Source organism: Paenibacillus arenosi, assembly GCF_014841135.1.
Classification (GTDB): Bacteria; Bacillota; Bacilli; order Paenibacillales; family Paenibacillaceae; genus Paenibacillus_B; species Paenibacillus_B arenosi.
The window spans coordinates 57,672-115,342 of the sequence record NZ_JACYTN010000007.1; the positions used below are offsets into that span (position 1 = coordinate 57,672).

Genomic DNA, 57,671 nt, shown 5'->3' on the forward strand with positions numbered 1-57,671 from the left:
GTCCAAAATCAATTCCAAGAAAAATTCGTTTCATTCTTTGTCAAGCATGCACCTAATCCGACAGTTATAGATGTAAAGGCGACTGAGGAAACGGTATTTGACCAGAAGCTGAATGTGAATCGTATCCATGCAGAGTTTGGTGCGAATGAGACATTTGATTGGACACGAGGTCTAATTAAATCTGTAGTTGCTGATGAAGCAGGCACGAAAGCATGGCTGAAAGATGTCATTACGACATTTGGCGAAGTTATGAAGACGATGGACGATAGTGCTGAGGTACAATTGCTAGTTAAGAACAGCGAAACTTCTGCTAATCTGGCATACAGCTGGTTGAAGGACAATGGGGTAAAAGCTGTAGATGAATTCGAACAAGAGTTGAAGAGATTGTTGAAAGGTCTTCCTAGTTACGCTCCATTGATGAGCAAAGACACGAACATTAAGGTAGATTGGTTCGTTGATTCAGAATTAAATACGCACAAAATGTTGAGCGAGTTCAATCTTGCACTTCCGCAAGACAGTGTTTTCCCGTTCACAAGTGTGCAAGTGAAGCAATCAGTGGAATACCGTAATGTGAATAAGCCAATATCTGTTGATTCATTGGATACGTCCAAAGCATTAAAAGCAACAGATCCTACGCTTACGCCTGGGGATTGGCTGCGTCATTTTGATTCCAACTCCGACATGCACAAGTTCATGTTAGAAACAGGATTCACGAACAAATATGTGATGTTGTCGTTGTTTGAGGACGATGGTTATGAAGATTGGGGCTATGATCATCCTCGTCCGATCGTAGAGAAAGGCAAAACATTCGTGCCTCTTCGCTATGTAGCAGAATCGTTCGATGCAGATGTGAAATGGGATAAGAGCAAGAAACAAATTCGTATCGTTGACGATATTACACAAAAAGTGATTATTTTGAACGTTGATAGTAAATCTGCGAAAGTGGATGGCAAAGCTGTAGCGTTGAAAAACGCACCTAAGCTGGTTAAAGGTACGGTATATGTTCCTTTAGTTGAGGTTGCTGATTTCCTTAATGTTAAAGCTAAATTCCAGAGTCATGAATATGGGAAGTGGATTTCGCTCCAGCGTAACTAATTGACCATAGCAAGATTGTGATAGGTACGGCCATTAGCGATTCGGCTAGCCTTATCAAAACTTTCAATTATATGAGAGCTCAAGTTGACCAACCTGTAGAGGTGGAACAACTTGAGCTTTTTTTATTGTGATAGAAATATTATTTCGCCTTTTAAATACATTTATTTACATAAATATAAGTGAATTGTCTTGACTTGGAAAAAATGATGGATAAAATAATTCAATAACACTACAAAGCGTTACAGGTTTTATGCTTTATTGCGAAAAAGTGAGAGGGGATCGGATCGAATGAATAATAAGCGATTATCAGGCTGGGCAGTATGTGCAGCAATACTATTGTTGTTAACGACAGCATGCGGTGAAAAGGCTAAAGATGCAGCAAGCGGACAACAGCAGGGCGGAGCGAACAATGCTGACAAAGTGTCCATTGGAATTACGCAAATTGTTCAGCACACTTCTTTGGATGAGGCGAGAAAAGGATTTATACAAGCGTTGAAAGATAACGGCTATGAAGAAGGCGTCAATCTGGAGATCGATTATAAGGATGCACAGAACGATATAAACAATACGAGTACGATTGCACAGAAGTTCGCGAGTGACAACAAGGATCTTGTACTTGCGATCTCTACTCCGTCTGCACAGGCGGCAGCGCAGCAAATTAAAGATGTTCCTATTTTATTTACGGCTGTCACAGATCCTGTTGGTGGTCAACTTGTCAGCAGTATGGAGCAGCCAGGAGGCAATGTAACAGGTACGACCGATTTGCATCCAGAAGCGATATCTACCTTAATGGAATTTGTTAAGACCTCGATTCCTAATGCGAAAGCGGTCGGCATTATTGCCAATGAAGGAGAGCAAAACACGGTTACGAATATTACGCAGGCAAGAGAAGCTTTAGAAAAGCAAGGACTAGAAGTAGTCGTCGCTCCCATTACGAATAGCTCGGAAGTAAAGCAAGCGGCTGAGTCTTTAATTGGCAAAGTACAAGCGATATATGTTCCATCTGACAATACGGTTGTTAGCTCGTTAAGCACAGTCGTTGCAGTTGCTAATGAGCAGGATATTCCTTTGTTTGTAGCGGAGAAAGATTCCGTGAAGAACGGTGGGGTTGCCTCGTTTGGCTTTGAATACTATGATATCGGCTATGCAACGGGAGAAATGGCCGTAGACATTTTGAAAAACGGTAAGAAACCTGCTGATATGCCAGTTCAGGTGCCAAAAGAATTGGATCTAGCATTGAATATGAAATCGGCTGCTGAACAAGGATTTACGGTAACGGATGATATGAAGAAAAGCGTTAAGAAAGGGAATTTATTTGAATAATGAAGCGGCCCGCTTACTCGCTAGGCGGGCTTACACGTTGACATAACATCGTCGGGAGGTTGCACAGTATGCTAGGTTCAGGGTTTTGGACGGCCATGTACAAGTCATTTGAGTTAGGCCTGCTATATGCGATTATGGCACTTGGCGTTTATGTAACGTTTCGAGTATTGGACTTTCCTGATCTGACGGTTGATGGAAGCTTTACAACAGGAGCGGGCATTGCAGCTATCGGTATTAGCTCTGGACTTCATCCATTGGCAGCGACTTTGTTGGCTGTTGCAGGTGGTGCGCTTGCAGGTATGATGACGGGACTCATTCATACGAAGGGGAAGATTAATCCGTTGTTGTCAGGTATTTTAATGATGATCGCTCTTCACTCTATTAATTTGCGTATTATGGGTAAGCCTAATATCGGGTTATTGAATCAAGAGACATTGTTTACGTCACTCGAAAAAGGCTTTATGTTCATCGCAGTCGTTGGTGCGTTGGTACTAGTCATCAAATTTATTATTGATGGGTTCCTCAAAACGGATATCGGCTTAGCGTTAAGGGCTACAGGTGATAATGCTCGCATGATTCGCAGCTTTGGCGTTAAGACGGATTCCACAATTGTTGTCGGTGTAAGCTTATCCAATGCGCTTGTAGCGTTATCGGGTGCACTAGTTGCGCAGTACCAAGGATATGCGGATCTTCAATCTGGAGTGGGCATGATTGTCATTGGGCTTGCCTCTGTTATTATCGGTGAAGCGATATTTGGTAAGCGTACGATTGCGCGAGTAACGTTCGCTGTCCTATTAGGAGCTGTATTGTACCGATTAATTTTGGCTGTTGCTTTGCAAATGGAAGTGGATTCTACGGATTTGAAGCTGCTAACGGCGTTAATCGTTATTTTTGCGCTAACTTTGCCTAGAATTAGAGGCAATATGAAACAGAAAGCTGTGAGTCGTAAGCGCGCTGTGGAGATGATGAAGGTAGGAGGGGAAGGCTGATGCTTCATATTGAACAAGTGAGCAAAGTATTTAATCCGGGCTCTCCTGATGAGAAGCTTGCCTTGTCTCATATTAATCTCCAACTGCGTGCAGGTGAATTTGTTACAATTATCGGTAGTAATGGTGCTGGGAAATCGACTTTGATGAATTTGATTTCTGGGGTGTTGTTCCCTGACATTGGATCGATATCTATCGGGAATCAAGCTGTAACATCTATGCCTGAACATGCCCGTAGTCGCTTTATCGGGCGTGTATTTCAAGACCCGATGGCTGGAACAGCACCTTCGATGACAATTGAAGAGAACTTGGCGATCGCGAAGCGTCGAGGCAAGCGACGAGGTCTTAGCTTCGGTGTTAAGCGTGCGGATCGGAAATGGTTCAAGGAGCAGCTTGCTACATTAGGCATTGGCTTGGATGATAGGCTTCAAGCGAAAGCAGGATTGCTCTCTGGCGGAGAGCGCCAAGCGTTAAGCCTGTTAATGGCAACGTTTATGAAGCCTAAGCTGTTATTGTTGGATGAGCATACCGCTGCACTTGATCCTGCAAGAGCCGAACTAATTACCACTCTGACAGAGAGGATTGTTCAGGAGCATCAACTAACCACATTGATGGTAACTCATAATATGGAGCAGGCAATCCGTCTTGGCAATCGACTTATTATGATGGACAAAGGACGAATTATTTTGGATATCGGAGCCGAGCAAAAAAGGAAGCTAACGGTGGATAAGCTACTTTATGAATTTGAACGGATTCGTGGTGCTAAGTTGGCAGATGATAGAGTGGTGCTCGGTGGATAATGGCTTGAATGAATAGGTCCTGATGCTTATGTTGCACCCTAGTGGTTATGCAAAATAAGTATCAGGACCTGTTTGCGTAAACGCTCTCTTGTATTGAAGGTTAAATATGGTACAATACTTGCAATATGTGACATTTTGTCGCATTTTGTCCGCTGCATGTGAGCGGGGGTGAACTGTACCATTTTTAGCCGGATGAAGAGGGGAAGAATGAACATGAGAAGTAGAAGAAAAGGCAGTATTATGCTTAGGATGATTATCGTAGTAACTGTTACGATGATTGCGTTATGCTCTACCCTGATATTCAGGGAGCTAAATATTCAACGAAGTATGTATGTCGGTTCACTTGAACATCGGTTAAAAGTAATGGTAGATCTTGAGCTACAGGAATTAAATTCCTCAATTAGACAAGCCTCTTATACATTGTCAGATAGCAACGCTAATACTGACTTTAAAACAAATACGACATTTATTATGATCCGTGAAAAATTGAATTTTTTAACGAAAGATGATGTAGTTAGTACATACGTATTACTTCCCGATCCAGTAAAGACAGATAACGGAACCGGATTCAAAATTGTACAGGGCAGTAACTCATTTGAACAGCGAGGTCTTACCCCAGGGAAGACGTTCGAGGCTGATCCAGAAATCGTAGCTGTATTGGATAAGCTAAAGAAGAATGGAGTTGCAACATCCTCAGATCATGAAATTGGTGATAGTCATGTTATGACATCCCTTCATGTTATCAAAAATGAGCAAGGTCATACGATAGGGATTCTAGGCATGGAATTTAATTACGAAATTATTGAAGTGGAGCTTAATGCCATATTGCTAGAAACACTTGGTATAACAGCTGCTATAGGGATTGTAAGCTTACTTTTGCTAGCGAGTTATATTCGGGTAAGTCTCAAGCCGCTCCAGCATATGAGCGAACTCGCTGAGAAGGCAGCAGAAGGAGATTTGACGGTTCGCTTGCAAGTTAAGAAATTAGACGAAGTCGGTCGAGTATCTGAATCCTTTAACCGAATGATTGAACGTCTAAGTTTGCTTATCCATGATGTTCGGCAGATGTCATCGGATGTAGCACTTGCTTCTACGAAGCTTGAGCTTGCAGCGGATGATACGTCGATGTCCGCGGCAGAGGTTAATGCAGCTATGCAGCAGGTTGCTTCTGGGGTAGCTATGCAGCAAACTAGTGTATATGAAACCAAGCAAGCGATGACCGAAATAGCAGCGGGCGTGACACAGATGGCAGAAACCTCTTCTACGGTTGCAGATCAGATGGATGCTTCTTCCCAGCAAACAAAAGAAGGTCGTCAAGTCATTACGCGCACGGTTCAGCAGATGGAGCGAATTGGTGAAGCTTCACAGCAAACCTATAGTGCTTTAAGCGAGCTGACGGGGCATGTTACAGAGATAAGTGAAGCGATTGCTTTTATACAGGGCATTGTGAAGCAAACAGAACTGCTTGCGTTAAATGCATCTATTGAAGCAGCGCGTGCTGGAGAGCACGGAAAAGGGTTCCAAGTCGTTGCCGTAGAAGTGCGTAAGCTTGCCGAGCACTCTAAAAATTCATTAGAGCATATTATGACGCTAATTAGCGGCATTCATGCACGCAATGTGCAAACGACTACTGCCGCTGATCATCAACGTCGAGCGGTTACGGATGGACTTGCTGTCGTGAAAGTGGCGGATGAAGCCTTTGTACAAATTGCAGAGTCCATTCAACAAATAACGAGCCTTGTTCAAGAAACAAGCCAAGTTTCTGCGGAGATGTCTGCTGCTTCGGAAGAAGTGATGGCTACTTTGGATCAATTGAACGATATTGCATTGCAAAGTACAGATTATTCCAATACGGTGGCTGCTTCAACGGAACAGCAAACAACGATGGTGGAGCAAATGAAGAGTGAAGTTGCTCGACTTCATACCATTAGTAAGGATCTTGAGCATCAGTTATCACAATTCCGACTGTCTGAAGAACGGTAATAGAAATGAAAGGATGCCTGAGGCTTGTACACGCAGCTTCAGGCATTTTTTTGTGTTCGTAGTGTGGATATAACACACATATACAGTAAAGTGAAATCGCTAACAAGGTATTTGAAAGGTAATTGCTTAGTAATTGTCGGCAGTAGCCACAGCTTCCTCCACTGATATTCATAATGGTTCTGGACAGTCTATGAGATGGGGGTGAAGCTAATGCCGTATAATCGAGCAGAGCGAATTCATCAGTTGCAGAACAAATCTAGATTCACAGAGAAAAGTATTACGCTCAAGTCTAACAAGGCGGCCCGTCGAGCTCCAAGTCTAAACAACATTCCAAAGCAGGAAGTGTAGGAACTTTCCAGCTATAAGGAGGATGATGCGTCATGGCGAACAAACAACAAGGTCACGCAAACCAAACGAAAACGACCCGTACGTCAGACAGTAATAATGCCAAGGGCAAAAAATAGGAGCTGCGATGACAGAACATTTCTCATCTCAATTAGACCTAAACAGTGATTATGACTGTTCACAGGCGAATCATGATGTGTCGCGATTAAAGGAGCAGTTGGCTTCCTTGAAGTCACAATATTCCGATCCAGCCGCAGCTTCGCAACCTGTACAAGAACAGCTCAATCATGTAGAGAATCAATTGCATTTTATAAAAAATAAATGCAGATTGAACTAATTCTCGTTAATTGGTAATTATTTGACTTATAGTTTGTGTAGGAATGCAAAAGCAGCAGGCAGCCATAAAGGCCAACCTGCTGCTTTGTTTCATTTTGGTTTTATACCTTGTAACTTCCTAACCAATAAATAGTTTGTTATTACGCTGGTGATACCGGCGTAGTAATGACTTCCACAATTGGATTGCTTCCCTGTTCTGCGGATGCGTCGGCTGTTACGCTGCCTCCTTGCTGGAGCTGATACATACGGAAATAACGTCCGCCAAGTGCGATAAGCTCATCATGGGTACCTTGCTCAACGATTTCTCCACGGTTCAAGACGAGAATGAGATCAGCACTGCGAATAGTAGATAGGCGATGTGCAATGATAAATGTTGTTCTTCCTCGCTTCAACACTTCAAGTGCATCTTGGATAATAGCCTCAGTCTCCGTATCGATATTGGCGGTAGCTTCGTCGAGAATAAGAATGGCCGGCTCATAGGCAAGGGCGCGAGCAAATGAGATAAGCTGACGTTGCCCAGCAGACAGCGTGCTTCCTTTCTCAATAACAGGCTCATCAATGCCTTTTGGAAGCTGCTTCAACACTCGATCTGCACCTACCGCTTGCAAACAAGCTTCCACCTTTTCACGAGAAATGGATGGGTCGTTCAAGCTGACATTGGATGCAATGGTTCCTGTGAACAAATAAGGATCTTGTAGCACGATACCCATATGCTGCCGCAGCCACTGTTTGGGGACATCGGTAATAAGTTGATCGTCAATCCGGATTTGTCCTTTTTGCGGATCATAGAAGCGGAACAGCAAGTTCATAATCGAACTTTTGCCTGAACCTGTATGGCCAACTAGTGCAACCGTTTGGCCGGGCTTCGCCTCAAAGTTCAAATTTTTCAATACATATTCATCGTTTTTATAGGCAAATGATACTTGATCAAACACGACATGACCTTTGTAGCGAGGCATAGAGCCATCGCTATGCGGTTCAATTGGCTCATCCATAAGCTCAAATACACGTCCTGCCGATACAATGGATTGATCAAGGTTTGCCAGCTGATTCACCATACCGGTAAGCGGATGGAACATACGACCGAGCAAATCGGTAAACGCATAGAGCACACCAAGTGTAATTACGCCACTTTCATTAAGCGCTGCTCCACCGAAAAACCATAGTACCGCAATAAATGCGATGTTCCGCAGCACGTTAACTAGGTTATGTGACGTTAGGGCATTCAGATTGAGCATCTTGTTCTGATGCTTCATATAGTCGCTGTTCAAATTTTCGAATTCGTCCATTGTATGTTTCTCACGACGAAAAGCACGGATAACAGGCATCCCTTGAATCGATTCGTTAATAATTGCGTTAATTTCACTAAGGCGTGAACGGATAATGGTGTTGTAGCCTGTTGCGAACTTGCGATAGAGTACGATCCACAAAATAATCATCGGTACCAACAATAAGCTGATTAGCGCCAATTTTGCATCCAAGATGAACAAGGCAACATAAATACCTGTAATCATAATAATACCGGATGTGAAGTTCGACAGCACGGCAACGAAAAGGTCTTTGACTGCTTCTGTATCATTCGTAATGCGGGATACAACTTTCCCTGCTGGTAGGTTATCAAAGTAAGGGATCGGCAGCCGCTGTACGTGTACGTATACATCGCCGCGCAGTTTGCGAATGACTTTGTTAGCTGCTGTTTGAAGCCCGAGTATTTTACCGAAGCTCATAAAGATACTTAAAAATAGCAGCAAGCCGTAAATCGCCATCCAGTATAAAATACCGCGAATTTCGGGCTCGTAAAAGACGAGCATTTGCTGTAAAGATAGTGAGGAGGCAGCACCTTCCCACACACCATTTTTCGTCGTAATTTTCAACACGCCTTCGTTGAAGTTACGCTCTCCTTTTGGATTCGGTACTTCTTCATTTACGAGTACGAAGCTGTAGCCGACTTGTAAAATATGAAGAGCTTCTCCCTTTACTTCACCTGGCTCAAAGCGATCCGATCGTTTATACGTGCTGCCATTATAGGTGACGTTGTCGTTAGATACAGTTGTTGTCTTATAGTAAGGATGCTCAATACCAAGAATGTGACGATCGATAATCGTCTTGGCAATGAACGGTCCGCTTAATTCTGCAGCAACCGCAAGGGTGAGCATGATGAGAGACAATATAAATGTCCCTTTGTAGTGTAGCGCATATTGCCACAATCGTTTGCCAACTTGCTTCGGCTTAGCGGATTGTTCCGTATCGAGTTGCATAAAAGGTAGTACCTCCTGTCGCTTGCAAATTAGAAAGATTGCCTATCAATATCTACTATCACGTGTTTTATAAGGAAGACTCGATTTGCTGACGCTCAAATTGTTCTTTATACCAGCCATTTTGTTGAATCAACTCTTCGTGTGTTCCTTGTTCAACGATGCGGCCATCATCAAGCACAATGATTTGATCAGCGTGTTCCACTGCAGAAAGACGATGCGTCGTAATTAACGTTGTTTTACCCGCACGCAAGTTCCGGAGATTCGTAATAATATTTGCTTCTGTACGAGCATCAACAGCGGACAAAGCATCATCCAAAATGAGCACTTCAGCATCAGAGATAAAGGAGCGGGCAAGAGAAACGCGCTGCTTCTGGCCGCCTGATAAGGCGACGCCTTTTTCTCCAACAACTGTCTGTGTACCTTGAGATAAGGTAGGAAGATCATGTGTGAATGAAGCCATATCAATGCTTTGCATCACATCTTGCTCGGTAGCGTCTTGATGGCCGTAACGAATATTTTGTTCCACGGTTTTGGAAAATAAAATTTGTTCCTGCGGCACATAACCGATCCAGCTGCGAATCTGATCGAGCGGAATTTGATCCAATGGCACGCCGTTGACTAGCATATTTCCATTTCCGAGTGGATATTCACGCAACAGCTGTTTAACAAAGGTAGATTTACCGCTTCCTGTCCGGCCAACAATGCCTAGCGTCTGTCCTTTTAATAAGGTCAATGTGACTTCTTCCAGGTTGTTCACGGTTGAAGATGGATAGCGGAATTGATACTGCTTCCATTCAAACTTCTCAGGGACAGATACTTCCTGCGTAGAAGCTGCATCTGCAACATCTGGCTTGTAATACAACGTTTCATTAATTCGGTCAAGGGAAGCGTTACCGCGCTGCATAACATTGATTAAGTCGCCGATTGCGAACATCGGCCAGATGAGCATCCCTAGGTACATATTGAACACGAGCAGTTCGCCGATCGTTAGTTCGTTATGAATGATTAAATAAGCACCGTAGCCTAAGCCGATCATATAGCTCAGACCTATCGCAAATCGAATGGTCGGATCGAACAAAGCATCCACTTTGGCAACCGCGACATTTTTCTTATACACGTCTTGTGTAATATCACCAAAACGTGTCTCATCATTGCGTTCCTGTACATAAGCACGCAGTACACGAACGCCCCCAACCGACTCAAGCACTTGGTCATTCATAACACCGAATGCATCTTGTGCTGTCGTATAGCGCTCATGGATCATCTTTCCGAACACTTTCATCGCCACTGCGATAATCGGAAGAGGGAGCAAAGCTGCTAACGTAAGCTTCCAATGGATGAGCACACTCATGGCTACAAGTACCGTTAATAGAAACACGGTTGAATCGGTAATAAGAAGCATTCCGTAGCCCGTCGTTTGAGATACGGAGCGCATGTCATTGGTGGCTTTAGCCATCAAGTCTCCTGTACGGTTCTTCTCAAAGAAGGTAGGTGTCATTTTAAGTAGGTGACGCATAAAGCGACTGCGCAGTTTCCGTTCCACGATGAAGGAAGCACCAAATAATGAGTACATCCATCCGTAGGTTATAATATAAATAATGACCATCCATACCACATTAATTAAAATGTAGCCAGTGAGTGATTCCCATGTAATGGTACCGTATACAATCTCGTCAATCGCTTGCCCGAGCAGTCGAGGAGGAATCAGTTCAATGATGCCGACGACGACTAGTAGGGTAACGCCAAATATGTAGCGCCACTTATGTTCTTTGAAAAACCAGCTGAGCTTGGATAGTACCGAAAGCATAGATTCCCACATCCTTTTTTGTTAGAGGATTGAAGTAAAGTCCTCATTTGTTAAGGTTAAGCGCACATGTACAGAAATATAAAAAAGGTATACCGTCGCAGACGATATACCTAGTGCGTATTAGATATAGACGTACGGGTCTGTTAAGCCCCGGACCGATAAATGACTTGACACAACTGGATTAAAAAGGTAATGTCAAGGTTCAATCGTTCTTGTTTAACAACAAAGCGATTGAAAGATGATTACCTAATTAAATAGTAATGTATCATTTATATGCAGGGCTTCCTGTATGCAGTTAGTGTTATAGTTGGCGTCCAACGCCAGATGATTCAGTAACAACATGGATAGCACCTGCCTTTCGTTATGTAGTAGTCAGTCTCGAAATGAAATAAAGTTTGCTTTAGCTGACTCGTTGATTCTAGCACCACATGTAAACATTGTCAATCCGTTTTTCGGAACATTTTTCCATGAATGGGTTTGGGAAGTCTTATCCAGCATTGTTATCAGCCTTTTCTATCCTTTACTAATAAATAAGGATAGAATGCCAGCGGCAATAAGCGGACCGACTGGTACACCGCGAAATAGGGCGACTCCTATAATGGTACCAACGAGTAGGCCTGTAACAATGGTAGGTGATGTGGACATGAGTCCGACGCCTCTACCACCAAGGTAGCTGACGAAGATGCCGACCGCGATGGCAAGCAGAGACTTCCAGTTCATGAAGGACGCTGTTAGTGTCGCTAGATCGTATTTGCCACTTGCAATCGGAGCCATTACACCGATCGTCAAGATGATGATTCCTATCGTAAGCCCATACTTTTCAATCCATGGAAATAGGGTGTGCGCCTGTGTAACTCGCAATAGCAGCAGGATAACCATCGCAATGGTAACGGTGGAATTGCCGCTTAGCAGGCCTAGCCCAGCTAGGATGAGCAGGATAAGCGCGGGTGTATCGATTTGTGTCATGTTGTTGTCGTACAACTCCTTTCTAGCTAGCACTTACGATAGCACAATCGATCTTGATTGCAAAATGGTTGCTTGCGAAATATCACTGTGAGATGATCAAGGTTATAGTATGTCTAATCATATATAACTAATGGAATTACATTGGGGAGGGCTACGGATGAAAAAGCTGCTAATTACCGGATTTGATCCATTCAATGGGGAAGAGATTAATCCTTCATGGGAAGCTGTGCGTACACTGGACGGTCATCAGATTGGAGCCTATCAAGTTAAGGTGCTGCTGCTCCCAACGACATTCCAACGCTCTGGGGAATTGTTGAAAGAAGTCGCATTGAACGGAACACCTGACGTTATTTGGTCTGTCGGTCAAGCAGGCGGACGTCCAGACATTACACTAGAGCGTGTTGCTATTAACGGAATGGATGCCGTAATTCCTGATAATGATGGGGCACAGCCAGTGGATGAGCAAGTAGTCGTCAATGGTCCGGCAGCATACTGGACGACACTGCCGCTCAAGGTAATGAAAGAAGCGATTCAGAAGGCGGGCGTTCCGTGTTCTGTTTCTTATACAGCTGGGACGTATGTGTGTAACTCTACATTTTATAAGATTATGCACATGATCCAAACGGAGCCGTTATTGCATGGCTGCCGCGGTGGATTTGTACATATTCCATTTATACCAGAGCAAGCGGTACGTCATCCAGGCAAGCCTAGCATGTCGCTCGAATATATACGCCGCGCGTTGATAGCGGGCATAGAGGCTATAGATGAACAAGAGTTGAATACAGTTAGTGCAGGTATTTTACATGGTGAATCATAAGCATTTTCGCATTATTCAATGGTTGTATTAGGTCAGGTAAATATAGAAAGACAGGCAAGAGGAAGGGGCTGCAGTGTGAGCGATCATATAACAGCATTGGAATACGAGCACGAAGAACGTAAATTGACGCATATCGTTCAGGTGATGGACAAGCAAATGAACTCACTGCGCGCGACGATTGGTGATCAACAGCAAGAAATTGTAGAGATGAAGCGTCATTTTTGGGATGAAGTGTCGGTAGATAAGGAGCAGCTGTTTGAAACGTACGTAAGTATCATGCAGCAAGCTAAAGACTTGGCCAATTATGAGCGTGTCCAAGATCATGCTCGTCGCTTGTTAACGAAGTTGGACAAGCATATCGGCAGTCCGTACTTTGGCCGAATTGACTTCCGAGAAGAGTACGAGGTGGATAAACTACCTGTTACAATCGGATTGATGTCGGTGACGGATGAAAATGGTGAGCATCTCGTTTACGACTGGCGGACTCCAATTGCCAGCTTGTTCTATGATTATGCGCCAGGGCCTGTGCAGTATCGTACGCCGATGGGGGTCATAACAGGCGAGATGACGCTGAAGCGTCAATATTTGATTCGCAACAGCAAGTTAGAAGCTGTATTTGATACAGGGATTCAAATCGGAGATGACATGCTTCAAGATATGTTGAAGCGCAGTGCGGATACGAAAATGAAGACGATTGTAAGCACGATTCAGCGAGAGCAAAATGCGATCATCCGTGATGACGCACACGAGGTGCTAATCGTACAAGGGGCAGCTGGAAGTGGAAAGACGTCAGCTGCTATGCAGCGAATTGCCTATTTATTGTATAAATACCGTGAAAGTATGCATTCGGAACAGGTGGTTCTCTTTTCACCGAATGATCTGTTCAACGATTACGTATCCAACATTTTGCCGGAGCTAGGCGAATCCAATATGACACAGACGACGTTCCAACAATATATGGATTATCGTTTGCGGACAACGAGACAGATCGAAGATGTCTACGATCAAGCAGAGCGGTTAATGAACCCAGCAAGTGAAGCGGTTGGTCAACTGGAGCGGGCTTCAGCACGTTGGAAAGCTTCTGAATCGTTTATGGCCGTAGCAGATGCCTTTGTGACAAGCTTAATGGACGAAGGAATTGCCTTCGAATCTTTGGGTACGCCCAAAAGAACGATTATTACAGAAGAGATGCTGAGAGAGCATTTCTACGTGACGCTAGCCGATTGGTCGCTGCCAGCTCGTATGGATAAGACGAGAGAATGGATAAAGAGCTACTTGAAGGAATGGGCTGCGAAGGAAGTAAAACGGGTGTATCAACGGTTCTTGAAGCAACCGAATTATATCGGTTCAGAAGAAGAAATGATGCAAATGAGTAAGAAACATGTAAGCAAATGGGTGCGAGAAATGCGACGCAAGGCGCATACGTATAGCTTTATTAAGTGGGATGCGATCTACGAACAGTTTAATGCGCACTTGCCGCGCTGGTGCGAGATTGCATTGGCATCATCTTCAGCAGCATCTGCTTATAACGGAAGCGAGCAAACAAATGACAGTGAAGAAAAGGTATCTGTGTCAGGGTTAGCAGGATACGCTGCTACACAGGTTGATCCTGATGCAATGCCTAACGCCTCGATGGTTGCAACTATGGGTGAACACACGCTTGCTCGAATGAATGATGGAATGATCCCTTACGAGGATGCTTCTGTCTTCTTGTACATTATGGAGAGTATAGAGGGCTTCAACACGTTTAACCACATCCGACAAGTGGTTATAGATGAAGCGCAGGATTACTCTGCTTTCCAGTATGCACTTCTATCTCGTTTGTTCCCACGCAGCAAGTTCACGATATTGGGGGATTGGAATCAGGCGATTTATGAGTCGAACCGAGTTGGTCGTGTCGAAATGGTGCAGCGTATGTTCCCAGAGCGCAAATCTACTGTCATTCGGCTGAAGAAGAGCTATCGCTCGACTAAGCCAATTTCGGAATTTGCTCATGCCATCCTGCCTGATGGTGAGCCCGCAGAGCCGTTTAACCGGGAAGGCAAGCCGCCAGTTGTTCATGTCGTTACAGAGACAACCCGACCTCAGCTTGTCTTGGAACGATTGCAGCAGTTGCAGGATGCTGGTTGTCAATCAATCGCTATATTAGCGAAAAATGAAGCGTCCAGTGCACAAGTATACCAGATGCTTAGTCAAAAGATGGATGGATTGCGGCGTGTTACGAAGCATACGCAGCAGTTTTCTGTAGGCACTTGGGTTATTCCGTCCTATTTGGCAAAAGGCTTGGAATTCGATGGCGTAATTATTTGGGATGCGGATCAAGAGCATTATGGCCATGAACGGGATCGTAAGCTGCTGTATACCGTTTGCACAAGAGCTCTTCATGAGCTTCATTTATATGCGGTAGGGCAACCTTCACCGTTGCTGCCTGCTGCTGACGTTAATTAAAGGTAAAGGAAAGTACGCTAAATCTAGTTAAAAAGCGCCTTTTGCATGCATATGTATGGCAATGCAGAAAGGCGCTTTTTTTTTGCTTTATATATTGGAATGTTATTCCTCGATTGTGAAGGTTAAGCAGAAATGATATATTGGTCATAATAAATGGCTATCATTGCCTATCGTTATCGACCACCAATCTAGGTCTAAAGGCACGGTAGTCATAGGTATGAGCAACGGGTATTGATCACTAACAATTATTTCGAACAAGGAGAGCGAGATACGAGAGAGTCTACAAGGGCATTACTCACGTGTCTCCACTACGTAATGATGAATTATGATTCACGCTCCCCACTGTATATGCAGGTCCAGCAATACATTCAGCGTCGAATTGAGCAGGGAGAATTACAGACCCATGATCGAATTCCGACAGAGAAAGAGCTGATGGCACAGTTCGAGGTGAGCCGCATTACCGTTGTGAATGCGCTTGCATCGCTTGTGAAGGAAGGCTATATTTATCGCGTTCCTGGCCGGGGAAGCTTTGTAGCAGAAGCAACCCCCCATTTAGAATTGTCTCATTCTATGAATGAACCAATTGGGAAATCACATTCCATATACAAGCACTCTACTGTGACACAGAGCCGCCTTGTCGGCCTCGTCATGCCTTCTCTGAATGACTTATTTGCGATGCGCTTGCTTACGGCAATAAGAGAAACGTTACAAGCGCGAGGACTCACTTTAATGGTTGCATTTAGCGATGGGAATAAAGTGGAAGAAGAGCGACTCATTAGACAGTTTGTCCAGCTAGGTGCAGAAGGGCTGCTAATTTTCCCTGTAGATAAGGATACGTATAATGAGGAAATTTTATCTTTGAAGGTGAATGACTTCCCGTTTGTGCTGATCGACCGTTATTTGCCCGGCGTAGAGACTGATTATGTGTGCTCGGATAATCGCCTTGGCGCACAAATGGCGGTGGAGCATTTGTTTAAATTGGGACATCAGCGTATTGTCATTTGCACAGATGCCTATCGGGAATGTGTGAGTGTAAAAGATAGAATTGCCGGATATATGAATGCATATGAAGTTAACGGACATATGATCGACCCAGCCCTTATTTTTACCGATTTCCCAATGCCTTCTGAGCAGGAAGCGATTGAGTCTAATCTATTGGCTGAATGTATGCGTAATCGAGCAGCGACCGCTTATGTGGCGCTGAGCGGCAGAATCGGTATTCAACTGCTTCAGTTAGCGAAACGGCTGCAATTGCGGGTGCCAGAAGATATTTCAATTGTCACGTTTGACAATCCAGCAAGCTCAACGGAGCACGAAACGTTCTTTGATCATATCTATCAAAATGAGGATGAAATCGGTAGAAGGGCCGCCTCAATCTTGATAAGAAGGCTGGAGAGAAGCGATGCCTCAGCTGAGGAGAGCTACACTGAACCTGCGAATAAGTATGAAAAAGTAATATTAGCGCCGCAGCTCATCATCAAGCGTTCTTCCGGGCCATTGCAGACTTATGTAAAGTTTCCATCATAATGGCGGGAACAATTAACGTGAACCATACATTCTTTATACGCAAACGAAAAAGCTGTCTGTAACCCACCGAAAGGGTTGCGGACAGCTTTTTTGTATCGAACGTTATTCTGTCTACTAAAGTTGAATTTGCAGCAGAGTGAGTACAGATAGAAAATGGGTTACAGAACCCGCTAAGACGAATAAATGCCATACCATGTGGTGATAGGGGAACGCGCGCCATACATAAAAAATAGTTCCTAACGTGTACAAGACACCGCCAGCTATAAGTAGACCCAAGCCCTGTCCAGACATAACTTGAACAAGAGGCTCCCATGCGAAGACAATAATCCAACCCATGACAACGTAGAGTGCAGTAGAGGCAAATAAAAATTGCTTCGTATAAAACGCCTTGAACACGACGCCACCAATGGCAATCGTCCATACGACTGCGAATAACGTCCAGCCAAGCTTGGCTGGCAAAGCAATTAGCACGAATGGTGTGTACGTCCCGGCAATGAATAAATAGATGGAGGCATGATCGAATGTCTCGAATAAATCTTTTACTCTACCTTCAGGAAAACTGTGTACAAGTGTTGAGGAAGTATATAGCAGTAGCATCGATATGCCGTATATGGTGAAGCTGACAACATGCAGCGGTTCGCCATAAATAGCGGCAAATACGATAAGCAGCGTAAGCGCAGCAACACTTAGCAATGCTCCAATACCATGCGTAATCGCATTAGCGATCTCTTCTCCCTTTGAATAGGTATGGGTGACGGCCATGTAAATCACTCCTCTTTAGCCGATCATGATCAAAATAGAATGCGTATAAAGCTGTTACTTCAATTGTATCGGACTGTGATTGGTCCTGCAAATAGCAAACGTCATAGTGGAGAGTAGTCTAGCATTCACCCTTAAATGAATGATTCTGTAAATTATGGATTGAATTATATTTTAGTTCATATTGTTTCTTGCTTCATCGGCTGCTTTTCCTTGTTCAAATGCAAATAGATGCGATATAAGTAAAAGGATGGTATAAAAAATAGGACTAAAGACACATCAATGAGGTTTATCGGATCATAGGGGGCATAAAAATGAGACAGAAGATGGGAAATGGAGTCGTTCTACGAACAATTGGGAAAGCTCTTGGTTCATTACGAGTAAAAATGATGGTTCCGATCTTGGCAGTAACACTTATTCCTCTCCTGGTGACAACTACGTTGTTAATTACAAATTATTCAGCACTGCTGACAAAGACGACGCGTCAAGATCAGCAGAGAATTGCGCATACAAGTGCAAGCTTCTTGGATCAGTGGTTCGCTAGTAAGAAAGCAGCGCTTGTTAACATTGATAATAATCATCCTGAACTGCGGACGAATGATCTGTCGGAGTTAATTCCGACACTGAATGCAGCGGGCGGCAGCGATGAAGAGGTTGTTTATTATGGCTATGTGGATCGTAACGGGCAATTGTACAAACCGGATGGCAGCAAGAAAAGCATTGAGGAGCTAGCATTATTCAAGCAATTGCAGCAGTCCAAAGAGGCGTTCGTTTCTGATATTGAAAAAAAGCTAGATGAGCAGCAGCCGGTGGTCGCCATAGCTCATCCTATTTTATCAGAGGCAGGGGAGTTTACTGGCGGTTTAGTTGCTGTGCTAGAACTTCAAGATGTAAACGCTTTAATAAAAGAAGTGACTTACGGTGATGATAGCTACACTTTTATTCTATCGCCAAAGTTGAATTTTGTTGTACATAAAGATCCTGAGCGTTGGGCACAGCCGTTTGCTAGTTTTTCAACGCAAGGTAAAGTAGTTATGTTCCGAGATGAGGTCATGACGAAGCACGAAGGCTACATTAACTATCAAGAAACGAATGGGGAAAATAAGTCGGCAGCTTTTGCCGAAATTGCCGAAGCCAGTGGTTGGCGACTCGTTATAACCGCTTCGGAAGACTCTTTATTGAAAACCATTGAAGACTCTAAGGTATTAGCATGGAGTTTAATTGGCATTACTGCCTTACTTGTGGGATTAGTAGCTTATTTGGTCGCTAATATGATTATAAGACCGATCCGAAACATTTCAAACCTTATGAAACAGGTTGCACGTGGAGAGGTGTCCTCGCGATTGCATGTCAAAGGCAACCATGAGATGTCCTTGCTGCAGCGAAATATTAATGAAATGCTCGATTCTATTGTAGAAATGATGCTGAAAATGAAGGAAGCGACCCAGCAGCTTACACGCTCTTCCAAGCAGTTGAGCAGTGTTGCGGAAGTGACAACATCCGCCGCGCTTAAAGTATCTGAATCCGTTCATACGGTTGTACAAGGATCGGATGCGCAATATGATGGCGCCAATCAAACGCGCAATGCGATGGAAGAAATGGCTGGGGGCATTCAACGAATAGCGGAATCGGCATCAGTCGTGTCGGATACGACGCAGCAAGGGCTTTCTTTAGTTAATCGTGGCCACCAAGAAATTCAATCTACGATGATGCAAATGAATCGCCTTAAGCAGTCGATGGCTGTAACAGCCAGCACAGTAATTGCATTGGAAAAGAAGTCGAACGATATTGAAAAAATCGTCACGATCATACTGGAAATAGCAAGCCAGACGAATTTGTTGTCTCTTAATGCATCGATTGAAGCAGCTAGAGCAGGCGAGCATGGTCGAGGGTTTGCGATCGTTGCTCAAGAAGTGAAGAAGCTGGCGGAACAGACAGCAGAAGCGTCCAACACGATTCGTGGAATGGTTGCGGATATCGCATTAGCAACGCAAGAAGCTGCAGCTTCTATAGCTAGTGGTATGCAGGAGATGGATAAAGGTGTGAAGATTGCTGGCGATACGGGAACTACCTTTCAATCAATATTGAGCTCCATTGAACAGATTCATCATCAGACGCTTGAAGTATCAGCAACATCGGAAGAGATGTCTGCTAGTACGGAGCAAGTGACAGCCTCGATGCAAGAAATCGTGACGATAGCTCGCGATTCACTTGAGCGATTACATGTTATTTCTTTGTCAGCAGATGAGCAGAAGAAGTCGATAGGTAAGCTTTCTGTTTCGGCAGATCATTTAAATCAATTATCTAGTGAATTAGAAGTGCTGGTGGATAAATATCAAATAGAGTTAGAAGTAGAAAAATGATGACAAGTGAAGACGTTTGAGATATATTGGATAAATTAAACAAAAAATATGCATAAAAAATGGAATTGATGCAGCGTGAAGTTGGTGAAGAGATCGTGCAACTAGAATGGGGGATTATTCATGATCGTCAGAGAAAGCGACCGACACTTTATTATGACTACACAACATGAGCATGCTAAATTTTCTGGTGAAATTGCTGCAATTATGTGATGACATTTCTTTATATGTTTGCATGAATGTGCCTGGGGTGTCTAAGGAGAATGAGCATCCGTGGTACAAGGAAGGATTTGAAACAATTATTCAGGATCAGAAAATCAATGCGCATTGGGTTAGCGCTAACGAGATTAAGATCGATCCTTACTTGTTTGACAGTGAATTTACAGTCACGATGAAGTCCAAATACGTCGAAAAAGATGCCATAGGTCGTATCGGAATTCATGCTGCTTATAAAGAAACGGAATGTTCAGAGCTTAAAGTGATGCTTAAACGCTAAGGAGGAAGAGCAATGATTAACAATTTATATGAAACGCATATTCAAGTGACTAATTTGGAACAATCCATCACATTTTACAAAAAACTTGGGTTAGAACTAGCTCATTTTATCGAAGAAAGAAGAGTTGCTTTCTTTTATATGGGAACAGATAGACAAATGCTTGGGGTATGGGAAGTTCCGTCAGGAGCAGTAGTTAGGAAGAGTCATTTTGCATTTGGAGTCGATTTGGATGACTTATTACACGCAACAGAATGGTTGAAGGAAAAAGGAATCCAGCCTATTCAATCCTTTGGTAAGGAACCGATTGAACCTTTAGTACATCCGTGGATGCCAGCAGCTGCAGTCTATTTTGAAGATCCAGATGGGAATGAACTGGAATTTATAGCCTGGTTGCAAGAAGAGCCGAAAGACATTGGCTATGTACCTTATCTAAGTGAATGGATCGAACTGCATCGTCAATAGCGTTGCTAAGTTACGACGATAACGTTTCTAGTCTACTAATAAACAAGGGTTGCCCCGTGATGCTGAATGGCAGTGGGGTAACCCTTGTTTGCTATTTTGCTATTTGTCGATTTCCATTCATAGAAAATTAAAATTAGTTTCACATTGAAATGTAAGTTGAGGTACAGATGTTCGTAGGCGTATAATAGGTAAGTGATGTCCAAATTTAGCCATATGAAAGACAGGGAAGCCAAATAGCAGAATACAGGTTGAACCATAACGGAAGAGGAGATGAAGATAATATGACTCGCTTGCAAACGATCAATATTGCTTTTCCAAATTCGAATGAAAATGAAACAGAGTGGATAAATCTGTTCGGTGATCTGTTCCTTGATTTAGCTAATAAAGAAAACCATGCAGTTTGCTTCACCTTGATGCCAGAACAATATTTACCATCAACTGTAATTCGAGGGGATGACGTAACATTTCCGGTCATTACGTTTGATGATGTGAAGAACAAACGTCAGTTGGCGATAGATTTGGAAACGATTGCAGCAAAGGCGGCTGCAGCCTCTAATGAACAATGTAACCATGATAACTATCTCCCAATCGATAAGCTTCATACACGGTTAAAAGGAAGAATCGTCGGCGTCGATCATACAGGAGTCAATCTCCCAACTTCAATTGTCTCTCGTCCAGAATGGGAGCGGGTATTGAACATACTTGCAGTGCACTGCAATGTCTATCATTATCCAGAAGAAGATTGGCCGTTTATTATTCCAGCTGACGAAACGGAGTTCAAAGAAGATATTACTAGCTTCGATCGAAAAAGATCGCCCAAATTTGAGCTTGTTTATGATAAATATGCGGACAAACCTATGCTGCAATTTGCACTAGAAACCAATATTCCAAGAGAAGAAATGGAAGCGCTGTTCCCTGGACCTTCTGGTTTTGCCATTCCAGGTTTGGATGAAATATTCCGTTCCGTGGTCATTCAGTCTCCATGGAATGAGCTGCTGACCATCCGTATCGATCTATATTACCTTGCGCAAGAGGCCGAAGCAGAACTTAATGATTGGGCAACAGGAGAGTGGCTTATTCGAGAAGGCGGTCGAGTCAAGGCTGGCGTAGTGAAATGATAAGAGAAGCGGAAGCAAGAGACGCTGAAGCGATCGAGCGTTTATACAAAGAACTTCTGCCTTCCAATCCTAATATTAAGGTGCTTGGTGAACGTATAGAATCGATTAAACACAATCCTAGCAGTTATTTGTTTGTCTATGAGGACGAAGATAGGATTATTGGTACAGCTCATTTACATGTATGTGATGATGCTTTAAGTGGCCATCAGCCATTTGCTGTTGTTGAGCGTGTAATCGTATCGAAGGAGTACCAAGGTAAAGGATATGGCGCTATGCTTATGAACCATATCGAGCAGCTATGCAAAGAGCTTCATTGTGTAAAGATTATGCTGACAAGCCAATCACAGCGCCAACAAGCGCATGAATTCTATACTCGATTAGGGTATGATGGTAATGGAAGTAAAGCATTTAAGAAATATGTTTAATTTACTTACTATAAATGATGACAACGAGGTTAATGTATGACTAGAATTGGAATTATACGCCATGGAAGTACGGATTGGAACAAGGAAGGAAGAGCACAAGGAAGCTCGGACATCCCTTTAAATGATAGTGGTGTAGCGGAGGCACGTCAGCTGGCAGAGCGCTTAAGCAACGAACAATGGGATGTGATTTATACAAGTCCATTATCACGAGCTAAGACAACTGCTGAGACGATTGCAAGTGAAATGAACGATGTGAATATCGTGTTGGATGACAGGCTTCGCGAAGTAAATGGCGGTCTTATCGAAGGTACGACCGAAGAAGAACGTTTGGCGAAGTGGGGAGCGGATTGGCGCGAGCTGGATTTAGGCATAGAGCCTAAAGAACAAGTGTTTGCGAGGATTTTGTCATTGATCGAAGATGTGACGGCGAAGCATGCGGGACAAAATGTTCTACTAGTAGGCCACGGCTCGTTTATTAGACATTTGTTTGAAGTGCTGCTGCCTACCTATAAGGCGGAAACTCGTTTGAAAAATACTTCAGTGTCTAACATTGTCCTGTCTAACGATACTTGGCAGTGTGAGCTCTACAATTGTACGGTGCATGTAGACGGCAAATAATATAGAAATGAAGCGACCCGGTATTGGACGCATGCTGCATCTTTGCTGCATGTGATCTGGCACCGGGTCGCTGCATGTCAGGTCAGTTTCTTATTGTTCAGGACGGTTTAGTTGTACAAATCGTTCATAGTATCTTCTGGATAAAGGGGGATGGAAGGTAGATTCATGTAATAGAATCGAGTAGTTTCCTGGTATGAGCATATCAGGTACTATTTTTTGAATATGGAGCTTATTTACTAAATAACTGCGGTGCGATTGAAATAAGTTATTTGCTTGTGTGAAAATCTCTTTCAAGGTTGACGAGGTACAAATGCGAGTGGAGTCTGTTAGAACGATGTCGGAATATAAGTGACTAATTTTTTCTACAAATAAAATCGTATCTTCCCGGATAGAAAATGAATGGTCTTTGAGATTGCATAGGATATAATGGGGCTTTAGTTGGTTTGTATGAAATTTGGCGGGCAGCAGTTGTCGAATTCCTTGTTCAATTTGTTCTGTGGAAAGCTGCTTCAAAACGACAAACTTGTCTGTTGGCAAGTGTTGAGGAAGAGGATGAAATGTATCTTCTTCTTGTAAAAATAAAATGGGCGGATCAATTCCTCGTAGATGGATTTCATGGAAGGCCATAATCATGCTTTCTTCTTTTAGTTGTGTACTGGTAAGGACAAGATCAGGCTCTAAATCTACACATAGCTGAATGAGTTTGTTCTTCGAACGGGCGATATGGATGTTTGCGCTACCTAGTGACGAAACGTAGGCCATAACCTTTTCTCTTATGTGTTCATTGTTGATGGCAACTATAGTAGTAAACTGCGGCATGGTTCAATCCTCCCACTTTATCTATTTTTACGTTCGACAAGTTTCGTGCCAGTTACTACCGAATTATTCACCGCATACTACTAAGCTATTTCCTAAATGGATTCAATAGTATACAATAAATTCACTTCTAGCAAATGGTAATTTTTTTGCCGCTACATAATGTAAATCATGTCAATGATGTTACAGTATTATTCCTCTTGCACAATCGTTTTGTCACCTCCTTCATAATGTTACTGTTCTATTTTTGAATCCACTTCAGCATTCTACTTACTTCTATTTCAGCGTTAATCAGACTATTCAACAATTCAACCACTGTTTGAATTACATCCTCTATTTCATTGATTTTGATAGTTGAAGTGGAGCAAGCATAGCATACGTTTCATTCGTCCTCTCTTAACTAGGGATAAAACAAACACCTAATTCCGATTTAACACATGGGACAAGTTGTATTATATCAATAATAGGTTCAAGTTCAAATGATAAGGAGGAACTAATTCGTGTTTATGTTGGATGAAATTTTAGAAAACAAGCATAAGGAAGTAGCAGAGAAAATTCGGATCAAGCCATTGCAAGAAATACAAGCCAAGCTAGCAGGGGCCCGCAGCCCGAGACCATTCTATGAGGCTCTTAATCGGCCGGGAATATCGCTAATCGCGGAAGTGAAAGAGAAGTCTCCTTCTAAAGGGACGTTCCGTGAAAATTATAATCCATTACAATTGGCTCGCATTTATTCTGAGCATGGTGCACGTGCGATATCGGTCTTAGCTGACAAAGAGTTTTTCGGCGGCGGTGCAGAGATTGTGGAGTTAATCGCGAATGATACACAGGTTCATATTCCTGTCATGTATAAGGAATTTATTATTGATCCGTATCAAATTTACGAAGCACGATCGGTGGGGGCAGATGCGGTGCTGATGATAGTCCGAGCCATTGATCCTAGCCAATTGAAAGAAATGATAGGCCTGACTCATGAACTTGGCATGCAGGCGTTAGTAGAATGCTTTACAGAAGAAGAGACCCAGCGGGCTGTTGAAGCAGGCGCGGCTATTATCGGCATTAACAATCGGGATTTGCAATCCTTTGACGTTGATTTGAAGCGCTCTGAACGTATTCGTTCTGGATTGCCAGCTGCAACGCTGACAGTCAGTGAAAGTGGGTTGTCGACCCCGAACGATGCGAGAAAAGCGGAGCAATTGGGTTTCGATGCGATGTTAGTCGGAGAAGCACTGCTTAAAGCGCCGGATATCGTGAGTCAAGTTCGTCAATTTGCAAGTGTTGCAAATGAAGTGAAAACGAATCAATAAATGAGAATGTTGACCGTAAGAGCAAAGGAGGAGGTTAAAGAAGATGAATGGATTTTTCGGGCAATTCGGCGGCGCGTTCGTCGCGGAAACGTTAATTCGTAATTTAGAAGAATTGGAGCTTGAATACGAGAGAGTTAAGGAGGATGCTTCGTTTCGAAACGAAGTGGCTGCAATATTAAAGCATTTTGTGGGTAGACCAACACCGCTTACCCCACTGCATCGGATCCCCTCCAAATTGGGTGGGGCCAAGCTCTATCTCAAGCGGGAGGATTTGACGCATACAGGAGCCCATAAGATCAATAATGCACTGGCACAAGCTTTGTTAGCTAAGAAAATAGGCAAGCAGCGAATAGTTGCCGAAACAGGAGCAGGTCAGCACGGGGTGGCTGTTGCAACCGTTTGTAGTTTGCTTGGCATCGAGTGCGTCGTGTATATGGGTGCTGTAGATGCTGCACGTCAAGCGCCAAATGTACAGCGTATGAAATTGCTTGGTGCAGATTTGCGACTCGTTCACGCTGGGCAGCAAACGTTGAAAGATGCGATCGGTGAAGCCATTCGCGATTGGATTACGAATGTACATGATACACATTATTTATTAGGTTCGGCCGTTGGTCCTCACCCCTTTCCGAAAATCGTTGCTGATTTTCAATCCATTATTGGTCAGGAAGCAAGAGAACAAATATTTGAAGCCGAAGGCCGTCTACCTGACTATGTAGTTGCTTGTGTAGGAGGTGGCAGCAATGCAATCGGCATCTTTAACGGGTTTATCGACGATCCAGAAGTGAAGCTGATTGGTGTACAGGCTGCGGGTGAAGGAATTGAGAGCAATAAACATGCCGCCCCACTCGTGAAAGGTTCGCTTGGCATCGTTCAAGGAAGCTTTACTTATATGCTGCAAGATGCATACGGTCAAATACTTGAAACACACAGCATAGCTCCGGGGTTGGATTATCCAGGTGTTGGTCCACAGCATAGCTACTTGAAAGATAGCGGACGTGTGGAATATACGTCGATTAATGATCGTGAAGCACTTAAAGCATTTGAATATTTATGCCGTACAGAAGGAATATTGCCTGCACTGGAATCGTCTCATGCGGTTGCCTATGCTTTGAAGCTGGCGCCAACTCTTTCGGAAGAAAAGATTGTGCTCGTTAACTTGTCTGGACGTGGAGATAAGGATATGAATCAGGCAATTGAAGGGTTGGAGCGATTAGAACAACTGGAACTGGAAGGGGTGACGGTATGAGTCGTATCGAAAAGACGTTTGCCCAACTGCGCGAAAAGGAAGAAGGCGCCTTAATTATTTATATTCCGGTTGGCTATCCGAACTTAGACATTTCAGAGTCGTTAATTCGTGCAATTGCGGAATCTGGGGCAGATATTATCGAGTTGGGCGTTCCTTATGCAGACCCGTTAGCAGACGGTCCCACTATTCAGGAAGCTTGTTTGCAGGCGGTCAATCATGGTACCAACTTGGACATTTGTCTAGAGACGGTTAGCAAGCTGCGGGCGTCAGGCATAGACACTCCGATTGTATTTATGGGCTACTGCAACTCTTTCCTTGCTTATGGTCTAGAGAGGTTGGCAGTTCAAGCAGTAGAAGCAGGTGTTGACGGCTTCATTATCCCAGACTTGCCTTCTACGATGGCACAGCCTTGGGTACAGAAGTTTGAGCCGCATGGGCTTGACTTAATTTTTTTCCTTGCACCTACAACGAGTGAAGAGCGCGCTGCTGCTGTTGTGAAGCAGGGAAGTGGATTTTTGTACTGTATTTCGGTTACTGGTGTCACAGGAGTGAGGCAGTCACTACCTGATGAACTGCCTGGCTTTATTCATCAAATTAGACAGCAGTCAACGCTGCCACTAGCAGTTGGCTTCGGTATTTCCAATGCACAGCATGTGAAGGAAGTGAGCAGCTATGCAGATGGAGCGATTGTAGGAAGTGCGCTTATTCAGGTCATTAAACAAGCTTCACCGGAGACGGTAGAGCAGGATGTACGAGCCTTTGTATATCAATTGAAAAGTGCGACAAGACGAGTTGCCGTGGAGCGAGTGTAGGTGTATATGAAGCCTCGTATAGAGTTTATTCTATTCAACTGCGATACTCGATAACTTCATGAGAGGCTGGTTGTTATAGTTACGTTGCTAGGAGGTGTTAATTATCGTTAGGGTGAAAATTTGCGGGTTAACCACGACAGAAGCTGCGCTAGCCGCTGTCGATGCAGGTGCCGATACGATAGGCTTTGTATTTACGAGCAGCAAGCGAGAAGTGACACCGGAGCAAGCGAGACGGATCATACAATTGCTGCCGCCTTATGTGACAACGACAGGGGTCTTCGTTAATGAAGAACTTCATATCGTCAATGATATTGCAGCGTACTGTCACTTGGATCTCGTGCAACTGCATGGACAAGAATCTCCACAATACTGTGAGCAGGTGATACGACCTGTCGTCAAAACCATTTCCGTTCGAGATGAGGACGATTTAGTTCAAATAGATGCGTATACGCATGAGAATAACGTGCGAGCCATTTTGCTGGATACGCATGTTGATGGTGCAACTGGCGGGACAGGTCAGCCATTCCCGTGGAAATTCGCTGTTGGGGTAAGTGAACGGCGGACGATTATTTTAGCAGGCGGTTTGCATGTGGGTAATGTAGCGAGAGCTATAGAGCAAGTTCGACCGTTTGCTGTTGATGTGAGCAGTGGTGTGGAAACAGCAGGAGTGAAAGATCGTAATAAAATGCGAAAATTCGTGCAAGAGGTGCATTCTGCTAGTTTAGAAGCACATCTTGTGAGCGATTGATGAGGAGCTGTATCCATGAAAAAATCGTTGATTTTTGGATTTGGAAGAGCTGGCCGCGGCTTGCATTTGCATTGTTTGCGCAAGCTTCATACCGATCAACGGCATACAGGCCTTTTTGATACAAAAGTTGGCGTCGTTGATCCCTACGCGAGTCATATCCATGAGCCTTCCCTTGCTTTTTTTCGAAATGTAAAGGATGTAGCGGGCTTCGCGCCAGAAGACACGGTCGTTCATATATGTACATCGCCAGAACTGCATGCAGAGACACTGCGGCAAGCGGCAGAGTATGGATATAAAAATTTTATGGTCGAGAAGCCGCTAGCTTCCACTTTGGCCGAGTTGGAGCTAATACAGCAATTAGAAAGGCAGTATGGATTGGACGTCCTTGTTGTGGCGAACTGGCTGTCTAGTTCTTTGACGGCGCAGATTCGAGACATTGTTCGTTCCAATCGATACGGGTCGCTTACGCTTATTGTGGCAGAGCAGGACAAAGCCCGATTGACTCGTACTTTGTCCAACATGAGTCATGACAGTGCGTTAGATGTAGAAATTCCACATCTGGCTGCATTGGCTCTTAGTCTCGGTGGCGCGCAAGCGGATGTGGTGCAAGCTTCTGTTACAGATATGCATGTGGAGGGCGCGGTCATACCGAATCTCGGGACAGCTCACATTTCACTGCTGCATGCAGGAGGGTTAACTTCTCGCCTCAATTCCAACCTTGCCTCACCAATCCGCAAGCGAACGATTCGTCTCTATTTTGCCAACCATCAAGTCGTGGGGTATTTTCCTTGTGCACAGGATGACAGCTACTCTTGGCTGCAAATCTACGATAAAGATGGGGTACTTATCGAACAGCAAGTGATGTACGATGATCCGCTATCGGCGATGTTTGTGGAGTATTATCGATATTTTGATGGACTGTGCGCTAAGCCAGAAAGTGACTTGGCCTTTAACGCGCGAGTCGTTGCTACGTTATGTGAGGCCAAGATGAAATGTGGTCTTATGCTGTCTAAAGCAGAACAGGAATTATATGCTGGTGCAGGTGTGCACTATGAAACTGTAAAAACGGGGTGAACGATATGGCAATTTCATTTTTCTCTGGTGCGGCTTCATTTAGACGCCAATGGCCATTAATCGAAGAAGAGCTAGATAAGATTTTTGAATCAGGACAGTTTACGAACGGACCAACTGTGAAAAAGTTTGAACAGATGATGGAAGCTTATACAGGAGCGAAACATTGTATAGCGGTCGGCAATGCGACAGATGCGCTTATTATTATGCTGAAGGCGGCTGGGATCGGACCTGGTGATGAAGTGATCGTACCATGCTTTACGTTCTTTGCTTCTGCCTCAAGTGTTGGGCATGTAGGGGCTACGCCTGTATTTGTCGATATTGATCCCGTTACGTACAGCATCTCAGTCGAGGATATTGAGCGTAAAATTACCGAGCGTACAAAGGCGATTATGCCCGTGCATCTATTTACGCAGTTGGCTGATATGAAGGAGATTCAGCGTATTGCGGACAAGCATGGATTGTTAGTATTGGAAGATAGCGCCGAGGCGATTGGTATGTTTCATGATAGTGTGCATGCTGGTTTAATTGGTCAGGCGGGTGTTATCTCCTTTTTTCCGACTAAAACACTTGGAGCAATCGGTGATGCAGGTCTTATTGTTACGAATGATGATTTGCTTGCTCATCGGGTACGGAGATTGCGTATTCATGGTCAGGATGAAGGAGTTCCTTATGTTTATCATGAAGTTGGGTACAACAGTCGGATGGATGATATTCAGGCAGCTGTACTATTATCGCGGTTGCCTTTTTTATCACAGGAGATTGCCAAGCGTGCGCATTTAGCAGCGCTATATAATAACTATCTTGCGGCGAATCCATATGTTCAGACGCCATCCATTAGAGAGAGGCAAGATACAACGAATCCTGTCTACTATGTGTATGTAATCGAATGTGATCGCCGTAATGAACTTGTGCAATATTTGACGGATAACGGAATTGGTACAGAGGTGTATTACCCGTTAACGTTGCATACGCAGCCTTGCTTTGCATCCCTCGGCTATGAGGAAGGAAGCATGCCTCATGCGGAGCTGGCTTGTACGAGAACGGTTGGGTTGCCGCTCTATCCTGACTTAACGGAGGAAGGCGTTGCAGCGGTTAGTGAGGCTATTAACAAATTTTACGAAGGAGGGGTGTAAGGATGAGCGTTCCTTTTTTCAATTATGGTGCTAGATATGCCGAAGATCGTGACGTAATCAAAGATATCGTGTTTCAGGTAGGTCTCTCCGATAATTTTATTTTGAAGGAGGGAGTGGCTGACTTCGAGCAAGCGATTCGTGCGTATACAGGGGCGAAGCATGCAATAGCCGTGTCAAATGGAACGACAGCTTTGATTGTTATATTGCGAGCACTAGGAGTTGGTCCAGGTGTAGATGTGCTCACGCCTGCATTCTCCTTTATTTCAACAGCTAGTACGATTAGTTTGCTGCAAGCTCGTCCTGTATTTGTCGATGTTGATCCTGTGACAGGCATGATGGACCCTGCTGATCTGGAAGCAAAGATTACACCGAATAGTCGTGTCGTTATTCCGACTCATCTGTTCTCCGTTATGGCCAATATGCCTGCGATCAGAGATATTGCACATAAGCATCAACTGCATGTGCTGGAGGATAGTGCTGTCGCGTTAGGAGCTAGTATGAACGGTACGAAAGCTGGTTTGCTAGGTGACAGCGGATTGTATTCGTTCTTTCCAGCTAAGCCGCTTGGCGGGATAGGCGATGGGGGAATTATCGTAACCAATGATGATGAATTGGGACAACGCTGCCGTATGCTGCGTAACCATGGGCAGGATGGGATTACTCGATTCCTCCATCATCATCTCGGCTACAATCATCGCATGGATGAAGTAGTAGCACGTTATTTGCAGCATAAGCTCCTGCGGTTTGATCAGTTAATAGAGCGCCGTGCTCAAATTGCTGCTCGTTATAATGAAGCATTCGCAAGCTTAGCACCAGACATCCACATCGTAACCGACGATCATTATGACCGTGTGTACTACACGTATGTGCTGCAAAGCGAGCGTCGTGATGAATTGCGGCAGTTCTTGCATGCGCGGGGCATTGAGACCCAAATTTATTACCCGCATGCGCTGCCGCTGCAACCAGCCTTTGCGTATTTAGGGCATAAGGAAGGTGACTTCCCGCATGCCGAAGCGTTGACCAAGAAGTCGCTTGCTTTGCCGCTGTATGCTGAAATGCCTGATGAACATATTGATTTCGTCATAGAGGCGGTTCTTGCCCATGCCCGTCAGGTAGCCGTTCATGTCTAAAGCATATGGCGGTGAAAGGGATGAGCAGGGTATCGTTTTGCCAGGACTAAGTGTTGAAAAACGTATCGTGTTGTCGGGATTAAGCGATGAAGCGGGTACTTCGCTTCGTGAACAAATACAAGCCCATGAAGAACTGGGCTGGCGTGAGCTAGAAATTCGTACGGTCAATGGAAGTTCGCTTGCCGATATCGAAGAAGTAGACTTCCAAGCGATCCAGCGTGATATTGAGGCGGCTCATATGCAGGTGACCGTTGTCTCCTCACGTATCGCCAATTGGGAGCGTCCCATCACGGCACCCTTCGAATGGGATGCAGAGGAGTTGAACCGGCTGGCAGCTAGAGTGCCAGCACTTGGTACGAAATATATCCGGATTATGTCTTATCCGAATGATGGCTTGCCTGAATCGGTCTGGAGGGGAAACGTTATCGAACGTATCCGCCGCTTGACCGAAATAGCAGCGGATGCTGGTCTCATTCTGCTTCATGAGAATTGTGCAGGATGGGCAGGAGCTTCGGCAGATCACGCGTTGGATTTGGTGCAAACCATTGATTCCCCTCATCTGCGTCTTCTCTTTGATACAGGCAACGGTATTGCCTATCGCTATGATACCCATGAATATTTGAAAAAGGTGCTTCCTTATGTATCCCATGTTCACATTAAGGATGGCATCTGGGAAAATGAGCAGGCTGTTTATGCTTTGCCAGGAGAAGGGCAATCTCGTGTAAGGGAGTCGATTCGATTACTGCTTGAACATCATTATTCGGGAATCTTCGCTATTGAACCGCATTTGCATCTTATTCCACATTTGAAACAGCAGAGCACAGCAGACGGAGGGAGCTTGAAGCAATCGTATATTGCCTACGGCCGTTGCTTAGAAAGCCTGTTGGATGAACTCCAAGAAATAGAAACGCAATCAGGGGGTGTATTTGTATAGTGGACACCACTTGTACATCTCGAACAACTCCATTATTCACATCCGATTATGAAGCTCTTCTACTTGAACTACTTGCCTATGACACCGTTTCGCCTATGGAAACGGGGCAACCGTCCTTAATAGCTGAGGCGCAGCAGCGATATGCTTCGTTTGCTCTAACACGAATAGGTGCTCATATCGTTATACACGAGCCGCCCCATCCAGCTTTATTAGAAGGGGAGGAAGTTCCTTTATCTGTGAAGGAGCGGGCGTCACGCATGGGCGGTGTATTTTGGTCGTCTCAGCCGAATTTTGTGCTTCGCATCGGACCGCAGCGTCCGCCAGCGCAGACGCTGGTCTTCAACTTTCATATGGATACGGTCGATGGCTCATTCCCTGTTACGTATGATGGGGAAACGTTTGTTGGGCGTGGTGCGGTAGATATGAAAGGCCCTGGTGTGGCGCTTTTGGCTGGCATTGAGGCCGCTCTGCGGGACAAGCCAGATCTAACCGATTCGTACACAATCATCATCCAATGTGTATCGGGTGAAGAAGGCGGAGCGATGGGCGTATATGGAACGAAGGTGCTTGTTGACCAAGGATGGTACGGCCGCTTGAATGTATTTGCCGAGCCATCGAACGGTGTCTATTTTGACAAGTCGACGACTTCGATGACAGCAAGGATCGTTGTTGAGGGGAAAGACGCAACCGATGATGCACCTCATAGTGGGCATAATGCTACATTACTGCTTGGCTTTATCGCTCAGCAATTGTTCGCGAATCTATCGGTGCCGATTACAGAAGCAGGAGGAAAAATGTGTTTGGCAGGTCTTCATACTGGACAGATGCATAACAAAGTGTATGGAAGCGGACAACTGCTTATGAACTTTGCTTATTTGTCTACGGAAGCAGGTCAGCAGTTTCGACTATGGATCGAAGACGCATTTGCTGATGCAGTGCACCGATTCTCGGACACATTCAGTACGATTGCTGGCTCTGCCTTAACAGCAAAAGATAGAGAGCAAATATGTCGCTTGGAATGGGTGAAGCAGGGCTTGCCCGTGCTCAATAACCGAGATGAGTCGCTGGAGCGTTTCTTAGGGGCACTAGGCTTGGAGCGAAGTCCGGATGATCATTTGCATGAAACCTTTACCTGCGATGCAATGTGGGCACAGCGTGAAGAGAGCTATACCATCGTTTATGGCCCTGGAAGTCTGGAGAAAAATTTGGCCCATGCAGATGGTGAATGGATAACAAGACAACAGTTAGAGGAGTATGCGAACTCTATTCGTCACTTGCTCCTATCGTATGTAACGATCGTTCAAGACCAATCTGTAAAGGAGACGATTGCATGACAGGAACACAGCTTACGCAGCAGCAAGCAGAAGTGGTTTATGTTCAATCTGAGCCCTTGCATCAATTTGTAACTCAAGTGTTTCAAGCTTGCGGGGTATCGGAAAGCTACAGCCGGACGGCGGCAGATGTATTGTGCTATGCGGATGAGAAAGGCTTTGACACACATGGTATTACGAATTTGGATCGCATTTATGTAGCTCGGCTGCAGGATGGTCGTATTCATCCGCAGGCAGAATTTGCGATTGAAACAGAAACGCTGGGAACAGCTACGCTGGATGCGAAACAGGGTTTGGGGCTTGTGGCAGGAGCGCGGGCGATGGAGCTAGCGATCGAGAAAGCGCGCGCGACGGGCATTGGCTGTGTTGTCGTACGCAATTCCTCCCACTTTGGCAGTGCTGGTTATTATACAGCTCAGGCGCTTGATGCGGGTATGATTGGCATCGCGATGACGAATCTCGGTTCGCAGACGGTTGCTCGCCCTTTGAATGGAACGGTCAATATGTTAGGGACGAATCCAATTGCCGTAAGCGCGCCAGCTCAGCAATTGCCTCCATTTGTGCTTGATATGAGTACAACTGTTGTGGCAACAGGTAAGATTCGGGCTGCGAAGCTTCGCGGTGAATCGATTCCAGAAGGCTGGCTTATTGACGAAGTAGGCAATTCCGTAACAGACCCGCAAGCTTACGAAGATGGTACGGGGCATTTGCAGATGCTCGGTGGTTCGCTTGCGACAGGCGGGGCGAAAGGCTATGGTCTTGCCCTTGTCGTTGATATTTTATGCGGCATTTTATCGGGTTCACAGGTAGGGCCTAGCCCGCAGCTGTTGGAGAAGAATGGTGCCTCTTATGCTAAGGAAGATCAAAATATCGGTCACTTTTTCTTAGCCATTCAAGTAGAGGCGTTTCGACCGCTTCTCGAATTCGGCACGCATATGGATAGTATGTTGCAAACGCTGTTGGACTGCCCAACTCCATCCCCAGAGAAGAAAGTTGTATATCCAGGTTACTTGGAAGCGCAAAGAAGCAGTTCCCCAATAGGAATTCCATTGGATGCACATGTGTATGAGCAGCTATTGGACTTGGCAAATAAGCTTAATATTGCAGCCCCAGAGCGCGAAACAATCATACCTAACGTTTGAGGTAATAGAGGAGGATATAAGATGCAGCTTAACATAGGCATGATCGGAATGGGCGTTATTTCAAAATACTATGTAGATGCACTGTCGAATCGTTTGACGAACCCCGTCCTGACAGCTGTGTGCGATTTGAACCAGAGCAGACTTGAGCCGTTTCGTGAACAAGGGATTAGCAGTTATCTGGATTATAAGGAGCTGCTGAAGCGGGATGACATTCATGCAGTAGTTATTAATGTGCCGAACGATAAGCACTTTGAAATATGCAAGCAGGCGCTTCTAGCAGGTAAGCACGTCTGCTGTGAGAAGCCGATGACGCTCAAGTTGGATGAAGCAAGACAGCTCGTAGAACTTTCGCGTGCGGCGAAGTTGACGATGTTTACTGCTTTTCATAGGCGTTACAACGTGCATTTCGAGAAAGCGCTGGAGCGGTTGACGTCTTTGGAGGACGTGTCCTTTGTAACCGCCAGCTATTTGGAGAAAATTGAAGAACATGCGGGAGATGATCAGTGGTATTTGCAGCCAGAACGGTGCGGTGGCGGATGCGTGGCTGATAATGGTCCGAATGTTTATGACACCTTAGCATTTTTCCTTGGTCATATGAAAGTAAAATCCGTCGATATAACAAGGGATGAGCGTAATATTGATATGGAGGCGCGTGTGGAGTTGGTGACGGAAGAAGGCATTCCTGTCACGGTTGACTTAGATTGGGCTTATCCGAATGGAGAGCAAAAGGATGTGCGCATCGTTTTTAAAAATGGTGGCGAGATTTATATCGATATGTTAGAAGGCTTCCATGAGTTCAAATCTTCGTTATTCCATGAGTATGAGGCGATTATAGTGGACTTCGTTGCGAAAATAGAAGAGGGCAATTGCCATGGTGAAGACGGCTATGATGCGGTTCGTCTTGTCCATGAGACTTATGAGGCAGAGGCGCTGCGCGTATGACCCATACGCTTAGTGACCGTACAGCAGTAGTTATTAAGCGCACAGTTACCGGATCGTTTGTTAAGCTGCTGTTCCATAAGCAGGAGCAGCGAGGAATGCAATTGATTGAGCATGAGACACGCTGCATGCAAGAGCATGAAATTCATGAAATTGTGACCACCGATCATCATGAAGCGAGAAGTGGTGATCGCATTGATAGAGTAGGGTTTCTCGGATTTGCAGAGCTTCACTGTGGAGGTATAGTGGAGCGTGGCGACCAAGTATGGATTAATGGTGAGCGGATCGGAGAAGTGTTGGGCTTCGATGAGTGCCACTATCCGAACCACTACAATATTATAATTGCGGTCGAAAAGCCAGTTACAGCAACAGAACTTTCATTAACAGTAGAGTCGCAAATTTCTTTCGTAGGACGCACATTCAAGTAAACAGAAAACAAACATATGGAGCTATGGAGGTGGCTTATGACGCTGGAGAAGAAATTGCTTGCTAAGCAAGCGCGAGTCGGAATTATTGGGATGGGATATGTCGGTCTGCCATTGGCTGTCGCATTTGCACAAGAAGGTTATAAAGTAACAGGCGTCGATCTTAGCGCGGAAAAAGTAGGGATGCTCAATGAGGGGCGTTCTTATATATCTGATGTTGAGGATCGCGATATTTGCAATGTTCTGCTCAGCGGCCACTTCATGGCAACAACCGATTTCTCGGTCATACAGCAGTTTGATGCCTTGTGCATTTGCGTGCCTACTCCGTTAAGCAAGCAGCAGGAGCCCAATCTTACGTATATCGAATCCGTTGTTGCCCAATTGAGTGTGTATTTGCAAAAGGATACCTTGGTCGTATTAGAAAGTACAACGTATCCGGGGACGACAGATGAACGAATTGCCGATGTACTTGCAGAAGAAGGGATGTTTGCCGGAAAAGACTATTATTTGTGCTATTCGCCTGAACGTGTTGATCCGGGCAATCAGACGTATTCGATCCGTAATACCCCTAAAGTTGTCGGAGGGACTACGCCAACATGCTTGAAGCTGGGAGAGTTATTGTACAGCTCCATTTGCGAACGTGTTGTGCCTGTATCGACAACGAAAGCGGCAGAGATGTCCAAGCTGCTGGAAAATACGTTCCGCAGCGTGAATATTGCCTTTATTAACGAAGTTGCGCTCATGTGCGATACACTAGGCATCAATGTATGGGAAGTCATTCAAGCTGCCTCTACAAAGCCATTCGGCTTTATGCCGTTCTATCCGGGGCCAGGCATAGGTGGACACTGCATACCGCTTGATCCGATGTATTTGTCTTGGAAGGCCAAAGGGGAGAACTTCTTCAGCCGCTTTATCGAGCTGTCGCAGGATTTGAATCGCAATATGCCAAGGTACATTATCCAAAAGGTTGTTGAAGTGTTAAACGTGCAGCGTAAAAGCATTAACGGTTCTCGTATCCTTCTTCTCGGTATGGCTTATAAGCCTAACGTTAATGATTTGCGTGAATCGCCAAGTTTGGAGATCTATGAATTGTTGAAGGAAAAAGGCGCAGTGTTGACGGTTAATGATCCGGTGTGCGATTCGATGTCCGATAAGCATGGCAACAAGGTAGAAATCGAGCGAACGGTAAATGAAGCGGAGCTTAGCAAATATGACTGCATCGTCTTCTTGACGTCTCATGCTGTATACAACGTGCAAGCAATCGCAGATTCTGGTGCTGCTATTTTGGACACGCGTAACGCATTTGCAGGCTTGAAATCACCGAATGTACTGCGAATTGGCGATGAGTTGACACTTGAGCAAGATCGTTTGCTTGTAGCGCTGTAACTTCATTTGGATCATTGACTAATATGGATATTAATGGTACTATCCTCTCGCGACCATAGACGATTCGACAGCAAATAGCTTAATGGGTATCAGGAGGATTTATGGATGTATAGTGTTATACCGATGTCTGAACGTGTGCAGCAGCATTTAAATGATGTGAATGTGTATGGCTGCCTCTTGCAGCTTTCCCCTAAGCAAGGTGATGAATCATTGGAACGAACTCTGATCGAAGACTGGCATCACATCCACGAGCATTGGAAAGGGATGGCTAAGTCAACCGTCAGCGAACAACCTCGTATTGCTGCCTATCAGCAGCTGTATACTCAGATTGGATTAAACCCGAAGAAAACCCCACCATCTGTGCAAAATTTACTCCAACGCTTCTTCATTAAGGACGAGCTTGATAAAATTCCAACCATTCACCCGATTGTAGATGCGGTAAATGTTGCAGCGATTCAGCATCTTATCCCATTAGGTGTATTCGATGCCCACGCTGTAGAAGGTAAGCTTCGTCTTGCTTTTACAGAAGGGGGCGAACTGTTTCAAGGACTTGGTGAAAGTGAAGCAGCAGCTTTGCCTGCGGATGTATTGGTACTGGCCGACGATGCAAAAGTGTTGTCTCGCTTCTGTTATCGTGATGGAGAATCGCAAAAAGTAACTGCGAATACAGCTATTATTTGGTTGCTGGGCTGTCAGGTTTCAGGCATTGAGGAGCAGGATATAGCAGAATCGCTGAATACAGCTATTGAAATTCTTGGCCGTGCCTACCATATTGAGCGCTTAGATCAAGCTGCAAACTAATTCATTGTCCTTTCTAAGGAACTATCTATTAACTCGCAACATTGCGATGGCGTTCCACTTCCTAGTTTTTTTAACTAGGGGGAGCGCCTTATTTTCGTATAAAGAGGGAGGTTTACTTCATGTCTACAAATGCGAAAGCGTATTGGGCGATGAGCATTGCGATGATTACGGTAGGTAGCTCTTTTGTCATCGGCAAACAAGTGTCGGCTGTCTTTCCTGTATATCTAGCTTCTGCGATACGCTGTGGGATTGCGGCGGCTATTTTGCTCTTACTGTTATATATACGAGAGGGCATTCCGAAGATTATTCCGAAAGACCGCTTCTGGCTATTCGTTCAATCGTTGACGGGTGTATTTGGATTCGGTATTTGTTTGCTATACGGATTAAAATATACATCGGCTGGCGAGAGCGGCGTAATTATGAGCACAACCCCGATGATAATCGCGCTCATCTCCTTTTTATTTTTAAGAGAAAGATTGTCTCTTTATAAATGGTTTAGTGTCGCCCTTGCAGTGATCGGAATAGCTGTGCTGAAACTGAATCATGTGGAGGTGGAAACCAGCACAGTTGCAGGTGCAGCATCACTTGTTTGGCTTGGCAATCTGCTCGTATTTTTCGCTGTTATTGGCGAAGCCTTGTTTACGATATTCGGTAAAGTGCTTTCGGCGAGGCTATCTCCCTTGGCTATTGCTACTTTTGTAACGCTGCTTGGATTTTTGATGTTTCTTCCGTTTGGTATATATGAAGCATTTACGTTTGATTTTGCACAGCCGACTATTTTGGATTGGACGTACATTTTGTATTATGCAGTAGTTGTCACGGTGCTAGGATTTATACTGTGGTATTACGGTGTTTCTCTTGTACCGACAGGTACGTCAGCTGTATTTACAGGTTTGATTGCGGTGTCTTCACTCGTATTCTCGTATATTTTCCCGGGAGAGCCATTCCACTGGAGTCATTTAGCTGGTATAATCTGTGTCCTGGCTGCAATCGTAATCTCTTCCATACCTTCGAAGGGAGAAGAGAATAAAGCTGCAATTGGAGCGTAAACGTAGCTTAGAGATTTAGGCTGGTAAACAACAGTTAACACGACACGGAGGACTAGAAATCGATGAGACGAGTGGATGTAGTTTATAGTTTGATTACGAATGAAACGAAATCCAAAGTGTTAATGGTACAAAATCACGATCATGATGGCAGATGGTCACTTCCTGGAGGAGCGGTTGAGGCAGGGGAAACATTGGACCAAGCCGCGGTTCGCGAGGCGATGGAAGAAACGGGTTACATGGTTAACGTGTATGGTTTAGTGGCTGTAAATGAGTGTAGGTTTGAAGATATTCAGGAGCATGCCGTATTTTTTACTTTCAGAGCGAGTATCGTTGGTGGGCAGGAGCAGTTGAGCCGGCCTGGTGAGATTAGCAATATTGCATGGGTAGATCTGCACGAAGCGGATGCGCGCATGCCATACATAAAGGATGGCGTAAGCCGCCTTATTGAACGAGCACAAGAGATTCCTTATTATGACCAAGGGAAAAAAGGATTCGGCTCATAGCGAGTGGTGTGCAAGAAAATGTAACAAGAACAGAGATTGTTTGTGCGTGGATTCTGATGATTTCTCATGAAGTCTCATGAACTCGCGCTAGAAGCAGTCTCTTTTTTATTGACTTTGTAGTATGAAGCATATATTTCCACTGGAAGATTAATCGGCTATGATGAAGTGACATAGACATAGACATAGACATAGACATAGACATAGACATAGACATAGACATAGACATAGACATAGACATAGACATAGACATAGACATAGACATAGACAAGTATGTGATTATTTATTAGTTTACAAGGAAGTGTACCAGTTTGACCATACATTCACAGCCTATATCCATGATTCGGTGCACGACTTTGTTAGCCGAGCAGATCGGGAGAAAGAACATATTTGGATAGCTGAAGTGGACGGTAAGCCAAAGGGGATGATAGGTATCGCACGTGTGGACCATGATACTGCCCGACTGCGTTGGTTTTTAGTTGAACCGGATGCGAGAGGGCAAGGCCTCGGCAAACAGTTGATGGAACAAGCTATCACATTTAGCGAACAACGGCAATATAAGCGGATTATCCTTTGGACTCATTCTGATCTCATTCAAGCAAGAAAGCTATACACACATTATGGATTCAGACTGGTTGAGACTACTTCTAAGCAGTTATCTGGACAAGAGTTGGTGGAAGAGAAGTGGGAGCTAGATTTAGTCGATTAAAGTGTTAACACGCTGTAATAGGTGTATAAAATACGCCTATACGATGATAAGTAGGAGAATGGATAATGACTATGGGGAGAATCATAGGGCAGGGGCGGACGGCAAATGTATATGAATATGCAGATGGAAATGTGCTGAAATGGTATCATGAATCCATGCCTAAATCTGTCATCGTAGAGGAGTATCGTGTGAGTCAAGCTGTCTCTGCCACAGGCGTCTTAACGCCAAAGCCATTGGAAATGATAGAAGTAGACGGCAGGAGTGGTATCGTATTTCAAAAAGTCGTGGGAGATACGCTGCTTAAGCAGTTGGCATCACATCCGTGGCGTATTGGAACACTGACGAACCAGTTGGCTGAGCTGCATGTTAGCATCCATCAGCAAAAGGCGCCCGATGCGCTGCGACAGAAGAAAGTGGAGCTGCACGATAGTATTTCGCATGCTCCGTATCTTACTGATGATGAGAAAGGGCAAGTGCTGTTGAAGTTGGATGGCTTGCCAGCCGGGGATAGTCTTTGTCATGGAGATTTTCATCCGGATAATGTGCTTGTTGGCAGAGAAGCATGGATTATCGATTGGATGACCGGAATGTCCGGCAATCCAGCGGCGGATACGGCGAGAACTGTATTGTTACTGCGATTGGGCACATTGCCAGAGGGAATGCCAGCATGGACACGGGCAGCTATGCAAGTGATAAGAAAAGTTATGCTGTACATATATTTGAAACAGTATTGTGTTCGTTCACGTATGAAAAGAGAAGAAATAGAACGATGGATATTGCCTGTTGCAGCCGCACGATTGACAGAATCAATTCCAGAAGCGGAGAAAATGGCGCTTGTGAAGCTGATCAGGAAGCAAGGGAATTGGCGATAGTGATTTTGAATATGGAAGCTTCATCGTTCTCATCAATTTATAGAAAAAGAGGTCATCGTCTACCTATGATTATTCGAGTAGAGACACCGCAAGATTATGCACAAGTATACGCGTTACATGATATGGCTTTCAACAACAAAGATGAGGAATCTGCGCTAGTGGAGCGAATCCGCACGTCAGATACGTTCGTACCTGAGCTTTCCTTAGTTGCTGTAGAAGGCGAAGAAATTATTGGTCACGTGCTACTCAGCAAGGCACATGTTGTCACTCCTTCTGGCAGCAAACAGGAAGTACTTGCTTTGGCGCCGATTGGTGTGAAGCCCTCTCATCAGAAGTATGGAGTAGGTTCGAAGCTAATAGTCGAAGGAATTAAACGAGCAACAGAGCTAGCCTATCCGTTAGTGTTGTTAATCGGACATCCGGATTACTATCCGAAGTTTGGATTTGTACCGGCGCGCTCGCATGGATTGGATCTGAAGCAGTTCCCTGTACCAGATCATGTGTTTATGGTGCGTGAGCTGCAAGAGGGACAATTAGGCACGATTCAAGGTGAGCTTCAATATCCTTCATGCTTTATGGGATAGGTAAATGGATGTGGAACCAAGCTTGACATGCTTCTTGCCATGGCAGGCTCCTAGCTCCCAGAGGGAGGCAGTGAATTTTTATCATTATCCGCTAACACAGATAGGACTTACCTTCGTAAATCAGTATAGCTGGGGGGGGATTATTATCGGTGCTTTGCTGGAATTGCTGGCTGGTTTGTTGGAAGTGTTTGTAAGCAGCAGAGAGGATGCGGAGGCTCGGGAGCGTCGTATTGATCGACGGATTAAGAAGTTGGTGAAGGAGCAGGAATGGTTCGATCTCTTGTATCAGGATGAACGCTATCGGAATTTATTTCATTCGAATGCGCAAGTTAGAGAAAAATTGCTGGATCGAAAGTATATGAGAACATTGGAACAAAGTGTGCATGAGCGTGATCTGTTTCAACGTGAGCTGGATGAGCTGGCTTTATTGGTTCAAAAATAAGCTTGTGCTGATGCAGGCCCGTTATGCTGCTTGTACTTAAATATTCTTGTACGGTAGGTAAGTGTAAGCCAAGTTCATAACCAACAACCGAAATCTTCAGTTATCGTAGATAAACGTTGATGAATTGGACAAAAGTGCAGCTATTTTAAGTAGAAAACGTCATTTTGAGCGAGTTTAGGACAAAAGTGCATTAATTTTCCTCGATTTGTATTTGAAAGTGAAAAAGCTAATAAAATAAATACATTTTTGCGCATAATCCCCCTGATAAGCACATTTTCGGATTAATTAACTGCATTTTTGTCCTAATTTACATCAGAATTCTACCTGCTAAGCTCCGATTACCTTTTAGCTGCATTTATAGCGTTTATCTCTTGCTTGATATCAGCAAAAAATAGTTTGTGCGCAGTAGCGGCATATCGTACTTTATGGACGATCCAATGGTAGATTCAATAGAGTGTGATATTTTTCATTGGAGACAGATGAGGAATTGAAGTAATACATAATTAAGAGTAAATGATTAATCACGGTATACTTAGTATAATCGTATGGTTCCATACATCATGAAGGAGATGAATCATGTGAAGCAGAGCAGTATGGTTGCGGATCAGGACTTTGTCATTGAGCATGTGAAGGAAAAATTCAGCTGCACCGTACTGAGTTGTGAAGGTCGTCCCTGCTTGGAGTACAAAACGGAAGAGGAGCTTACGCAAATTTCAGAATATGTACAGGCCGTGTTTCAAAGAGAAGTGACAGACGTATTTTTTGCAGCAGTTTCAAGTGTAGATGCAGATTAACATGTGTTGAATAAGGGAGATGTAATTATCTCTTGCGCTTGCTAAAAAGTTGATATGTCTCTAACGAACCAGTTGTCTATGTTTCATCGGCAGCTGGTTCTTTTGTTTGATGGAAAATACGAGCGGATCTTTGTTGAGTTATTGCTAGCAATCAATCGAAAAAGGCATGTCATTTCCATTGATAGTTTGTCATGTGTATAATTATGGATATATATGTTGTTTAGCTCTAATCCCATCCCTGTAGATAGGAAAGCGATCTAGGGCTCTTTTCGTAAAGGAGGCAGTGCATGATGGAATCTACATCAAGGATTACGATTGATCGTGTATCAAAAGATGATCTGGAGGCATTAGTAGAGTTATATAAAGAACTGGTCGACCATGAGCTTCACGTGGAACAAATAAAGACACAATTTTTACGGCTGCAACAGAATGAGGACTATTATATTATTGGTGCTAAAAATGAGGCTGGGCAATTAATGGGCACCGTTATGGGCATTGTATGCCATGATCTGCTGCTAGACTGTCGTTCGTTTATGGTGGTTGAAAATGTGATCGTCTCCAGCAGCTATCGAGGTCTTGGTATTGGTAAACTTCTGATGGAACGGATCGAACAGATTGCAATCGAACGGAATTGTTATCGTACGGAGCTATTTTCGAGTGCTTCACGACAAGCTGCACATCAATTCTATGAATCGATTGGCTATGATCGTGAGTCATCTATCGGTTTCGTAAAAAGTGTATAAAGGAGCTGTCTATATGGTATCGCACGGAAGGACTTACTTTTTTCCAGAACATATTGTGAACCGAAAAGGGGCTGTACGTGCCGCTGACATTCCTGAAGATGTGAAACAATGGCTCAATGAAGGCGTGCTGACAAGTGTGAATCTGATGGAATGGCTTGCCGTTGATCATAGAGTACTCGTGCAGCATGTACTCCCTCAGTTAGAGTTGGGTCATCTTGTGGAATCTATTTTACAGCAAATCAATCAGTTAAAAGAGCAGAAAGTTATGAAGGTAACGCCTCTTATTGGTAAGCTACTGTATGAAACTCTTCGTGAGGTGGAGGATGTACAGCAGCGTGCGATGCGGATGGAGTCTATTATGGAATATGGATCTGACAGTGTGCGGTGCTGGGGATGTTACATGGTGAGCTCGAATATTGATTTAACTTTGCAGCAGAAGTTGGAACAAATAAAGAGATTTGCGGCGGATCCGCATTTTGGGGTGAGAGAAATTGCTTGGATGGCAGTGCGCGATGACATTGCTCGGAATTTGACCTCTGCTATTGAAATACTATCTGCTTGGACGAAGGAAGAAGATGCTAATGTTCGTCGATTTGCGGTGGAAGCGACAAGACCTTGTGGGGTATGGACGAGCCATATTCAATCGCTTAAGCTTCAGCCAGAACTGGCGCTACCTTTGTTGGAGCAGGTAAAGTCAGATCCATCCAAGTATGTTCAGGACTCTGTAGGTAATTGGCTGAACGATGCCAGCAAGTCGAGGCCGGAATGGGTGCGCGAAGTATGCGAGCAATGGATACAAGCATCTGATTCCAAAGAAACGGCTAAGATCGTGAAGAGGGCAACTCGAACGTTGTTGAAGAAATAGGGAGTAACTAGTTCAGAAAGTTCTGGCTTTATTCACCTGTATATATGTTTGTATGGAGCATGTTCGAAATATCAACTGTGTATTTCTAATCTAACGTAACTTCTAAGGGAGCTGAACGAGATGAAGCAAATTCGAGTTGGGATTGTTGGTACTGGCTTTGGGGCGTCTGTGCACGCTCCAATTCTCCAACTGCATGAAGGTTTTGATGTGAAGGCAATCGCTAGTATGTATCGAGGGAAAGTTCAGGATGTACAGCGTAGCACAGGTATACAACGAGTATACACGGATTGGCGTGGCATGATCGACCAGGAGGAGTTGGACCTTGTTGTTGTGGCTTCCGCCCCTCCGAATCATCATGACATGACAATGGTTGCCCTTCGCAAAGGATTGCATGTGTTGTGTGAGAAGCCTCTAGGTATGAATGCAGTGGAAACGAAAGCGATGCTCGAGCAGCAGCAGCTCTCTGACGTGCGTGGATTTGTTCATTTCCAATGGAGACTAGCTCCCGTCAGACAAGCGATTAAACAAGTCATCCAAAGTGGAAAACTAGGACGTATTCTGCATATGAAATATCAGGGCAGCTTCTCGGGGTATTCGATGTTAACGAACCAGTCACGCGGCTGGGAAGGCAGTAAGAGCGCGGGCGGCGGGATGTTGTTTGCGATTGGGTCGCATATGATAGATGCTTTACAATGGTGGATGGATGAGCAGATTAGCGATGTGTATGCGGACTTGAGCACGAAAGTTCCAACACATAATAGCGCTAGTGATGAAAGAACGGAGCATCGGGATGCAGATGATGCTTTTTCAGTTATCGGTCACTTTGAGCAGGGAGCATCATTTGTAATGGATTTATTATTTTCGGGAGTACGTGGAAATGGATGGTGTTTGGAGGTGTATGGAACCGAAGGCACGCTTCGCATGACCAATGATACGGATGTCGAAGTGAGTGAGGGAGGAGCATTCGAACAGATTGTTCTTTCGGTATGTGAGCCTCCGTTGGGATTGGCTGCTTCAGCAGTGCCGTATTACAGTGGTTTGAATCCGATGCTGAATGGTGTCTATCAGTCCATTGTGGAGGGAAAGACGGCATCCGATATCCCTACCTTCGTTGACGGGCATCGCGTCCAGCTTGTATTGGATGCTATCCAACAGTCAGCTGAGCAACAGAGAAAGGTCGTTATTTCATAGCTTAGTATAATAGATTCAAGTTAAATGGCAAGCTAGTAAGAAAAGTATAATTTTGATCTCAATATGAGTGAGTATGGGGTCCAAATAAAGTAATAGAATATGTTGTGGAGTAAAGACGTAACCGTGAACGGTAAGGCGGATCGTGCTCTTAATCAAGGATGATTTCTCATTCGTTATAAGATGCACGATCCGTACTTCACCTGCTATTTAAAATGGATATTCACGAGGCTCGTTCTGTGTAGATATCCACTGTAAAGTCGTAAACTCCTCTAGCGACCATTTGCCGCCAAAACGGCCTAATCCAGACATTTTTTCTCCGCCAAATGCAATGAGTGGCTCATCATTTACACTCTGGTCATTAACGTGAACCATACCAGATACAATTTGCTTGGCTACCTGAACCCCTTTTTCTATAGAACCGGCATGCACAGCAGCACTCAAACCATATGGACTATCGTTAGCAATAGCAATGCCTTCTTGCTCCGTTTTAAAAGGAATGATCGTCACAACGGGCCCAAACATTTCATGTTGAGCGGTTGCAACGTTATTGGTATTGGAAGTTAAAATGAAGGGAGACATGACGTTTCCATCAACGTGGCCCTCTAACACGACTTGTGCGCCTTCCTCTTTAGCCTTTGCAATCGTTGCCATAATCCGTTCGACTGATTTTCTATTAATGAGTGGGCCAATCATATTGGAATGATCGCGAGGGTCTCCAACTTTAATCTTTTTGGCCGCTTCAACAAAATTATCTACGAATGTTTGATAAATACGTTCATGGACAAGGATACGATTAATCGCCATACAAATTTGACCATTGTGAAAGAACTTTCCGTAAATCGCAGATCGAACGGCTCGTTCTATATCTGCATCTTCTAGCACGAGTAATGGGTTGTTGCCTCCTAGCTCTAGAGCTGCTTTTTTCATCGTTCTAGCACAAATTTGAGCAATATGAATACCTGCTGGTGTGGAACCCGTAAATGAAATAACCCGTGGAATTGGGTTTTCTGTAAAACTGTCCTCAATTTCACTGATCGATGCAATAACCACGTGTAAAAGTCCCTTTGGAAGACCTGCTTCTTCGAAAATTTTTGCTAGTAGTAGGCCTCCGCTAATACAGGTTTGTTCATCAGGTTTCAGGACGACACTATTTCCTGCTGCCAACGCTGGGGCAACCGAGCGCATGGACAAATACATGGGGAAATTAAATGGACTAATGACGCCGACCACACCAACAGGGCGACGGTCCACTCGATTTTCTTTACCAGGAATAAGAGATGGAACCATTTCGGCACCCATTTGTAGGGGGAAACTCGCAGCTTCTCTAGTAATAGAAATGCAAAAATCCAATTCAACACTGGCCTTAGCATAGGTAGAACCCGTCTCTTTAATAAGGAGTTCACATATTTCTTCACGACGTGCTTTCATAATAGCAACGGCTTTTTCAAACACTTCGGCTTTTTGAAAAGCATTTATAGATTCCCATGAAGGCTGAGCCTTTTGTGCTGCAGCATAAGCTTCCTGAACGTCATCTTTGCTGGCAAGTTTGATAGTCGAAACGATTTCATCGTTATACGGATTTTTATTTTCGTAAATGGTCGTGCTATTCCCTTCGCGCCATTCGCCACCTATATATTGCAGGTTCCAATTGTTATATGTATTCATAGGATTCCATCCCTTTCATGATGATAATAGTTATTAGATTTTGAGTTAGTAAGATGAACTGTAAATGCTAGTCTAATTAGGAGTATGCAGAGAAAGAGTCTTATAACATTTTTTAAACGGGATCAACATGGATGAACCTGAAACTTGATGCATGGATCAAATGTAGGATAGAAGGACGGATTTCATGTCAGGAATGCAATCTTACTATACTATAAGAGCTAACGGGTTGGGTATGGACTATATTGAAGACGAAAAAATAAATTTGATTCGACGAAATAGAAAATTTACTGAAGATAGTATGATGAGGAAAGATAATTTCGAGATCAGAACTCTACAGAGGAAACTTCTCGTGCACTGATTATTTTTTGGTATATAATAATTCCATTCATAGAGAGATAAAGAGGGAAAGCGAAATGAACGATATTGTATCTCCAGAGTATCATCGCACATTATTTAAACGTACCTTGTTCGTTATCGTTATCTCACAAATGTTCGGAGGAGCGGGACTGGCGGCTGGAATTACTGTCGGTGCCTTGCTTGCTCAGGAAATGTTAGGTACCGACAGCTATGCGGGAGTGCCTGTAGCGTTGTTTACTCTCGGGTCGGCAGTGGCAGCGTTAATGGTTGGGCGACTATCTCAACGATACAGTCGGCGAGTAGGTCTCGTAACTGGATTTATGACCGGTGGTATTGGTGCCATTGGAATCGTGCTTGCTGCTATATATAGCAATATTGGATTGTTATTCGCCTCACTACTCGTGTATGGCGTAGGCACTGCTACCAATTTGCAGGCGCGATATGCGGGAACGGACTTGGCAATGCCGCATCAGCGAGCTACTGCGATTAGTATCGCGATGGTGTCGACGACTTTTGGTGCCGTAGCGGGGCCTAACTTGGTAGAGGTGATGGGGGAATTTGCTGTTTCCATTGGCGTGCCTGCATTGGCTGGACCATTTATACTTGGGGCGGCTGCATACATACTTGCAGGTTTGGTGCTGTTCTTATTTCTTCGTCCTGATCCGTTGGTACTGGCGAAAGAAATTGCCGCTACAAGCCAACAGGCTGTTACTCGAGATAGCGCTCAGGTGCACACGCATGCAGCTGGCATAAACAAACGGGTTGTTGCTATTGGTGCAACGGTTATGGTTGTGGCACAGCTAACGATGATCGCAATTATGACGATGACGCCGATTCATATGATGCATCATGGCCACGGACTGCGTGACGTTGGACTTGTAATTGGTATTCATGTCGGTGCCATGTATCTTCCTTCGCTTATTACGGGTGTCCTAGTAGATAGGCTAGGGCGAACAGTCATTATTGTCGCAGCGGGTGTAACGCTTCTGTCCTCAGGTATTCTGGCAGCATTGGCGCCTTCAGATTCCATGCCTTTGCTCATTGCAGCGCTTGCTTTGCTTGGAGTTGGTTGGAACTTTGGAGTGATTAGTGGCACGGCTCTTATTGTAGATGGAACGGAAACGGATACACGAGCGAAGACGCAAGGAACAGTAGATGTGTTGGTTGCGTTGGCAGGAGCGTCCGGCGGGGTTGTGTCGGGTGTTATTGCGGCGCATTACAGCTTCGGTACGCTTTCGATGATAGGTGGATTGCTTTCGTTAGTGCTTATTCCAGCAGTGCTTGGGTTAAGGGTGAAGTTGAAATAATTAACTTGCTATTTAATATTAGTGGATCAGTTGAAGGCTCATGGGAATTTGCTTGAATAAGCAAACGCCCATGGTCTTTTTTAATTTGTACTCATGATGAAGAAGGAGATAGAAAGTTGAATTGCGCCCTTGTGGGTAAATTTGGTACGATCATTTTATAATCTAGTAAAAATTAACTGTCATATATAGTATACGTCTAGCTTTTCAAAGGAGGTATCCCCTATGAAACATCATTGGCTGGGTAAAGACAATCTTTATTTGAATGAGGTGCATGTAACCTCCATTGGACAAGTGACGATTGGCTGCTATGGCGGGCATACAGGAGCGGGCTCATGTAAAAATGAAGACGGTGTATTGGTTCTCGTCGATCCAAAGGGAGAGTGGGTATTCACTTTGCTGTTGGACGCGCATTGCAGCGCAGAAAGTGCAGAATGGCTGATGGAGGCTGTGGAGCAGAAGCAGGAACAGTTGTTGGCTTTATTACATAGCGAAGATGCTTTTGCAAAATTAGAATCTTTTTTTGTCGACCTCTTTCAAAGTGAATCGTCGAAAGAGGCTTACCACAGTATGAGAGGCGAAACTGCCTGTGTCCTCGTTTACCAACGCGGGCAGTATATATGGTGGTTGTCTGTAGGAGACTGCTCTGCCTATGTGCTTCATCCTGAATTGAAGCGATTAGGTCAAGTTGCTCTTAACCAGAGGCAGTTTTTTGAATGGGTAGGCCATGTGAACAGCTTTTCTTTGCCTGTACCGTGCTATACGGTGGGAAGAAGGCAGCTTCGGAAAGGTCGCAATGAGATTGTCGTGCTGACAGACGGTGTGCTGGATACGGAAGATAACTATTTTGAGAACCCGAATCACTTGTATAAGGCGCTGTATCAGGAGCGACCAGCTTCGGCGTGTGTGGATGAAGTTCTCCAACATGTGTATCGTGCTTCTGGTAAGGACAGTGCAACCATTGTTTGTTGGAGCTACAACAGTGAGGAAGAGGGATTAATTCCATCTGATTTTATACAAAAGTAAACCATAACATATAGAAAGAAGGAAGAAGCATGACAACACTTATTGAATCTAGACTTAACGAGATGGGGATTGTACTGCCAGAAGTAAGCAACCCTGCGGGAAGCTATGCGAATTACGTAATCATAAACGGATTGATGTTTATTTCAGGAAAAGGACCGTCTGGCAAGCCGAAAGGAAAATTGGGAAAAGAGTATACAGCTGAGGAAGGTTATCAATTTGCACGGGAAGCAGCGATCGAAGTGCTCGCTGTGGTCAAGGAGGCGCTAGGTACGTTAGATCGAGTAAAAAGAGTCGTAAAAGTGCAGGGGTTTATTAATGCAGTGCCTGAATTTGAAGATCATGCAAAGGTTCTGAATGGATATTCTGATCTCATGTACGAGGTGTTCTCGGATAAGGGAGTGCACGCAAGATCCGTACTTGGGGCAGTGTCGGTTAGAGACAATCTCCCAATTATCGTCGATTCTATTTTCCAGGTGGAAGAATAAATAGAATGATAGTTTCTTAATCTATAGGGAGGAAACATACATGTTTGATAATAGTGCGCAATTATACGATGTTATATACAGTTTTAAAGATTATGAGCAAGAGGCGAAGCAGATTCGAGACTATATTCACAGCCGGCATTTTGGTGTGAAGACGGTATTGGACGTAGCCTGCGGAACAGGCAAACATGCTGAATATTTGAATCAACATTATAAAGTGGATGGAATTGATCTAAATAAGGAGTTCGTAGCGCTTGCACAGTATAGAAATCCAGATTCAAGCTTCTGGTGTGAAGATATGACTCAGTTTGATGTAGGTCATAAATATGATGTGATCATGTGCTTGTTCAGCTCGATAGCATATACGAAAACGCTAGATGCTGTTGTTCGTACAGTGCAGCAGTTCATCAATCATTTAGAGGAAGACGGCTTGATATTAATCGAGCCATGGTTTACTCCTGATGCGTGGCAGCAAGGATTCGTCTCGATGATTCAGCATCAAACGGAAGAGTATCACATTTGCCGTATGACTCATGCGGATACGGAAAATGAGTTGTCGATCTTGAACTTTGAATATTTAATCGGTTCGAAGGCAGGTATTGAACATAGGAAAGAACGCCATGAGCTAGGGTTGTTTAGGCAAGAAGAACTGACACATGCCTTCGAGTCAATAGGGTTGAAGGTTGAGTATGATCCGAATGGACTCATTAGTAGGGGGATGTATGTGCTGCGCCCTTCAAAGTAATAGAAAGTAGCAAAAGGACCTCCAGTGTATATTTCTGAAGGGAACATGCATAGCTCATGGCTAGTCTTAATGTTTTTAAGGGGGAAATAGGATGAATGGTTATCAAAAGTTAGTTTTACGACCGCTTACGGGAGATTTACGTCATGATACCTACCAGTTTCTCGTGGAAAATGGTTGTCCAGATACTGCACAGCATTGCTTAGATGTCGGGGATGAAGCTCGTAACATTGCTCTTCAATATGGTGTTGATCCTGATACAGCTGCATACAGTGGCTATTTGCATGATATCAGCGCGGTTGTTCCGAACGAAGAACGGATTGCCGCTGCTAAGGAACTTGGCATTGAAGTGCTGTTGGAGGAGGAGGTTTTTCCGATGATCATTCATCAGAAGTTGTCTAGACAAATGGCGATTGATCTTTTTAAGGTGGATGATCTACAAGTTGTAGATGCGGCAGGCTGCCATACGACTTTGAGGGCTAATCCGACGGTGTTAGATAAAGTGCTGTTCGTAGCGGATAAGATTGCGTGGGATCAACCAGGGAATCCTCCTTATTTGCGTGAGATTAAGCAGGCATTGGAACAATCGCTGGATGCAGCTTGTTTTAGCTATATCGATTATTTATGGCAGCGGCGGGAGCAGTTGAAGGTGGTTCATCCGTGGCTGCGAGATGCATATTATGAGTTAAGGGTTAAGTTGTAAGGGGTATTGTTCATGCGATAAATCATCATTTTTCTAGGAGGAAAATATGAACGTATTTATCAGAATAGCTAGTTCATTTCTTTCTTCGTTCCTAATCAGTTACACACTAGCCTATATAAATACGGTACCTGAATCTGAGCGTGTTCCTAATAGGTACTACATTTCATTTTCAGACAATTTTATAGCCCCGTTTATATTTTTATTATTGATTTATATCGTAGCGGCTGTTCTGTATTCAATAGTGGTTGATAACAAACTAAGAACAATAAAAGTTAGTGCATATATAAGAGAAATGATTGCCATTCTGTTATACATTGTTGGGGGATTTATTACGGTATTTATTTTCTTTGGTTTATTAACTGGATTGTCTTATAGGGGATTTGAGATCGGGGCCATTTTATATGGTGGAGCATTTGCGCTCGTGTATTATTTGGTCACTAGAATGTTACAATTCGTTTGTATACGTATATTCAAAAATTGAGGAAGTAGGCACGCGTTGTAGATAATTGAACGAGAACAGCATTCGAATCATTTTAACGAAGAAGAGGGATATTACGTTATTGTACTGTTGAAAGAAAAAAGATAAGCTGTCCAGGGTAAGAACCAAGAACGAGGAAGATATGAATAGAAAAAGAGCTATAAAGGATTGGGAACCAATCCTTTATAGCTCTTTTTACTGTAATACCGATGGCCGGACTCGAACCGGCAAGCCTTGCGGCACCGCATTTTGAGTGCGGCGTGTCTGCCAATTCCACCACATCGGCAAATCGTATGGGGCGACCGAGGGGAATTGAACCCCCGAATGCCGGATCCACAAACCGGTGCGTTAACCACTTCGCCACGATCGCCATAACGTTTGCCTTACAAGAATATAATTTATCATACGTACCAATCGAACGCAACAAACAAATTATGGTAAATAAAACTCAAGCCAACAAAATTGCTGAATGCACATCAGCTCCTAATCGATATATGTTCTATAACCGGTTAAAAGAATATTTTATTTTTTCTTAAAGGGATCTTTATTTTATCTTTATTTATCGTCTGTAGACTAATTACATCTTATCATGGTTCATTCCGATGCTGTACTTGACTGTGACAAGGAACGCTAAAATTACACACGTCGTACACACGTTGGTCACATGTACTCGGTATAGTGAGTCCACACCCGCACTTTTATAACCTCGCACAAGTGGACAACAGGGAGCCACTTACCTCAGATTTTTTACAACTTCAACACAAGTCTATCTAATTGCTCATATATCTCCACATTATACTGATGGTGCAACGATACGGGATACTAGAGGAAGGATAGATGATAGGGAGGAAGAAAATAATGAGAAAAAATGTTACTCCTGCTCATGTTTATGATGGTCATCGTTGTTACTTGAAGCGCCGCTACTGGTGGCAATGCAGAAGGAACGCAAACATTAGACGTAGGGCAGACAACCATCGAGCAGCATCGTGCAAGAAGGCGGATGATTAAATGGAAAAGAAACTAATTCTCGTCGAAGGCTGTCCGAAGTGGGGAGAACGTATTCGGGAGCAACTAGCGTGTGATAGGGAAAATTGGATTATTCAATGTTATATAAACAAGCTAGAAAATTTTCAAGAATGTGTATCTAATTGTTCAGATTGTATTGATGCTGCTGTAGTTGATTTGCATGTAGAAGGTTATTTCTCGGGATTAGAGCTCTTGGGGAAAATTAAGGAGGAGTTTAATTGTCCGATTGTAGTGTTGTCATCTCATGTCGATCTAGAATGGATGATTGAAGCCAATCAAGCTGGTATGAATAACTTTTTGTGTAAAAGTTATCTTCATGAGCTACCTAGCATTATTAGACATACATTGAAACGTAATCCTCTATGGTCTAATTCTTCTGTACAACTTCTAATCGAAAACCACTCCCGTTTACTATATGAATCCCGCTCAAAAATACTAACTCACATGGAAAAAGAAATCCTTCGATTAATTTATAAAGGATACACCTTGTCACGAGTACAAGAAGAGCTCTGCATTGCTGAGAGAACCGTTAAAAATCATATCAATCGAATTCTAAAAAAGCTGCAAGTCAATTCTAGCAAGGAAGCCGCAAAACTTGCTCATCATAAAAAAATGCTACATACATAAATGTGAGAGGGTATTGAAGGTATCGAGCGTCTATGCTCTAGTAATGTACTTGGCGAGTGCAGCTTTCATCTATTATGGATATTATTTTAAAAGGTACCCAAAAAAGTTAGTACTTATATCTATTTCCATATGAATCTATTATGGATGTAACAGAGCTAACCTACTTAGGGGGGATGAAATTGAACCTAGCAGCATTTATACAAATCTTTCTTTCGATTATTTTTCTAGCGAGTGCACTTTCTAAGTTTATGAATCCGCTACCATTCCGCAGGACGCTTGAACAACTCGGTGTGGCTAGCAAGTTAGTGCCCTTAAGTACCCGAGTGGTTCCAACTACTGAATTCATCGTTGCGGTATTCATTGTAGTAGAGGAGACACGTATACTGGGTCAAATCGGTATTGGTGCGCTATTGCTAAGCTTTAGCTGGTCGGTATGGCGAGCAAGGGGCAAAGAACTGGATTGTAACTGTTTCGGAAATCTTCTGCCCGAACAATTTGGAATGAAGACGATGGCTAGAATCCTATTGCTAGCAGCGATGGTTGTCTACTTATTTGTTTACTCGCAGCCGACAGGGCTTCAGGGGGCACAAATACAAGAATGGCTAGCAGCCTTATTTATTACATTATCGATATTAACAGGATATGGGTTGCTTAGCGCGATGCATCAGTTTCGCAAGACATCGCTCAAAAGGTGAGGTGACGTAATGAATATTATGCAGTGGGCCCAACTTGTCATGTTTGTGATGCTAATTGTGGTCACTATCTCTTTGACACAGGTCTATCAGCGTTCGATTAAAAGGGAGCTTTATAACACGAATAGAGGTTTTTCAAAGGGGGAAGAGTTCCCTCTACTGAGTTTACCAAGTATGTCGGGAGAAATGATATCTTTAGTTCGCCCAAGTACGGAAGGGACGATAGTCACATTCACTTCAACAAATTGTGTGTATTGTGCATCATTATACCCAACGTTAACCCCATTTCAAGAAAAACAGCCTCAGCTTAAAGTTGTCAGTCTTATGGTAGGAGACATGGAATCGATTACGGAGAAAGTTAATGAATTTAAAATAAAAACACCTATTTCACTGATCGAGGAAGATGATTTGTCAAGCTTTAATGTGAATGTGCTTCCTTTTGCCTACTTTTTAAACAAAGAGGGGATAGTGGTAGCTAAAGGATCGGTGAACTCGGAAGATGATTTAAAATTACTACTACAAATGTCACGATCCGCTTAAATAAATTTGAATGTAACGGAGGGGAGTTCACTGAGTGATAGTAGTCAGCGCTCCGCTTGGAAGGCTGCCGCAATTATCGGTGGTATGTTGTGGAAATTTGAACGTGGAATGTTCGTGTTCACTGTGGTGTTATTTACAATCGTGGCAATCATTCCAGCCATACAAATATATGTGACGGAAGGTGTTATTAATGCGTTAGCACAAATCACCACATCGGAAGGACAGAACGGAAGTGCTGTTAATGAAACCTTCGTTTGGATTACCCTACAATCTGCACTGCTTATTGCTCTACTAGCTATTACTTTTCTAAGCGATCGAATTTCTTTGCGCCTAAGAATGAAGATGGCCTATCACATTGAAGCACAAATCGCAGATAAAGCAGTCAAACTCCCATTGATCACCTACGATCAACCAGATTATTATGACCGACTACAAAGAGTCTCTAATGGGATAAGCAATCGTGCCATGACCGTCATACAGGAATTATTTTCATTAGGTAGAGATTGTTTTTCATTCGTCGCCATATTCCTTGTACTTGTCGGGTTCCACTGGTCCATGGCAATAGCGCTCCTCCTTATTGTGGTCCCTTCTTTTATCATCAATATTCGCATCGGACAAGCCCATTTTTGGCAAATGATAAGCCAAACTACGGCACTTCGTAAATCTCGTTATTTGTTCTCGTTGTTGACTGGGCGAGATTCGGCCAAAGAGATTCGTATTTATGGGATAGCTCCTTATCTACGTCAAGTATGGTCTAAGCTCTATTGGAAAAATGCAGACGAGCAAATTGAGTTACAGACGAAGGGCATGAGGTTTAATGCGGTTCAGGAGGGTGTCGTTGAAGGGGCTTTATACGGAGTAAGTATGTTATTAGTGTGGTTATGTGCAGGTGGAGCTTTATCTATCGGTTCATTTGTCTCTATTACGCAAGCGATTCGTGGATCACAACAGAGCTCTGAAGCGATGGCACGTAATTTATCTCATTTTTATCAAGATGCTTTACACGTAGGGGAATGGATTTTGTTTATGAAGATGGAAGAGGAGGAGCTACCGGAAAATCCGTTGATGTTGTGTGGACCATTGCAGAAGGGCATCCAAGCTCAAGAAATAACATTTCAATACCCGAATTCAACACAATCCATTCTGAAAGATATATCCTTGCAGATTAAACCGGGGCAGCGAGTCGCTATTGTTGGTCACAATGGAGCGGGGAAAAGTACGCTAGTGAAGTGTTTAATCGGGTTATACACACCTCAGGAAGGAACAGTTATGTATGACGGGGTCCCGATCATTGAACTGGATCCAACTACGTATCGTCAGCGAATTACAGCCGTTTTTCAAGATTATATGCAATATCAATTGTCTGTACGTGAAAATATTGGATTTGGTCAATTGAATCATATCGACAACGAGGAAGAATTGATAGAAGCAGCGCGTAAAAGTGGTCTGGGAGGATGGGTTCTTGAGCAATCACAAGGTGTGGATACACCGCTCGGAGTTATGTTTGAAGGAGGACAAGAGCTGTCTCAAGGACAATGGCAAAAAATTGCACTTAGTCGAGCCTTTTTCAGAGATGCCGAAATTGTTGTATTAGATGAGCCTACAGCCTCCATGGATCCAATGGCGGAAGCTGAGTTATTTCGCTTATTCTCATCCTTAACAGCAAATAAAATTTCGTTGATGGTTTCCCATCGGCTTGGCAGCTGTAAGCATGCGGATCTTATTCTCGTACTCGATCAAGGTCGTGTTATCGAACAAGGAAATCATAGGGAGCTCATGCAGATGGGCGGTCTCTATGCAACGATGTTCCATGCTCAAGCTGAACTATACTATGACAAGGAGGTGATATCATGATATTTACGCCAAATGCTACTAATTGTTATTGTACTTCTATTACGTGTGTTAACAAGAGAGTTTACAGAATAAGACAATGCGATAACAATAGTTTTTGCGACTGTTAGTAGTAATGAAACAACTGGTTAGGGGAGTAACAGGGGTAGATGCGCCGTTTGATAGTTGTAAGCATGTGGGTCTGACTCTCGTGCTGGATCAAGCGTATCCTTGAACAAGGAAGTTATAGTGAGCTCATGTAAATGGGCGCTCTATATAATGAGTTTCATGCTCAAG

At 44.0% G+C, this 57,671-nt stretch carries 58 protein-coding genes and 2 tRNA genes (1 of these 60 only partly in view); 52 read left to right on the forward strand and 8 right to left on the reverse strand.

Annotated elements, in window-relative coordinates:
* The 7 genes from IFO66_RS11650 to IFO66_RS11680 all read left to right on the forward strand — a co-directional run.
* Positions 1-1,095, forward strand: the 3' portion of a protein-coding gene (locus IFO66_RS11650) for a copper amine oxidase N-terminal domain-containing protein (protein WP_192025313.1). It extends 438 nt beyond the left edge of the window; the window shows 1,095 of its 1,533 coding nt (coding positions 439-1,533); its start codon lies off the left edge, out of view; its stop codon occupies positions 1,093-1,095.
* 288 nt (positions 1,096-1,383) lie between these two features.
* Positions 1,384-2,418: an ABC transporter substrate-binding protein gene (locus IFO66_RS11655; RefSeq protein WP_192025314.1), complete on the forward strand. Its 1,035-nt coding sequence runs from the start codon at positions 1,384-1,386 to the stop codon at positions 2,416-2,418.
* A 68-nt stretch (positions 2,419-2,486) separates the two neighbouring features.
* Positions 2,487-3,407 (forward strand): ABC transporter permease, encoded by a 921-nt coding sequence (locus IFO66_RS11660; protein ID WP_192025315.1) that lies wholly within the window; start codon positions 2,487-2,489, stop codon positions 3,405-3,407.
* Positions 3,407-4,204 carry an ABC transporter ATP-binding protein gene (locus tag IFO66_RS11665; protein ID WP_192025316.1) on the forward strand — a complete coding sequence of 266 codons (798 nt, stop codon included), beginning with the start codon at positions 3,407-3,409 and terminating at the stop codon, positions 4,202-4,204. Before IFO66_RS11660 ends, IFO66_RS11665 begins: the two co-directional genes overlap by 1 nt.
* Positions 4,205-4,417: 213 nt before the next feature.
* Positions 4,418-6,187, forward strand: a complete 1,770-nt coding sequence (locus tag IFO66_RS11670; RefSeq protein ID WP_192025317.1) for a methyl-accepting chemotaxis protein — start codon at positions 4,418-4,420, stop codon at positions 6,185-6,187.
* A gap of 210 nt (positions 6,188-6,397) precedes the next feature.
* Positions 6,398-6,535: a hypothetical protein gene (locus IFO66_RS11675; RefSeq protein ID WP_192025318.1), complete on the forward strand. Its 138-nt coding sequence runs from the start codon at positions 6,398-6,400 to the stop codon at positions 6,533-6,535.
* 124 nt (positions 6,536-6,659) lie between these two features.
* Complete coding sequence (locus IFO66_RS11680) at positions 6,660-6,869, forward strand: DUF2524 domain-containing protein (protein ID WP_192025319.1); 210 nt, start codon at positions 6,660-6,662, stop codon at positions 6,867-6,869.
* Between the two features lie 139 nt (positions 6,870-7,008).
* On the opposite strand, the gene IFO66_RS11685 is transcribed toward IFO66_RS11680, so the two are convergent.
* The 3 genes from IFO66_RS11685 to IFO66_RS11695 form a co-directional block, all read right to left on the reverse strand.
* Positions 7,009-9,126: an ABC transporter ATP-binding protein gene (locus IFO66_RS11685; protein ID WP_192025320.1), complete on the reverse strand. Its 2,118-nt coding sequence runs from the start codon at positions 9,124-9,126 to the stop codon at positions 7,009-7,011.
* Between the two features lie 67 nt (positions 9,127-9,193).
* On the reverse strand, positions 9,194-10,933 hold the full coding sequence (locus IFO66_RS11690; protein ID WP_192025321.1) for an ABC transporter ATP-binding protein: 1,740 nt from the start codon (positions 10,931-10,933) through the stop codon (positions 9,194-9,196).
* 513 nt (positions 10,934-11,446) lie between these two features.
* On the reverse strand, positions 11,447-11,890 hold the full coding sequence (locus IFO66_RS11695) for a DUF441 family protein (RefSeq protein WP_192025415.1): 444 nt from the start codon (positions 11,888-11,890) through the stop codon (positions 11,447-11,449).
* A gap of 166 nt (positions 11,891-12,056) precedes the next feature.
* On the opposite strand from IFO66_RS11695, the gene pcp reads away from it, so the two are divergent.
* From pcp to IFO66_RS11710, 3 genes are all read left to right on the forward strand, one after another.
* The gene (gene pcp / locus IFO66_RS11700; RefSeq protein WP_192025322.1) at positions 12,057-12,716 is read left to right on the forward strand and encodes a pyroglutamyl-peptidase I; all 660 of its coding nucleotides are present in this window, start codon (positions 12,057-12,059) and stop codon (positions 12,714-12,716) included.
* Positions 12,717-12,791: 75 nt separating this feature from the next.
* Positions 12,792-15,164 (forward strand): RNA polymerase recycling motor HelD, encoded by a 2,373-nt coding sequence (helD, locus tag IFO66_RS11705; protein WP_337912932.1) that lies wholly within the window; start codon positions 12,792-12,794, stop codon positions 15,162-15,164.
* A 231-nt stretch (positions 15,165-15,395) separates the two neighbouring features.
* A complete protein-coding gene (locus IFO66_RS11710) occupies positions 15,396-16,691 on the forward strand; it encodes a GntR family transcriptional regulator (RefSeq protein WP_225445692.1) in 1,296 nt (431 codons plus the stop codon).
* Between the two features lie 114 nt (positions 16,692-16,805).
* Here IFO66_RS11710 and trhA read toward each other — a convergent pair whose 3' ends face one another.
* A complete protein-coding gene (gene trhA / locus IFO66_RS11715) occupies positions 16,806-17,453 on the reverse strand; it encodes a PAQR family membrane homeostasis protein TrhA (protein WP_192025324.1) in 648 nt (215 codons plus the stop codon).
* A gap of 311 nt (positions 17,454-17,764) precedes the next feature.
* Here trhA and IFO66_RS11720 point away from each other — a divergent pair, with 311 nt between their 5' ends.
* From IFO66_RS11720 to IFO66_RS11750, 7 genes are all read left to right on the forward strand, one after another.
* Complete coding sequence (locus tag IFO66_RS11720; RefSeq protein WP_192025325.1) at positions 17,765-19,813, forward strand: methyl-accepting chemotaxis protein; 2,049 nt, start codon at positions 17,765-17,767, stop codon at positions 19,811-19,813.
* Between the two features lie 120 nt (positions 19,814-19,933).
* On the forward strand, positions 19,934-20,023 hold the full coding sequence (locus tag IFO66_RS11725; RefSeq protein ID WP_192025326.1) for a DUF3891 family protein: 90 nt from the start codon (positions 19,934-19,936) through the stop codon (positions 20,021-20,023).
* A gap of 37 nt (positions 20,024-20,060) precedes the next feature.
* The gene (locus tag IFO66_RS11730) at positions 20,061-20,306 is read left to right on the forward strand and encodes a DUF3891 family protein (protein WP_337912935.1); all 246 of its coding nucleotides are present in this window, start codon (positions 20,061-20,063) and stop codon (positions 20,304-20,306) included.
* 12 nt (positions 20,307-20,318) lie between these two features.
* On the forward strand, positions 20,319-20,768 hold the full coding sequence (locus tag IFO66_RS11735) for a VOC family protein (protein ID WP_192025328.1): 450 nt from the start codon (positions 20,319-20,321) through the stop codon (positions 20,766-20,768).
* A gap of 281 nt (positions 20,769-21,049) precedes the next feature.
* Positions 21,050-21,886 (forward strand): hypothetical protein, encoded by an 837-nt coding sequence (locus IFO66_RS11740; RefSeq protein WP_192025329.1) that lies wholly within the window; start codon positions 21,050-21,052, stop codon positions 21,884-21,886.
* Complete coding sequence (locus IFO66_RS11745; RefSeq protein ID WP_192025330.1) at positions 21,883-22,311, forward strand: GNAT family N-acetyltransferase; 429 nt, start codon at positions 21,883-21,885, stop codon at positions 22,309-22,311. The genes IFO66_RS11740 and IFO66_RS11745 overlap by 4 nt, the downstream gene beginning before the upstream one ends.
* 36 nt (positions 22,312-22,347) lie before the next feature.
* Positions 22,348-22,929 carry a histidine phosphatase family protein gene (locus IFO66_RS11750; protein WP_192025331.1) on the forward strand — a complete coding sequence of 194 codons (582 nt, stop codon included), beginning with the start codon at positions 22,348-22,350 and terminating at the stop codon, positions 22,927-22,929.
* A gap of 90 nt (positions 22,930-23,019) precedes the next feature.
* Here the strand turns inward: IFO66_RS11750 and IFO66_RS11755 are convergent, their stop codons facing one another.
* Entirely contained in the window at positions 23,020-23,748 is a 729-nt protein-coding gene (locus tag IFO66_RS11755; RefSeq protein ID WP_192025332.1) for a LytTR family transcriptional regulator DNA-binding domain-containing protein, read from the reverse strand.
* A gap of 503 nt (positions 23,749-24,251) precedes the next feature.
* On the opposite strand from IFO66_RS11755, the gene trpC reads away from it, so the two are divergent.
* The 24 genes from trpC (at position 24,252) to IFO66_RS11875 (ending at position 45,902) form a co-directional block, all read left to right on the forward strand.
* Entirely contained in the window at positions 24,252-25,052 is an 801-nt protein-coding gene (trpC, locus tag IFO66_RS11760) for an indole-3-glycerol phosphate synthase TrpC (RefSeq protein ID WP_225445706.1), read from the forward strand.
* 43 nt (positions 25,053-25,095) lie between these two features.
* On the forward strand, positions 25,096-26,298 hold the full coding sequence (gene trpB / locus IFO66_RS11765) for a tryptophan synthase subunit beta (RefSeq protein ID WP_192025334.1): 1,203 nt from the start codon (positions 25,096-25,098) through the stop codon (positions 26,296-26,298).
* Positions 26,295-27,110, forward strand: coding sequence for a tryptophan synthase subunit alpha (trpA, locus tag IFO66_RS11770; RefSeq protein ID WP_192025335.1), 816 nt, complete (start codon positions 26,295-26,297; stop codon positions 27,108-27,110). The genes trpB and trpA overlap by 4 nt, the downstream gene beginning before the upstream one ends.
* A gap of 112 nt (positions 27,111-27,222) precedes the next feature.
* On the forward strand, positions 27,223-27,858 hold the full coding sequence (locus IFO66_RS11775; protein WP_337912937.1) for a phosphoribosylanthranilate isomerase: 636 nt from the start codon (positions 27,223-27,225) through the stop codon (positions 27,856-27,858).
* A 15-nt stretch (positions 27,859-27,873) separates the two neighbouring features.
* The gene (locus IFO66_RS11780; RefSeq protein WP_192025336.1) at positions 27,874-28,932 is read left to right on the forward strand and encodes a Gfo/Idh/MocA family protein; all 1,059 of its coding nucleotides are present in this window, start codon (positions 27,874-27,876) and stop codon (positions 28,930-28,932) included.
* A 5-nt stretch (positions 28,933-28,937) separates the two neighbouring features.
* Positions 28,938-30,065, forward strand: coding sequence for a DegT/DnrJ/EryC1/StrS family aminotransferase (locus IFO66_RS11785; RefSeq protein WP_192025337.1), 1,128 nt, complete (start codon positions 28,938-28,940; stop codon positions 30,063-30,065).
* A 2-nt stretch (positions 30,066-30,067) separates the two neighbouring features.
* Positions 30,068-31,195 (forward strand): DegT/DnrJ/EryC1/StrS family aminotransferase, encoded by a 1,128-nt coding sequence (locus IFO66_RS11790; RefSeq protein WP_192025338.1) that lies wholly within the window; start codon positions 30,068-30,070, stop codon positions 31,193-31,195.
* Positions 31,188-32,129: a sugar phosphate isomerase/epimerase family protein gene (locus IFO66_RS11795; RefSeq protein WP_192025339.1), complete on the forward strand. Its 942-nt coding sequence runs from the start codon at positions 31,188-31,190 to the stop codon at positions 32,127-32,129. The genes IFO66_RS11790 and IFO66_RS11795 overlap by 8 nt, the downstream gene beginning before the upstream one ends.
* Positions 32,129-33,463 (forward strand): M20/M25/M40 family metallo-hydrolase, encoded by a 1,335-nt coding sequence (locus IFO66_RS11800; RefSeq protein WP_192025340.1) that lies wholly within the window; start codon positions 32,129-32,131, stop codon positions 33,461-33,463. The genes IFO66_RS11795 and IFO66_RS11800 overlap by 1 nt, the downstream gene beginning before the upstream one ends.
* Positions 33,460-34,602, forward strand: coding sequence for an Ldh family oxidoreductase (locus IFO66_RS11805; RefSeq protein ID WP_192025341.1), 1,143 nt, complete (start codon positions 33,460-33,462; stop codon positions 34,600-34,602). Before IFO66_RS11800 ends, IFO66_RS11805 begins: the two co-directional genes overlap by 4 nt.
* A gap of 21 nt (positions 34,603-34,623) precedes the next feature.
* Entirely contained in the window at positions 34,624-35,544 is a 921-nt protein-coding gene (locus IFO66_RS11810; protein WP_192025342.1) for a Gfo/Idh/MocA family protein, read from the forward strand.
* Positions 35,541-35,969 carry a DUF6917 domain-containing protein gene (locus IFO66_RS11815; RefSeq protein WP_192025343.1) on the forward strand — a complete coding sequence of 143 codons (429 nt, stop codon included), beginning with the start codon at positions 35,541-35,543 and terminating at the stop codon, positions 35,967-35,969. Before IFO66_RS11810 ends, IFO66_RS11815 begins: the two co-directional genes overlap by 4 nt.
* 36 nt (positions 35,970-36,005) lie before the next feature.
* On the forward strand, positions 36,006-37,352 hold the full coding sequence (locus IFO66_RS11820; RefSeq protein ID WP_192025344.1) for a nucleotide sugar dehydrogenase: 1,347 nt from the start codon (positions 36,006-36,008) through the stop codon (positions 37,350-37,352).
* A gap of 105 nt (positions 37,353-37,457) precedes the next feature.
* Positions 37,458-38,153, forward strand: coding sequence for a B3/B4 domain-containing protein (locus IFO66_RS11825; protein ID WP_192025345.1), 696 nt, complete (start codon positions 37,458-37,460; stop codon positions 38,151-38,153).
* A gap of 119 nt (positions 38,154-38,272) precedes the next feature.
* Positions 38,273-39,202: a DMT family transporter gene (locus tag IFO66_RS11830; RefSeq protein WP_192025346.1), complete on the forward strand. Its 930-nt coding sequence runs from the start codon at positions 38,273-38,275 to the stop codon at positions 39,200-39,202.
* Between the two features lie 62 nt (positions 39,203-39,264).
* Positions 39,265-39,705 carry an NUDIX hydrolase gene (locus tag IFO66_RS11835; protein WP_192025347.1) on the forward strand — a complete coding sequence of 147 codons (441 nt, stop codon included), beginning with the start codon at positions 39,265-39,267 and terminating at the stop codon, positions 39,703-39,705.
* A 298-nt stretch (positions 39,706-40,003) separates the two neighbouring features.
* A complete protein-coding gene (locus IFO66_RS11840; RefSeq protein ID WP_192025348.1) occupies positions 40,004-40,411 on the forward strand; it encodes a GNAT family N-acetyltransferase in 408 nt (135 codons plus the stop codon).
* A gap of 65 nt (positions 40,412-40,476) precedes the next feature.
* Complete coding sequence (locus IFO66_RS11845; RefSeq protein ID WP_192025349.1) at positions 40,477-41,283, forward strand: phosphotransferase family protein; 807 nt, start codon at positions 40,477-40,479, stop codon at positions 41,281-41,283.
* The gene (locus tag IFO66_RS11850; protein WP_337912957.1) at positions 41,283-41,867 is read left to right on the forward strand and encodes a GNAT family N-acetyltransferase; all 585 of its coding nucleotides are present in this window, start codon (positions 41,283-41,285) and stop codon (positions 41,865-41,867) included. The genes IFO66_RS11845 and IFO66_RS11850 overlap by 1 nt, the downstream gene beginning before the upstream one ends.
* A gap of 70 nt (positions 41,868-41,937) precedes the next feature.
* The gene (locus IFO66_RS11855; protein ID WP_225445695.1) at positions 41,938-42,309 is read left to right on the forward strand and encodes a hypothetical protein; all 372 of its coding nucleotides are present in this window, start codon (positions 41,938-41,940) and stop codon (positions 42,307-42,309) included.
* Between the two features lie 578 nt (positions 42,310-42,887).
* On the forward strand, positions 42,888-43,103 hold the full coding sequence (locus tag IFO66_RS11860) for a hypothetical protein (RefSeq protein ID WP_420488663.1): 216 nt from the start codon (positions 42,888-42,890) through the stop codon (positions 43,101-43,103).
* A gap of 287 nt (positions 43,104-43,390) precedes the next feature.
* On the forward strand, positions 43,391-43,846 hold the full coding sequence (locus tag IFO66_RS11865) for a GNAT family N-acetyltransferase (protein ID WP_192025351.1): 456 nt from the start codon (positions 43,391-43,393) through the stop codon (positions 43,844-43,846).
* Positions 43,847-43,859: 13 nt separating this feature from the next.
* Entirely contained in the window at positions 43,860-44,711 is an 852-nt protein-coding gene (locus IFO66_RS11870) for a DNA alkylation repair protein (protein ID WP_192025352.1), read from the forward strand.
* A 120-nt stretch (positions 44,712-44,831) separates the two neighbouring features.
* Positions 44,832-45,902, forward strand: coding sequence for a Gfo/Idh/MocA family protein (locus IFO66_RS11875; protein ID WP_192025353.1), 1,071 nt, complete (start codon positions 44,832-44,834; stop codon positions 45,900-45,902).
* Between the two features lie 207 nt (positions 45,903-46,109).
* Here IFO66_RS11875 and IFO66_RS11880 read toward each other — a convergent pair whose 3' ends face one another.
* Positions 46,110-47,567: an aldehyde dehydrogenase family protein gene (locus IFO66_RS11880; RefSeq protein WP_192025354.1), complete on the reverse strand. Its 1,458-nt coding sequence runs from the start codon at positions 47,565-47,567 to the stop codon at positions 46,110-46,112.
* A 413-nt stretch (positions 47,568-47,980) separates the two neighbouring features.
* On the opposite strand from IFO66_RS11880, the gene IFO66_RS11885 reads away from it, so the two are divergent.
* From IFO66_RS11885 to IFO66_RS11910, 6 genes are all read left to right on the forward strand, one after another.
* Complete coding sequence (locus tag IFO66_RS11885; protein ID WP_192025355.1) at positions 47,981-49,231, forward strand: MFS transporter; 1,251 nt, start codon at positions 47,981-47,983, stop codon at positions 49,229-49,231.
* A 222-nt stretch (positions 49,232-49,453) separates the two neighbouring features.
* On the forward strand, positions 49,454-50,254 hold the full coding sequence (locus tag IFO66_RS11890) for a PP2C family serine/threonine-protein phosphatase (RefSeq protein WP_192025356.1): 801 nt from the start codon (positions 49,454-49,456) through the stop codon (positions 50,252-50,254).
* A 29-nt stretch (positions 50,255-50,283) separates the two neighbouring features.
* Positions 50,284-50,739 carry a RidA family protein gene (locus IFO66_RS11895; protein ID WP_192025357.1) on the forward strand — a complete coding sequence of 152 codons (456 nt, stop codon included), beginning with the start codon at positions 50,284-50,286 and terminating at the stop codon, positions 50,737-50,739.
* A 40-nt stretch (positions 50,740-50,779) separates the two neighbouring features.
* Entirely contained in the window at positions 50,780-51,481 is a 702-nt protein-coding gene (locus IFO66_RS11900; protein ID WP_192025358.1) for a class I SAM-dependent DNA methyltransferase, read from the forward strand.
* A gap of 91 nt (positions 51,482-51,572) precedes the next feature.
* Entirely contained in the window at positions 51,573-52,181 is a 609-nt protein-coding gene (locus IFO66_RS11905; protein ID WP_192025359.1) for an HD domain-containing protein, read from the forward strand.
* 46 nt (positions 52,182-52,227) lie between these two features.
* On the forward strand, positions 52,228-52,662 hold the full coding sequence (locus tag IFO66_RS11910; protein WP_192025360.1) for a hypothetical protein: 435 nt from the start codon (positions 52,228-52,230) through the stop codon (positions 52,660-52,662).
* A 201-nt stretch (positions 52,663-52,863) separates the two neighbouring features.
* Here IFO66_RS11910 and IFO66_RS11915 read toward each other — a convergent pair.
* Both IFO66_RS11915 and IFO66_RS11920 read right to left on the reverse strand, forming a co-directional pair.
* Positions 52,864-52,945: transfer RNA gene (locus IFO66_RS11915), tRNA-Leu, on the reverse strand.
* Between the two features lie 8 nt (positions 52,946-52,953).
* Positions 52,954-53,029, reverse strand: a tRNA-His gene (locus tag IFO66_RS11920).
* Between the two features lie 488 nt (positions 53,030-53,517).
* On the opposite strand from IFO66_RS11920, the gene IFO66_RS11925 reads away from it, so the two are divergent.
* The 5 genes from IFO66_RS11925 to IFO66_RS24235 all read left to right on the forward strand — a co-directional run bounded on the left by IFO66_RS11925 (position 53,518) and on the right by IFO66_RS24235 (position 57,398).
* Complete coding sequence (locus tag IFO66_RS11925) at positions 53,518-53,667, forward strand: hypothetical protein (RefSeq protein WP_192025361.1); 150 nt, start codon at positions 53,518-53,520, stop codon at positions 53,665-53,667.
* Positions 53,668-54,312 (forward strand): response regulator transcription factor, encoded by a 645-nt coding sequence (locus IFO66_RS11930; RefSeq protein WP_192025362.1) that lies wholly within the window; start codon positions 53,668-53,670, stop codon positions 54,310-54,312. It abuts the gene before it with no gap.
* Between the two features lie 173 nt (positions 54,313-54,485).
* Positions 54,486-55,007, forward strand: a complete 522-nt coding sequence (locus IFO66_RS11935; RefSeq protein ID WP_192025363.1) for a MauE/DoxX family redox-associated membrane protein — start codon at positions 54,486-54,488, stop codon at positions 55,005-55,007.
* A 9-nt stretch (positions 55,008-55,016) separates the two neighbouring features.
* The gene (locus IFO66_RS11940) at positions 55,017-55,544 is read left to right on the forward strand and encodes a TlpA family protein disulfide reductase (protein WP_192025364.1); all 528 of its coding nucleotides are present in this window, start codon (positions 55,017-55,019) and stop codon (positions 55,542-55,544) included.
* A 114-nt stretch (positions 55,545-55,658) separates the two neighbouring features.
* Entirely contained in the window at positions 55,659-57,398 is a 1,740-nt protein-coding gene (locus IFO66_RS24235; RefSeq protein WP_192025365.1) for an ATP-binding cassette domain-containing protein, read from the forward strand.
* Positions 57,399-57,671: the final 273 nt, after the last annotated feature.

Bases quoted from the DNA above. Each gene is read 5' to 3' on its own strand.
- IFO66_RS11805 (WP_192025341.1), top strand. From the start codon at position 33,460: ATGACAGGAACACAGCTTACGCAGCAGCAAGCAGAAGTGGTTTATGTT.
- IFO66_RS11895 (WP_192025357.1), top strand. From the start codon at position 50,284: ATGACAACACTTATTGAATCTAGACTTAACGAGATGGGGATTGTACTG.
- IFO66_RS11815 (WP_192025343.1), top strand. From the start codon at position 35,541: ATGACCCATACGCTTAGTGACCGTACAGCAGTAGTTATTAAGCGCACA.
- IFO66_RS11680 (WP_192025319.1), top strand. From the start codon at position 6,660: ATGACAGAACATTTCTCATCTCAATTAGACCTAAACAGTGATTATGAC.
- IFO66_RS11925 (WP_192025361.1), top strand. From the start codon at position 53,518: ATGAGAAAAAATGTTACTCCTGCTCATGTTTATGATGGTCATCGTTGT.
- IFO66_RS11670 (WP_192025317.1), top strand. From the start codon at position 4,418: ATGAGAAGTAGAAGAAAAGGCAGTATTATGCTTAGGATGATTATCGTA.
- IFO66_RS11720 (WP_192025325.1), top strand. From the start codon at position 17,765: ATGAGACAGAAGATGGGAAATGGAGTCGTTCTACGAACAATTGGGAAA.
- IFO66_RS11935 (WP_192025363.1), top strand. From the start codon at position 54,486: ATGAAATTGAACCTAGCAGCATTTATACAAATCTTTCTTTCGATTATT.
- IFO66_RS11910 (WP_192025360.1), top strand. From the start codon at position 52,228: ATGAACGTATTTATCAGAATAGCTAGTTCATTTCTTTCTTCGTTCCTA.
- IFO66_RS11655 (WP_192025314.1), top strand. From the start codon at position 1,384: ATGAATAATAAGCGATTATCAGGCTGGGCAGTATGTGCAGCAATACTA.
- IFO66_RS11690 (WP_192025321.1), bottom strand. From the start codon at position 10,933: ATGCTTTCGGTACTATCCAAGCTCAGCTGGTTTTTCAAAGAACATAAG.
- IFO66_RS11885 (WP_192025355.1), top strand. From the start codon at position 47,981: ATGAACGATATTGTATCTCCAGAGTATCATCGCACATTATTTAAACGT.
- trpC (WP_225445706.1), top strand. From the start codon at position 24,252: ATGTTGGATGAAATTTTAGAAAACAAGCATAAGGAAGTAGCAGAGAAA.
- IFO66_RS11900 (WP_192025358.1), top strand. From the start codon at position 50,780: ATGTTTGATAATAGTGCGCAATTATACGATGTTATATACAGTTTTAAA.
- IFO66_RS11660 (WP_192025315.1), top strand. From the start codon at position 2,487: ATGCTAGGTTCAGGGTTTTGGACGGCCATGTACAAGTCATTTGAGTTA.
- IFO66_RS11685 (WP_192025320.1), bottom strand. From the start codon at position 9,126: ATGCAACTCGATACGGAACAATCCGCTAAGCCGAAGCAAGTTGGCAAA.
- pcp (WP_192025322.1), top strand. From the start codon at position 12,057: ATGAAAAAGCTGCTAATTACCGGATTTGATCCATTCAATGGGGAAGAG.
- IFO66_RS11890 (WP_192025356.1), top strand. From the start codon at position 49,454: ATGAAACATCATTGGCTGGGTAAAGACAATCTTTATTTGAATGAGGTG.
- IFO66_RS11875 (WP_192025353.1), top strand. From the start codon at position 44,832: ATGAAGCAAATTCGAGTTGGGATTGTTGGTACTGGCTTTGGGGCGTCT.
- IFO66_RS11835 (WP_192025347.1), top strand. From the start codon at position 39,265: ATGAGACGAGTGGATGTAGTTTATAGTTTGATTACGAATGAAACGAAA.
- trhA (WP_192025324.1), bottom strand. From the start codon at position 17,453: ATGGCCGTCACCCATACCTATTCAAAGGGAGAAGAGATCGCTAATGCG.
- IFO66_RS11810 (WP_192025342.1), top strand. From the start codon at position 34,624: ATGCAGCTTAACATAGGCATGATCGGAATGGGCGTTATTTCAAAATAC.
- trpA (WP_192025335.1), top strand. From the start codon at position 26,295: ATGAGTCGTATCGAAAAGACGTTTGCCCAACTGCGCGAAAAGGAAGAA.
- IFO66_RS11830 (WP_192025346.1), top strand. From the start codon at position 38,273: ATGTCTACAAATGCGAAAGCGTATTGGGCGATGAGCATTGCGATGATT.
- IFO66_RS11940 (WP_192025364.1), top strand. From the start codon at position 55,017: ATGAATATTATGCAGTGGGCCCAACTTGTCATGTTTGTGATGCTAATT.
- IFO66_RS11725 (WP_192025326.1), top strand. From the start codon at position 19,934: ATGATCGTCAGAGAAAGCGACCGACACTTTATTATGACTACACAACAT.
- IFO66_RS11880 (WP_192025354.1), bottom strand. From the start codon at position 47,567: ATGAATACATATAACAATTGGAACCTGCAATATATAGGTGGCGAATGG.
- IFO66_RS11745 (WP_192025330.1), top strand. From the start codon at position 21,883: ATGATAAGAGAAGCGGAAGCAAGAGACGCTGAAGCGATCGAGCGTTTA.
- IFO66_RS11905 (WP_192025359.1), top strand. From the start codon at position 51,573: ATGAATGGTTATCAAAAGTTAGTTTTACGACCGCTTACGGGAGATTTA.
- IFO66_RS11755 (WP_192025332.1), bottom strand. From the start codon at position 23,748: ATGCCGCAGTTTACTACTATAGTTGCCATCAACAATGAACACATAAGA.
- IFO66_RS11665 (WP_192025316.1), top strand. From the start codon at position 3,407: ATGCTTCATATTGAACAAGTGAGCAAAGTATTTAATCCGGGCTCTCCT.
- IFO66_RS11820 (WP_192025344.1), top strand. From the start codon at position 36,006: ATGACGCTGGAGAAGAAATTGCTTGCTAAGCAAGCGCGAGTCGGAATT.
- IFO66_RS11780 (WP_192025336.1), top strand. From the start codon at position 27,874: ATGAAAAAATCGTTGATTTTTGGATTTGGAAGAGCTGGCCGCGGCTTG.
- IFO66_RS11735 (WP_192025328.1), top strand. From the start codon at position 20,319: ATGATTAACAATTTATATGAAACGCATATTCAAGTGACTAATTTGGAA.
- IFO66_RS11790 (WP_192025338.1), top strand. From the start codon at position 30,068: ATGAGCGTTCCTTTTTTCAATTATGGTGCTAGATATGCCGAAGATCGT.
- trpB (WP_192025334.1), top strand. From the start codon at position 25,096: ATGAATGGATTTTTCGGGCAATTCGGCGGCGCGTTCGTCGCGGAAACG.
- IFO66_RS11930 (WP_192025362.1), top strand. From the start codon at position 53,668: ATGGAAAAGAAACTAATTCTCGTCGAAGGCTGTCCGAAGTGGGGAGAA.
- IFO66_RS11845 (WP_192025349.1), top strand. From the start codon at position 40,477: ATGACTATGGGGAGAATCATAGGGCAGGGGCGGACGGCAAATGTATAT.
- IFO66_RS11825 (WP_192025345.1), top strand. From the start codon at position 37,458: ATGTATAGTGTTATACCGATGTCTGAACGTGTGCAGCAGCATTTAAAT.
- IFO66_RS11865 (WP_192025351.1), top strand. From the start codon at position 43,391: ATGATGGAATCTACATCAAGGATTACGATTGATCGTGTATCAAAAGAT.
- IFO66_RS11675 (WP_192025318.1), top strand. From the start codon at position 6,398: ATGCCGTATAATCGAGCAGAGCGAATTCATCAGTTGCAGAACAAATCT.
- IFO66_RS11870 (WP_192025352.1), top strand. From the start codon at position 43,860: ATGGTATCGCACGGAAGGACTTACTTTTTTCCAGAACATATTGTGAAC.
- IFO66_RS11785 (WP_192025337.1), top strand. From the start codon at position 28,938: ATGGCAATTTCATTTTTCTCTGGTGCGGCTTCATTTAGACGCCAATGG.
- IFO66_RS11750 (WP_192025331.1), top strand. From the start codon at position 22,348: ATGACTAGAATTGGAATTATACGCCATGGAAGTACGGATTGGAACAAG.
- IFO66_RS11795 (WP_192025339.1), top strand. From the start codon at position 31,188: ATGTCTAAAGCATATGGCGGTGAAAGGGATGAGCAGGGTATCGTTTTG.
- IFO66_RS11740 (WP_192025329.1), top strand. From the start codon at position 21,050: ATGACTCGCTTGCAAACGATCAATATTGCTTTTCCAAATTCGAATGAA.